The 56198-nt window shown below is 69.2% G+C and carries 49 protein-coding genes; 20 read left to right on the top strand and 29 right to left on the bottom strand.

Annotated elements, in window-relative coordinates:
- Positions 1–25: 25 nt before the first annotated feature.
- Positions 26–898, bottom strand: coding sequence for a LysR substrate-binding domain-containing protein (locus V8Z80_RS15940; protein WP_336062671.1), 873 nt, complete (start codon positions 896–898; stop codon positions 26–28).
- A 144-nt stretch (positions 899–1042) separates the two neighbouring features.
- Here V8Z80_RS15940 and V8Z80_RS15935 point away from each other — a divergent pair, with 144 nt between their 5' ends.
- The 8 genes from V8Z80_RS15935 to V8Z80_RS15900 all read left to right on the top strand — a co-directional run bounded on the left by V8Z80_RS15935 (position 1043) and on the right by V8Z80_RS15900 (position 7794).
- Positions 1043–2038 carry a Bug family tripartite tricarboxylate transporter substrate binding protein gene (locus V8Z80_RS15935; protein ID WP_336062669.1) on the top strand — a complete coding sequence of 332 codons (996 nt, stop codon included), beginning with the start codon at positions 1043–1045 and terminating at the stop codon, positions 2036–2038.
- A gap of 1 nt (position 2039) precedes the next feature.
- Complete coding sequence (locus V8Z80_RS15930) at positions 2040–3446, top strand: MmgE/PrpD family protein (protein ID WP_336062667.1); 1407 nt, start codon at positions 2040–2042, stop codon at positions 3444–3446.
- A gap of 27 nt (positions 3447–3473) precedes the next feature.
- Complete coding sequence (locus V8Z80_RS15925; RefSeq protein WP_336062666.1) at positions 3474–4442, top strand: Bug family tripartite tricarboxylate transporter substrate binding protein; 969 nt, start codon at positions 3474–3476, stop codon at positions 4440–4442.
- A gap of 32 nt (positions 4443–4474) precedes the next feature.
- On the top strand, positions 4475–5383 hold the full coding sequence (locus tag V8Z80_RS15920) for an NAD(P)-dependent oxidoreductase (RefSeq protein WP_336062664.1): 909 nt from the start codon (positions 4475–4477) through the stop codon (positions 5381–5383).
- A 299-nt stretch (positions 5384–5682) separates the two neighbouring features.
- The gene (locus tag V8Z80_RS15915; RefSeq protein ID WP_155193890.1) at positions 5683–6075 is read left to right on the top strand and encodes a carboxymuconolactone decarboxylase family protein; all 393 of its coding nucleotides are present in this window, start codon (positions 5683–5685) and stop codon (positions 6073–6075) included.
- A 25-nt stretch (positions 6076–6100) separates the two neighbouring features.
- Positions 6101–7009, top strand: coding sequence for an NAD(P)-dependent oxidoreductase (locus V8Z80_RS15910; protein ID WP_155193892.1), 909 nt, complete (start codon positions 6101–6103; stop codon positions 7007–7009).
- Positions 7006–7392: a cupin domain-containing protein gene (locus V8Z80_RS15905; RefSeq protein ID WP_155193894.1), complete on the top strand. Its 387-nt coding sequence runs from the start codon at positions 7006–7008 to the stop codon at positions 7390–7392. The genes V8Z80_RS15910 and V8Z80_RS15905 overlap by 4 nt, the downstream gene beginning before the upstream one ends.
- A gap of 75 nt (positions 7393–7467) precedes the next feature.
- Positions 7468–7794 carry an NIPSNAP family protein gene (locus tag V8Z80_RS15900; RefSeq protein ID WP_155193896.1) on the top strand — a complete coding sequence of 109 codons (327 nt, stop codon included), beginning with the start codon at positions 7468–7470 and terminating at the stop codon, positions 7792–7794.
- Between the two features lie 27 nt (positions 7795–7821).
- Here the strand turns inward: V8Z80_RS15900 and V8Z80_RS15895 are convergent, their stop codons facing one another.
- The 11 genes from V8Z80_RS15895 to V8Z80_RS15845 all read right to left on the bottom strand — a co-directional run bounded on the left by V8Z80_RS15895 (position 7822) and on the right by V8Z80_RS15845 (position 19710).
- Positions 7822–8592 (bottom strand): MlaA family lipoprotein, encoded by a 771-nt coding sequence (locus V8Z80_RS15895; RefSeq protein WP_336062662.1) that lies wholly within the window; start codon positions 8590–8592, stop codon positions 7822–7824.
- A 95-nt stretch (positions 8593–8687) separates the two neighbouring features.
- Positions 8688–10076, bottom strand: a complete 1389-nt coding sequence (locus tag V8Z80_RS15890) for a sensor histidine kinase (protein WP_336062660.1) — start codon at positions 10074–10076, stop codon at positions 8688–8690.
- On the bottom strand, positions 10073–10738 hold the full coding sequence (locus tag V8Z80_RS15885) for a response regulator transcription factor (RefSeq protein ID WP_336062659.1): 666 nt from the start codon (positions 10736–10738) through the stop codon (positions 10073–10075). The genes V8Z80_RS15890 and V8Z80_RS15885 overlap by 4 nt, the downstream gene beginning before the upstream one ends.
- A 137-nt stretch (positions 10739–10875) precedes the next feature.
- Positions 10876–12099 carry an ABC transporter substrate-binding protein gene (locus tag V8Z80_RS15880; RefSeq protein ID WP_336062658.1) on the bottom strand — a complete coding sequence of 408 codons (1224 nt, stop codon included), beginning with the start codon at positions 12097–12099 and terminating at the stop codon, positions 10876–10878.
- A gap of 33 nt (positions 12100–12132) precedes the next feature.
- Positions 12133–12840: an ABC transporter ATP-binding protein gene (locus V8Z80_RS15875; protein ID WP_336062657.1), complete on the bottom strand. Its 708-nt coding sequence runs from the start codon at positions 12838–12840 to the stop codon at positions 12133–12135.
- Complete coding sequence (locus tag V8Z80_RS15870; RefSeq protein WP_336062656.1) at positions 12827–14620, bottom strand: branched-chain amino acid ABC transporter ATP-binding protein/permease; 1794 nt, start codon at positions 14618–14620, stop codon at positions 12827–12829. The genes V8Z80_RS15875 and V8Z80_RS15870 overlap by 14 nt, the downstream gene beginning before the upstream one ends.
- Positions 14620–15582 (bottom strand): branched-chain amino acid ABC transporter permease, encoded by a 963-nt coding sequence (locus tag V8Z80_RS15865; protein WP_155193909.1) that lies wholly within the window; start codon positions 15580–15582, stop codon positions 14620–14622. Before V8Z80_RS15865 ends, V8Z80_RS15870 begins: the two co-directional genes overlap by 1 nt.
- Positions 15579–16982 (bottom strand): MmgE/PrpD family protein, encoded by a 1404-nt coding sequence (locus V8Z80_RS15860; RefSeq protein WP_336062655.1) that lies wholly within the window; start codon positions 16980–16982, stop codon positions 15579–15581. The genes V8Z80_RS15865 and V8Z80_RS15860 overlap by 4 nt, the downstream gene beginning before the upstream one ends.
- 77 nt (positions 16983–17059) lie before the next feature.
- Entirely contained in the window at positions 17060–17809 is a 750-nt protein-coding gene (locus tag V8Z80_RS15855) for an SDR family NAD(P)-dependent oxidoreductase (protein ID WP_155193911.1), read from the bottom strand.
- Positions 17810–17858: 49 nt separating this feature from the next.
- Complete coding sequence (locus tag V8Z80_RS15850; RefSeq protein ID WP_336062654.1) at positions 17859–18848, bottom strand: Bug family tripartite tricarboxylate transporter substrate binding protein; 990 nt, start codon at positions 18846–18848, stop codon at positions 17859–17861.
- A 52-nt stretch (positions 18849–18900) separates the two neighbouring features.
- Positions 18901–19710, bottom strand: a complete 810-nt coding sequence (locus tag V8Z80_RS15845) for an N-acyl homoserine lactonase family protein (RefSeq protein WP_155193912.1) — start codon at positions 19708–19710, stop codon at positions 18901–18903.
- Between the two features lie 232 nt (positions 19711–19942).
- On the opposite strand from V8Z80_RS15845, the gene V8Z80_RS15840 reads away from it, so the two are divergent.
- Positions 19943–20650 carry a GntR family transcriptional regulator gene (locus V8Z80_RS15840; RefSeq protein ID WP_336062653.1) on the top strand — a complete coding sequence of 236 codons (708 nt, stop codon included), beginning with the start codon at positions 19943–19945 and terminating at the stop codon, positions 20648–20650.
- Here the strand turns inward: V8Z80_RS15840 and V8Z80_RS15835 are convergent.
- Genes V8Z80_RS15835 through V8Z80_RS15800 form a run of 8 tightly spaced genes read right to left on the bottom strand, consistent with a single transcriptional unit; the run spans position 20634 to position 28437 of the window.
- Positions 20634–21782: an NAD(P)/FAD-dependent oxidoreductase gene (locus V8Z80_RS15835; protein ID WP_336062652.1), complete on the bottom strand. Its 1149-nt coding sequence runs from the start codon at positions 21780–21782 to the stop codon at positions 20634–20636. The genes V8Z80_RS15840 and V8Z80_RS15835 overlap by 17 nt on opposite strands.
- A 1-nt stretch (position 21783) precedes the next feature.
- Positions 21784–23214, bottom strand: coding sequence for an FAD/NAD(P)-dependent oxidoreductase (locus V8Z80_RS15830; protein ID WP_336062719.1), 1431 nt, complete (start codon positions 23212–23214; stop codon positions 21784–21786).
- Positions 23214–23522, bottom strand: coding sequence for a (2Fe-2S)-binding protein (locus V8Z80_RS15825; protein ID WP_336062651.1), 309 nt, complete (start codon positions 23520–23522; stop codon positions 23214–23216). Before V8Z80_RS15825 ends, V8Z80_RS15830 begins: the two co-directional genes overlap by 1 nt.
- Positions 23506–24669, bottom strand: a complete 1164-nt coding sequence (locus tag V8Z80_RS15820) for an NAD(P)/FAD-dependent oxidoreductase (protein ID WP_336062650.1) — start codon at positions 24667–24669, stop codon at positions 23506–23508. Before V8Z80_RS15820 ends, V8Z80_RS15825 begins: the two co-directional genes overlap by 17 nt.
- Entirely contained in the window at positions 24669–25469 is an 801-nt protein-coding gene (locus V8Z80_RS15815) for an ABC transporter permease (protein ID WP_336062649.1), read from the bottom strand. The genes V8Z80_RS15820 and V8Z80_RS15815 overlap by 1 nt, the downstream gene beginning before the upstream one ends.
- Positions 25469–26335, bottom strand: coding sequence for an ABC transporter permease (locus tag V8Z80_RS15810; protein WP_336062648.1), 867 nt, complete (start codon positions 26333–26335; stop codon positions 25469–25471). The genes V8Z80_RS15815 and V8Z80_RS15810 overlap by 1 nt, the downstream gene beginning before the upstream one ends.
- Before the next feature lies 1 nt (position 26336).
- Complete coding sequence (locus tag V8Z80_RS15805) at positions 26337–27383, bottom strand: ABC transporter ATP-binding protein (protein ID WP_336062647.1); 1047 nt, start codon at positions 27381–27383, stop codon at positions 26337–26339.
- A 22-nt stretch (positions 27384–27405) separates the two neighbouring features.
- Positions 27406–28437 carry an ABC transporter substrate-binding protein gene (locus tag V8Z80_RS15800; RefSeq protein ID WP_336062646.1) on the bottom strand — a complete coding sequence of 344 codons (1032 nt, stop codon included), beginning with the start codon at positions 28435–28437 and terminating at the stop codon, positions 27406–27408.
- 164 nt (positions 28438–28601) lie between these two features.
- On the opposite strand from V8Z80_RS15800, the gene V8Z80_RS15795 reads away from it, so the two are divergent.
- Positions 28602–29417 (top strand): GntR family transcriptional regulator, encoded by an 816-nt coding sequence (locus V8Z80_RS15795; protein WP_336062645.1) that lies wholly within the window; start codon positions 28602–28604, stop codon positions 29415–29417.
- Positions 29418–29448: 31 nt separating this feature from the next.
- Here the strand turns inward: V8Z80_RS15795 and V8Z80_RS15790 are convergent, their stop codons facing one another.
- Together V8Z80_RS15790 and V8Z80_RS15785 are read right to left on the bottom strand one after the other, a co-directional pair.
- Positions 29449–31791 (bottom strand): cytochrome P450/oxidoreductase, encoded by a 2343-nt coding sequence (locus V8Z80_RS15790; RefSeq protein WP_336062644.1) that lies wholly within the window; start codon positions 31789–31791, stop codon positions 29449–29451.
- 72 nt (positions 31792–31863) lie between these two features.
- Positions 31864–32826 carry a Bug family tripartite tricarboxylate transporter substrate binding protein gene (locus V8Z80_RS15785; RefSeq protein WP_336062643.1) on the bottom strand — a complete coding sequence of 321 codons (963 nt, stop codon included), beginning with the start codon at positions 32824–32826 and terminating at the stop codon, positions 31864–31866.
- Positions 32827–32995: 169 nt separating this feature from the next.
- Between V8Z80_RS15785 and V8Z80_RS15780 the strand changes: the two genes are divergently transcribed.
- Positions 32996–33874 (top strand): IclR family transcriptional regulator, encoded by an 879-nt coding sequence (locus tag V8Z80_RS15780; protein ID WP_336062642.1) that lies wholly within the window; start codon positions 32996–32998, stop codon positions 33872–33874.
- On the opposite strand, the gene V8Z80_RS15775 is transcribed toward V8Z80_RS15780, so the two are convergent.
- Positions 33792–34928, bottom strand: coding sequence for a sensor histidine kinase (locus V8Z80_RS15775; protein ID WP_336062641.1), 1137 nt, complete (start codon positions 34926–34928; stop codon positions 33792–33794). The two genes, V8Z80_RS15780 and V8Z80_RS15775, sit on opposite strands and share 83 nt — an antisense overlap.
- A 161-nt stretch (positions 34929–35089) precedes the next feature.
- Here V8Z80_RS15775 and V8Z80_RS15770 point away from each other — a divergent pair, with 161 nt between their 5' ends.
- Complete coding sequence (locus V8Z80_RS15770; RefSeq protein ID WP_336062640.1) at positions 35090–35770, top strand: LytR/AlgR family response regulator transcription factor; 681 nt, start codon at positions 35090–35092, stop codon at positions 35768–35770.
- 55 nt (positions 35771–35825) lie between these two features.
- Here the strand turns inward: V8Z80_RS15770 and V8Z80_RS15765 are convergent, their stop codons facing one another.
- The 4 genes from V8Z80_RS15765 to V8Z80_RS15750 form a co-directional block, all read right to left on the bottom strand.
- Positions 35826–42527 (bottom strand): autotransporter outer membrane beta-barrel domain-containing protein, encoded by a 6702-nt coding sequence (locus V8Z80_RS15765; RefSeq protein ID WP_336062639.1) that lies wholly within the window; start codon positions 42525–42527, stop codon positions 35826–35828.
- Positions 42528–42706: 179 nt separating this feature from the next.
- Complete coding sequence (locus V8Z80_RS15760; RefSeq protein ID WP_336062638.1) at positions 42707–43660, bottom strand: tripartite tricarboxylate transporter substrate binding protein; 954 nt, start codon at positions 43658–43660, stop codon at positions 42707–42709.
- A complete protein-coding gene (locus tag V8Z80_RS15755; RefSeq protein ID WP_336062637.1) occupies positions 43657–45075 on the bottom strand; it encodes an MmgE/PrpD family protein in 1419 nt (472 codons plus the stop codon). The genes V8Z80_RS15760 and V8Z80_RS15755 overlap by 4 nt, the downstream gene beginning before the upstream one ends.
- Positions 45072–47171, bottom strand: a complete 2100-nt coding sequence (locus V8Z80_RS15750; RefSeq protein ID WP_336062636.1) for a TRAP transporter large permease subunit — start codon at positions 47169–47171, stop codon at positions 45072–45074. Before V8Z80_RS15750 ends, V8Z80_RS15755 begins: the two co-directional genes overlap by 4 nt.
- A 165-nt stretch (positions 47172–47336) precedes the next feature.
- Between V8Z80_RS15750 and V8Z80_RS15745 the strand changes: the two genes are divergently transcribed.
- Genes V8Z80_RS15745 through V8Z80_RS15730 form a run of 4 tightly spaced genes read left to right on the top strand, consistent with a single transcriptional unit; the run spans position 47337 to position 51212 of the window.
- On the top strand, positions 47337–48389 hold the full coding sequence (locus tag V8Z80_RS15745) for a TRAP transporter substrate-binding protein (protein ID WP_336062635.1): 1053 nt from the start codon (positions 47337–47339) through the stop codon (positions 48387–48389).
- Positions 48386–49204: an SDR family oxidoreductase gene (locus V8Z80_RS15740; RefSeq protein WP_336062634.1), complete on the top strand. Its 819-nt coding sequence runs from the start codon at positions 48386–48388 to the stop codon at positions 49202–49204. The genes V8Z80_RS15745 and V8Z80_RS15740 overlap by 4 nt, the downstream gene beginning before the upstream one ends.
- A gap of 44 nt (positions 49205–49248) precedes the next feature.
- The gene (locus V8Z80_RS15735) at positions 49249–50190 is read left to right on the top strand and encodes an NAD(P)-dependent oxidoreductase (protein ID WP_336062633.1); all 942 of its coding nucleotides are present in this window, start codon (positions 49249–49251) and stop codon (positions 50188–50190) included.
- A 35-nt stretch (positions 50191–50225) separates the two neighbouring features.
- Positions 50226–51212, top strand: a complete 987-nt coding sequence (locus V8Z80_RS15730) for a tripartite tricarboxylate transporter substrate binding protein (RefSeq protein ID WP_336062632.1) — start codon at positions 50226–50228, stop codon at positions 51210–51212.
- Between the two features lie 24 nt (positions 51213–51236).
- On the opposite strand, the gene V8Z80_RS15725 is transcribed toward V8Z80_RS15730, so the two are convergent.
- Both V8Z80_RS15725 and V8Z80_RS15720 read right to left on the bottom strand, forming a co-directional pair.
- Entirely contained in the window at positions 51237–52199 is a 963-nt protein-coding gene (locus V8Z80_RS15725; RefSeq protein ID WP_155193938.1) for a Bug family tripartite tricarboxylate transporter substrate binding protein, read from the bottom strand.
- A gap of 36 nt (positions 52200–52235) precedes the next feature.
- Complete coding sequence (locus tag V8Z80_RS15720; protein WP_336062631.1) at positions 52236–53120, bottom strand: TauD/TfdA dioxygenase family protein; 885 nt, start codon at positions 53118–53120, stop codon at positions 52236–52238.
- A 121-nt stretch (positions 53121–53241) separates the two neighbouring features.
- Between V8Z80_RS15720 and V8Z80_RS15715 the strand changes: the two genes are divergently transcribed.
- The 4 genes from V8Z80_RS15715 to V8Z80_RS15700 all read left to right on the top strand — a co-directional run bounded on the left by V8Z80_RS15715 (position 53242) and on the right by V8Z80_RS15700 (position 56193).
- Complete coding sequence (locus V8Z80_RS15715; RefSeq protein WP_336062630.1) at positions 53242–54027, top strand: IclR family transcriptional regulator domain-containing protein; 786 nt, start codon at positions 53242–53244, stop codon at positions 54025–54027.
- Between the two features lie 213 nt (positions 54028–54240).
- A complete protein-coding gene (locus V8Z80_RS15710) occupies positions 54241–54606 on the top strand; it encodes a helix-turn-helix domain-containing protein (RefSeq protein ID WP_336062629.1) in 366 nt (121 codons plus the stop codon).
- Positions 54603–55847 (top strand): type II toxin-antitoxin system HipA family toxin, encoded by a 1245-nt coding sequence (locus V8Z80_RS15705; protein ID WP_155193945.1) that lies wholly within the window; start codon positions 54603–54605, stop codon positions 55845–55847. The genes V8Z80_RS15710 and V8Z80_RS15705 overlap by 4 nt, the downstream gene beginning before the upstream one ends.
- A 184-nt stretch (positions 55848–56031) precedes the next feature.
- The gene (locus V8Z80_RS15700) at positions 56032–56193 is read left to right on the top strand and encodes a hypothetical protein (RefSeq protein ID WP_336062628.1); all 162 of its coding nucleotides are present in this window, start codon (positions 56032–56034) and stop codon (positions 56191–56193) included.
- Positions 56194–56198 lie beyond the last annotated feature (5 nt).

Raw genomic sequence — 56198 nt, 5'->3', positions numbered from 1 at the left:
CGGTCAACCGGCCCGCCCGCTCGCCCTACACGGCGCCCGCCATCCACTCGGCAAAGGTGCGAAACGGCGCGGCGGCCGACCTGAGCGGGTCGCTGACCAGGTAGTAGCCGTCCTGGCTGCGCGCCACGTGCGGCAGGGGCTGCACCAGCGCACCGCTGGCCAGCTCCTGCGCCAGGTAGGCCCGCTGGGTCAGCGCCACCCCGACGCCTTCGGCGGCGGCCTGCAGGCACAGCACCGCGTTGGCCAGCGGCACGAACCGCAGCGCGGCGTCGGGCGAGCGCCCCAGCGAAGCGAACCACATGTCCCAGCTATGCGGGGCGATCATGGATTTGAGCAGCTTCTGGCGCCTGAGATCGTCCACGCTGCGCACGCGCGCGGCCAGCCCGGGCGAGCAGGCCAGCACCAGTTCATCGGCGAACAGGAAATCGGCGCGCAGGTCCGGCCAGTCGCCGCGGCCGCGGCGGACCACGAAGTCCGCGTCGTCCAGGTCGGTATCGTCGGCGCGCGCCACGGTCGCGATCTCGATATCGATGTCGCCATGTTGCGCATACAGGCCGCCCAGCCGGGGCATCAGCCACTTGATGGCGAAACTCGGGATCACCTTGACGCGGATGCGGCGGTTGGCGCCGGCCCCGGCGGCCTTGGCCAGCACCGCCTCCAGCCTGTCGAACAGGTCGGCGGCGCGCTGGGCCAGTTCCTCGCCGGGGCCGGTAAAGGCGATGTCGCGGCCGGCCTTGTAGACCAGGCGCACGCCCAGGTCGCGCTCGAGCCTGCGGATCTGGTGGCTGACCGCCCCGGGCGTGATGTGCAGCAGGTCCGCCGCCTTGCCCACGCCCGCGGCCCGGTGCACCGCATCGAGCACCCGCAAGGGACCCAGGTGGTTCCTGAGCTTGTGCATTGTTGAGCCTGATTCAACGGTTGATAAAAACTCTCGGCAGACGTTGCCGGCCGGTTCGCCCTACAGTCTGCTCACCCCTTGAGCATGAATCAAGTATTTCACAGCGCCATCCGAGCGCGGACCCGACAAGAACAGGAGACAATCATGGTGCGACTTCCTTTGCTGCGGTATGCCCTGGCGCTGGCCCCGTGCGCCGCCCTGCTGGCCGGCGGGGCCCATGCGCAGCACGCCTATCCCGAGCGCCCGATCCGGCTGATCGTGCCGTTCGCCCCGGGCAGCGCCGCCGACACGCTATCGCGCCAGGTGGCCTCGGAGCTTGCCGGCGCGCTCGGCCAGCCCCTGGTGGTGGAGAACAAGGGCGGGGCCGGCGGCACCATCGGCACCGCCGAGATCGCGCGCGCCAAGCCCGATGGCTACACCCTGGGCATCGCCGCCCAAGGCACCTTCGTGAACAACCAGGTGCTGTATGCCCAGCCGGGCTACGACTCCATCAAGGACTTCTCCTTCATCGGCCAGTTCGCGGACGTGCAGAACCTGGTCGTGGTGTCCAGCCAGTCGCCCTACGGCGATATCGGCGCGCTGCTGCAGGCCATTCGCAGCCAGCCCGCCGAAGCCATGCGCTACTCGTCCAGCGGCGCCGGCACCAGCCATCACATCGCCGGGGCCACGCTGGCCCAGCGGCTGGACAAGCCGATGCTGCACGTGCCCTACACCGGCGCGCCCCAGGGGCTGGCCGCGATCCTCAGCGGCGACGTGGACCTGGGGCTCTACAACCTGCCGGCCGCCTTGGGCCTGGTCAACGCCGGACGCCTGAAGCCGCTGGCGGTCACCGGGCCGGAGCGCTCGGCGCTGCTGCCCGACGTGCCCACGCTGGCCGAAAGCGGACTGCCCGGCTACGCCGTCACGCTGTGGTGGGGCCTGGTCGGCCCGGCCGGGCTGCCCGCCGACAGGATCGAGCGCCTGCATGCCGCCTTGGACGGCGTCATGGCCAAGCCCGCCGTGCGCGAGAAGCTCGTCGCGCAAGGCTTCACCCTGCCCGCCACGCCGCTGCAGTCCCCGGCGGCCTTCGGGCAGCTGGTCCGGAAGGACCTGGACACCTGGATACCCGTCCTCAAGCAACTGGGCGCAAAGGCGAACTGAATTGAATCCGCGCAAGACTCCCGCCCCCGCCGCCGGCCAGCCCCTGGCCCGCGTCCTGGCCGAACACATCGTCGCCACGCCCGCGCAGTCGCTGCCGGCGCTGGCCCTGGAGCGGGCGCAGATGAGCCTGGCCAGCACCATCGCCAGCGCCGCCATGGGCTACGGCATCGAATCGGCCCGCATCGTGCGCGAGCTGGAGATCGGCGATGGCGGCACGCCGGCGGCCACGGTGTGGTTCGACCGTGCCCGCCTGCCGCTGGCCGGCGCGGTGCGCGTCAACGCCCTGGCCAGCGACGCCGCCGCCTCGGACGACAGCGACCTGCGCAGCATCGCCCACATCGGCACCATCGTGTCGACCGTGGGCCTGGCCGTGGGCGAGCGCCAGGCCGCCAGCGGCCGCGAGGTGCTGGCCGCCATGGTGCTGGGCTACGAGTTGGCCGGGCGCATCGACGAAGCCCTGACGCCCGGGCGCATGCAGCGCGGCTTTCATGGCTCGGTATCGACGGTCTTTGGCGCCTGCGCGGCCGCCGGGCGGCTGCTGCGGCTGGACGCAGAGCGCATGACGCACGCCATCGCGCTGTCGGCGACCTCCATCGGCGGCATGGCCATCGCGGCCGACACCAGCTGCGCCCGCGAATACCACGCCGGCATGGCCGCCAGCGCGGGCGTGCGCGCCGCCCTGGCCGCGCAGGCGGGATTCCGGGGCGAGCCGGGCGTGCTCGATCTGCCGCGCGGCTTCCTGCATGCGCTGGGCGGACAGGCGCTGGACGAGATCGCGCGCGGCTGGGGCCAGAGCTGGGACATCGTCACCGATATGGCCATCAAGCTCATGCCCGGGGCGCATCCCTTCCATGCGACCGCCGAGGCGGCCGCCGACGCCGCGCGCGCAGGCCGGGTGCGGCCGCAGGACGTCGAGCGCGTCGTCATCACGGCCGCCGTGCAATGGACGCATTTCAAGGGCGAACCGCACCCGCGCAACCTAGTGGACGCCGCCCACAGCCTGTTCTACTTCGTCGCCGCGGCCATCGCGGACGGGGGCTTCGGCTGGCGGCACATGGACCCGGCCAGGATGGCCGACCCGGTCATCGCCGCGCTGCAGGACAGGATCGAGTTCGACCCGGCCCCGCCGCCGCTGCCCGACCGCTTCCCGCACCGGCACGGCGGCAGCGTGGCCATCCACCTGAAGGACGGCACGATCCACCGCGGCACCTGCCAGGCGCCCCGGGGCTCGGGCCCGCGCGGCGTGCACTGGCAGGACGTGCAAGACAAGTTCCGCCAGCTGTTTCCGCTGGCGGGACTGCCCGATGACGCGACCGCGCGGTGCCTGGATATCCTTCGCGACTTCGACCGCGCCGACGCCGTTGCGCGGCTGGCCAGTTGCCTGGCCGCGCGCCAGCCCCCGCCATAGGCGGGACATTCCAAAAGGAGACGAACCATGAAACGCCTGATCGCAAGCGTGCTGTCCGTCCTGGCGCTGGCCGCGCCGGCATGGGCGCAGGATTATCCTTCGCGCCCCATTACCATCATCGTGGGCGTGGCCCCCGGCGGCAGCCTCGATGCCCTAGCGCGGCTGGTGGGCAATGCCTTGTCGGGCATCCTGAAGCAATCGGTGGTGGTCGAGAACGTCACCGGCGCGGGCGGGCTGCTCGGGTTCCAGCGCCTGATGAAATCCGCCCCGGACGGCTACACCGTGATGTTCAGCAACAACTCCATGGTGCTGATCCCGCTGCTGCATCCGCAGTCGGGCATCGACGTGGTGGCCGACACCGCGCCGGTCGGCACCGTGGCCAATGTCCCGATGGTGCTCAGCGTCAGCAACAAGAGCGCGGTGCCGGACCTGCCCACCCTGCTCGCGCGCATGCGCAGCGGAGAACTGCGGCCCTACCTGGGTTCGGGCGGCCCGGGCACCACCGCCCACCTGGCCGAGGCGATGTTCCTGCGCATGGCCGGCGCGCAGGGCGAGCTGGTGCAGTACCGCGGCTCGGGGCCGGCATTGACCGACCTGATGGCCGGCACCATCGACGCCATGATCGACCAGACGGTCACCATGATGCCGCTGCACAAGGACGGCCGGATCAAGGCCATCGCGGTGGCCGCCAAGGAGCGCCTGCCCCAGATGCCCGACGTGCCGACCTTCGCCGAGGGAGGACTGGCGCAGTTCTCGCTGCAGATATGGAACGGCCTGGTCGCGCCCAAGGGCACGCCCGAGGCGGTGGTCGATACGCTGGCGCGCGCCTTGTCCGAGGCCGTCGCCACGCCGGAGTTCAAGGCGCGCATCGAGCAGCTGGCCGCACAGATTCCCCCGCAGCAGGAACGCAGCCCGGCGGGATTTCGGCGCACGCTCGAGCGCGACCAGCAGCAATTGGCCGAGCTGGCGCGCCAGATCGGCCTGCCTGCCCGTTGAACGCTTTCTTTCAACTTTCAAGGTAGAACATCATGGATGCCAACAGCCTTACCTACGGCTTCATCGGACTGGGCAACATGGGCGCGCCCATGGCCGGCCGGCTGCTCGATGCCGGCCTGGCGGTACACGTCACGGACAGGGACCCGGCCGCGGTCCGGCGGCTGGCCGAGCGCGGCGCCAGCGGCCACGGCGACATCGCCTCGGTGGCCGGCGCGGCCGACGTGGTGTTTCTCAGCCTGCCCGACGGTGCGGCCGTCGAGCAGGTCCTGTCGCAGCAGCAAGGACTGGCCGCGGCCGGCCGCGCCCGCTGCGTGGTGGACCTGTCCACCATCGGGCCGGACGCCGCGCGCCGCGCGCACGCCGTGCTCGCGCCCCAGGGCATCGAATACGTGGACGCCCCGGTCAGCGGCGGGCCCACCGGCGCGCAGCGCGGCACCCTGGCCATCATGGTGGCCTGCCCGCGGCCGCGCTACGACCGGCTGCACGGCGTGCTGTCGCACTTCGGCACGCCGTTCCACCTGGGCAGCGACGCCGGCCAGGCCCAGGTCATGAAGCTGGCCAACAACCTGCTCTCGGCCACCGCGGTGGCCATCACCGCCGAGGCCATGGCCCTGGGCGTGAAAGCCGGGCTGGATCCGAGCACCATGATCGAGGTCATCAATGCCGGCTCGGGCCGCAACTCGGCCACGGTCGACAAGTTTCCCAAGCAGGTACTGACCGGGCAGTTCAACGTGGGCTTCGCGGCCCGGCTGGCGCACAAGGACGTGCGGCTTTGCCTGCAGGAGGCCGAGCGCCGGGGCATCCCGATGATGGTGGGCGCGGCCGTCAAGGAGATGCTGGTGATGACCAACGCCCTGTGCGGCCCGCAGGCCGACTACGCGGAAGTGGCGCGCGTGGTCGAGAACTTCGCGGGCGTGCAGATCCGGGCCGCGCCCGGCTAAAGCGCAACAGGCCGACGCCGTCCGGGCCCGGGCAGAGGCAGGCGCCATGCCCGGGCCTTTTTCTAGATTGACGGATTGTATTACGGGAATATAATCATATTAAATTCAAGCGAGGTGTCATGCATGGACCGGCCGCAACGCTTCGGCCTCATGTGCAATCCGTCCGGATGGCAAACGCCCTGGCGGCCGCGAACAAACGGCATGCGCCTGATCCCCGCCTTCCAAACTTATCACGGCCCACCGAAGACGCCCCCTTCGGCCACGGCAGCCAACCCCTTATCCACACCACGGGAATGCACATGGAACAGAACGATCGCTTCGACAAAGGCTTCAGCCAACGCAAGAAGGTGCTGGGCGCCGCCCACGTCCAGAAGTCCTGGGAGGCCGCGGACGACTTCAACCGGCCGATGCAGAAGCTGGTCACCGAATACTGCTGGGGCGAAATCTGGGGCGATCCCACCCTTTCGGCCAAGACGCGCAGTATCGTCAACCTGGCGATGCTCACCGCCATGAGCCAGCACCACGAGCTTGCCGTCCACGTCAAGGGCGCCCTGAACAACGGCGTCACCAAGGAAGAGATCCGGGCGGTGCTCATGCAGGCCGCCGTCTACTGTGGCGCGCCGCTGGGCCTGGCGGCGTTTCGCGTGGCCAGCGACGCCATCAGGGCCTACGAGGCCGAACAGCGCCAATGAACGCTTGCAGGGTAGAAGAACGATCATGAGACAAGACAGGATAGGATTCATCGGGCTGGGCAACATGGGCGCGCGCATGACGCGGCGCCTGGTGGACGCCGGCATCGCCGTGCTCGGCCTGGACCGCGATCCGGCGCGGCCTGCCGCCGCGGGCGCGCAAACGGCCGGCTCGATCAAGGAAGTGGTGGACTTCGCCGACCTCGTCATGCTGTCCCTGCCCGATAGCCATGCGGTCGAATCGGTGGTCGAAGGCCAGGACGGCATCCTGGCGCACGCCAGGGCCGGCCAGACCGTGGTCGACCTGAGCACGGCGGCGGCCAGCTCCACGATCCGCCTGCACGGACTGCTGGCCGCACGCGGCGTGCGCTACATCGATGCCGGCATCTCCGGCGGCGCGGCGGCAGCCGAAAAAGGCACGCTTACGCTGATGATCGGCGGCGAGCCCGAGGCCATCGAGGCGGTGCGGTGGGCCTTTGCCCCGATCAGCAGCAAGGCGCTGAACATGGGCGCCAGCGGCGCCGGCCACACCACCAAGCTGCTGAACAATTTCCTGAACGCGGTCAGCCTGGCGGCCACCGCCGAGGTCATGGTCGCCGGCAAGAAGGCCGGGCTGGACCTGCACCAGCTGCTGGACGTGCTCAACAGCAGCAGCGGCGTGAACTTCGCCACGCTCAACCGCTTTCCTTCCATCGTGGACGGCAACTACCTGGAAGGCGGCCTGACGAGCAAGCTCATGACCAAGGACGTGGTCCTGTATATCGAGCGCGCGCGCGAACTGGGCGTGGCCTCGCTCAACGGATCCGGGCCCCTGGCCAGCTTCGGCCTTGCCACGGCGCTGGGCTACGGCGAGATGATCAGCAACAAGGTAGTCGATGCCATCGGCGACGTGTCCGGCGGCATCCGGCTGCACCAACCCCAAGGAGATCGAGCATGAAGGTCATTCACGGCAGGGCGCAGGGCAAGCCCTCCGAACAGCGCGGCCCCACCTTTACCGGCGTGGTATGGGCCGACCCCGTCATGGCGCCCACCGACGGCGTGGGCATCAACCATGTGTTCTTCTCGCCCGGCGCGCGCACCCATTGGCACACCCATGCGCAAGGCCAGATCCTGCAGGTCACCGGCGGCAGCGGCTGGATCTGCGTGCACGGCCAGCAGGCCGAGCCGATCCGCACCGGCGACTTCGTATGGATCGGCCCGCACGAGAAGCACTGGCACGGCGCCTCGGCCGACAGCTACATGAGCCACGTGGCGATTTCCCTGGGCGATGCGGACTGGCTCGAGGAAGTCTCCGAGCAGGACTACCGCCAGGCGCGTTGAACCCGGAACGGACAAGGACAAGGACAAGGACAAGGACAAGGACAAGGACAAGGACAAGGACAAGGACAAGACATCATGATCATCGAAATGCGGATCTACCACTGCGCCCCGGGCCGCCTGCCGGCGCTGCACGAGCGGTTCAGCGGCACCACGCTGGGCTTCTTCAAGAAATACGGGATCGAGCAGGTGGGTTTCTGGACCACGCTGTCGGGCCCCAGCAACCACGCCCTGACCTACCTGCTCAAGTGGGAAAGCCTGGCCGAACGCGAGCAAAAGTGGAACGCCTTCCAGGCCGACCCGGAATGGATCGCCAAGCGCGCGGCCAGCGAGGCCGAAAAGCCCATCGTCGAACGCATCGAAAACTACTTCCTGGCGCCGACGGAGTATTCGGCGATGCGCTGACCTGCAGCCGCACCGGGGCGTGCGGGCTCATTGCCGCTGTTCGATCTGGTGCCTGCGTCTTTGCATCCAGGCATCGCGCACGAAGGTGTACTCGTCCAAGGCTTCGGCGCGCATCCTGTCGGCGGGAAAGGCGGCCGCCCGCATGCTGCCCATCCGTACCGCCGTGACGGCCATGCCCACGCCCCCATCCTCGATATAGCCGGTGGGGTTCAATGGCTTGTCGCCGAAGCCGCCGACGAAGTCCCGCAAGGTCCTGGGCCCTTGCAGCGGCGCGACGAAGAACCGGGAGTCCTCCCAGCCCCAGACCGCCAGGGTCTGGCCCAGGTCTTCGTTGGCGCGAGGCAGCGCCATCCCGCTGGCCGGATCAAAGATCCCCGCCACCCCGACCGTGGTATTGACCACGAAGCGGCCCAGCGTCCTGGCCGCGCCCACGGGCCGGCCCTGGAGCAGCTGGTTGACCAGGGTGCGCGGCTCCTGCAGGTTCGCGAAGAAGGCCGTCACCCGGTGCTGCACGGCGTCCGGCACCACCTTGTCGTAGGCCACGCCGATGGGCCGCGCGACGTATTTGTCCACCTTGGCGTTGAACTGGTACATCGCACGGTTGTAGCGCTCCCACGGATCGTTGATGTGCCCGGCATGGTGAGCCTGATTGCCTTGACCGGCATCGGCGGCCGCCGGCGGCTCCTTGGCGGCATTGCCGGCGCATGCGCTCAGGCACAGCAGGCCGGCGGCAAGCACGGTGGTCCGGATGAAGCAGGCCACGGCGGGCGGACCTGGATAAAGCGTGCGGGCTGGCATGGCGTCCTCCTTTCCCGGCGCGCCGAAGCGGCGCGCCGTCAGGCCGGATGTTGCCCATGCGGGTTTAGGCTTTTTTTAGCGTTTTTAAGCGTGCTTTAACCGTGGCGGGCCTTGATGCCCGGAAACCGGATGCGCACCATCAGCCCGCGCCCCTCCAGCCCGGCGCCCACGTTGATGGTGGCATGATGGGACTTGGCGATGGCCGCGACCAGCGACAGGCCGATGCCGCTGCCGCGCCCGGACGTGCCCGCGGCCCGGTGAAAACGCGCGAAGATGGCCTGGCGCTCGGCGGCCTCCACGCCCGGGCCGTCGTCCGAGACCTCCAGGTAGACTTCGCCTGCCCTGCCCAGCCCCGCGAGCGACTCGTAGCCGCAGCGCACCAGCACATTGCCTCCTTCCGGGGTATAGCGCATGGCGTTGTCCAGCAGGTTGCGCAGCAGGATGCCGATCTCGTCGATGTCGCAGCGGATCATGCAGGGATGCACGTCCAGGTATAGCGACCGCCGGTTCTGGCTGGCGTATACCTCGAACTCCTGGACCACATGCTGCACCAGGCCGGCCAGGTCGGCCGGCGCATGCCGGGGCGCCTTGGCGCCCGCGTCGATTCTTGCCAGGTCGAGCAATTGCTCGGACAGCCGCGTGCTGCGCTCGGCCACCGCCAGCAGCTTCTTCAAGGCGGCTTCCTTGTCCTGGGGATCGGTCGCGGACAGCGCGATTTCGGCCTGCGCCTGCAAGGCCGACAGCGGCGTGCGCAGTTCGTGGGCCGCGTTGCCGATGAAACGGCGCTCGCCCTCGATGGCTTCGTCCAGCTGCTGCAGCAGGCTGTTGAACGAGGCGACGAACGGGTGCAGCTCACGCGGCAGGCGGTCCATCGGCAGGGGCGTGAAATCCAGGCTTTTCCGCTGGCGGATGGCCTGGCTCAGGGTACGGACGGACTGGAAGGCGTTTCGGGTCACGAACCGCATGGCGGCCGCCACGATCAGCAACAGGGCCGTGGCCAGGATCAGCGCGTGGCCGGCCGCGTCGCGCATGTCCTTGTCCACGACGTCCTGGGGATTGCCGGCCTGGACGGTCACCCGTCCGGCCCCGTCCGTCACGGAGTAGACGCGCCACTTCTTCCCGTCCACCACGGTCGAGGCCAGGCCGTCGCCGAAATCCGGCTTGAACGGCGAGCGCGGCGCGCCCGGCGTGGCGGCGTACAGCCGCTGGCCATCGACCCATATCTGGAACAGCAGCAATTCGAGGTCCAGGCCTGGCGGCTGCCCCAGCTGCAGGCCTTCCCATCCCGCCTCGCCGTCCAGCGTGGCGTCGGCCGGAATGGTCCGCAGGACCTGGGTGGCGATAGTGGCCAGCTCGGTGTCCGAGGTGCTGGTCTGGTTCAGGGAGAACTGCATCAGGATGACCCCGGCCACGGCCAGCCAGCTCAGCACGATGACCCAGACGATCACCAGGATCAGCCGTGCGTTCAGGGAGCTGGCTTTCATGCGCCCGGCTGCCCGATGACGTACCCCAGCCCGTGCACGGTCCGGATCAGGTCGTCCCCCAGCTTGCGGCGCAGCTGGTGGATGAAGACGGCGATGGTGTTGCTTTCGACGCTGCTGCCGGCGCCATAGACGACATTGTGCAGGTGGTCGCGCGTCATCACATGGCCGGGCCGCTCGGCCAGCGCCAGCAGCGTCCGGTACTCATGCGCGCTCAGGACGACTTCGACGCCGGCCTTGGTGACCACGCGCCGGCTCCGGTCGATCTGCACGTCGCCATGCGTGAATACCGGCACCACCTGGCCCTGGCTGCGGCGGATGATCGAGCGCACGCGCGCCCACAGCTCGCCGAACTGGAACGGCTTGACCAGGTAATCGTCGGCCCCGGCGTCCAGCCCGGCGATCCGTTCGCTCAGCTGGCCGCGCGCGGTCAGGATCAGCACCGGCGTGGCGTCGTAGCGGCCGCGCATGAAACGCAGCACCGCCAGGCCGGAGTCGCCGGGCAGGCCTATGTCCAGCAGGACGGCCGCATACATGTGGTCGGTCAGCGCCAGGCGCGCCGCGCGCGCATCGCCGACATGGTCCAGGCGCCATCCCCCGCGGCGCGCGCCGTCGCAGATGCTCTCGCCCAGCATGGCGTCGTCTTCCACAAGAAGAAGGTGCATATCCCAACAATCCGCGCAAAGTCCCGGTTCCCTTTATAAGCATGAAAGCACTCTTTTATTTTTTTATTAAGCGGGCGTGCGCGGCGCCCGCAGGGAGAGCTGCGTCCGGCCCGCCCGCATCCGGGACCCGGGCGGGCCTACTTGCCCGGCCAGATCGGCTTGGCCAGGGCCAGGTCTTGCGGAAACACCGTCACCGGCACCCCGTCCTGCCACTGGATCACGGTCAGCCCCGCGCCCACGCGGTGCCCGGCCTCGTCGAACTTGAGCTCGCCCCCGGGAAAGTACGGCGACTTGCCCTCGTCCAGCGCGCGCATGGCTTGCGCCACGGCCTCGCGGTCCGCCTTGCCGGCCTTCTCCAGCGCGGCCTTGATGATCCACATGTCGCCATAGGTGGAGATCGCGTTCTGCGTCATCCAGGGCTCCTTGTACTCGACCCGCATCCGTTCGATCAGGCCTTCCTGCCCCTTGGCGCCCCAGTTGGCCACGGCCGACATCACGCCGTTGAGCAGCTGCGGGCTTACCGTGTTGAGCACGTCGGGCTCGGCGATGGCGATGCCGAACGAGATCAGCGGGATCCGCACGTTCATCTCGTTCATCTTCTCCAGGATCAGCTTGGCGTCCGATATCACGGTGGGCAGGAAGAACACCAGGTCCGGACGGCGCGAGCGCACCTGCTGGATGAGCGAGGAGGCGTCCGAGAGCGGCGGGGTGAAGGTCTCGTCCACCACCAGCTTGAGCCCGTACTTGTCCAGCAGGCCGTCCTTCATCGCCTTGACCGAGGACAGCGAGGCGGCCGTGTTGTCCGTCACGATCGCCACCGTGACCGGGCGCTTGCCCGACGCCTGCTCGGCCAGGTCCAGGATGGTCGGCAAGGCGATGTCGGCCTGCTTGCCGGCCGTGGCCGAGGTCTGGAAGATGTACTTGAAGCCGCGGTTGGTGATCTGGTCCGAATAGGACAGGGTCAGCATCGGCAGCCTGGCCCGCTCGGTCACCTCGGTCACGGCCAGGGTGAAGGAGCTCAGGTAGGCGCCCGTGCCGGCGACCAGCCCGGGAAAGTCGGCCACCATGCGCTGCGCGGCGCTCTTGGCCTTCTCGGTCGAGTCGCCCGAATCGATCACCACCAGCTTGAGCTTGGCCCCGCCCAGCGCCTGGATGCCCCCGGCCTTGTTGATGTCGGCCACCGCCATCTCGGCGCCCATCCTCATCACCTGCCCGGGCCGCGCGTACAGGCCCGACATGGGCGCGAGCAGGCCCACCTGCACCTCGGCCGGCTCGGCCGCCTGCGCCGCCGGCAAGGGCAGCAGGCTCGCGGATATCAGCATGGCCGCGGACAGCGCGGCGCGTATCGGTCTTGCTTTCATGGTCGTCTCCTCGTGTCCGCCTCGCGGATCGCACTACATGCCCAAATAGGCCCTGCGGACACGGTCGTCCGCGATCAGGGTCTCGTTGCCGCCTTCCAACACCACTCTTCCGGTCTCCAGCACATAACCGTAGTCGGCCGACTGCAAGGCCTCGGCCACCCGCTGCTCGACCAGCAGGACCGTCAGCCCGGCCTCGCTGCGGATCTCCATCAGCCGCTCGAAAATGAAATCCGCGATGGCCGGCGACAAGCCCATCGAGGGCTCGTCCAGCATCAGCAGCTTGGGCGCGCACGCCAATCCCCGGCCGATGGCAAGCATTTGCTGTTCGCCGCCCGACAGCGTCCCGGCCAGTTGCCGCGCGCGCTTGTGCAGCACCGGAAACCATTCGTAGATGCGCGCCAGGTTATCGGCCCAGCGGCGCCTGCCCGCTTCGGTATAGGCGCCCATCTCCAGGTTCTCCAGCACCGTCATGGAGGCGAAGACCTGGCGCCCCTCGGGCACGTGCGCGATACCCAGGTGCGCGCGCCGGTGCGGGGGCACCGCCAGCAGGTCCTGGCCTTCGAAGCGGATCGAGCCCGAGAGCGTGCCTATCGTCCCCGAGATCGTCTTGAACAAGGTGCTCTTGCCGGCGCCATTGGGCCCGACCACCGATACGAACTGGCCGGCCGCCACCTTCAGCGACAGATCGTGCAGCACCGGCAGCGCGCCATAGCCCGCGTTGAGTCGATCAATCTCCAGCATTCTGGGCGCTCCATTTTTTTCCGAGATAGGCCTGGACCACGCGCTTGTCGCGCGTGATCTCGCCGGGCTTGCCCACCGCCAGCACCTGGCCGTGGTCCAGCACCACGAACTCGTCCACCAGCCGCACCATCGCCTTCATGGTGTGCTCGATGATGACGATGGTCATGCCCGCCTGGGCCAGCGAGCGGATCGCCGCCACCACCCCTTCGGACTCGTCGTGGCCCAGCCCCGCCAGCGTCTCGTCCAGCAGCAGGATCTCGGGCTGGCCGGCCACCGCCCGGGCCAGCTCCATCAGGCGCAGCTCGCGCGTGCTCAGCGTCGAGGCCAGCTGGTCGGCGCAGCCGGCCAATCCCAGCTGCCGCACGGCTCGCTCGGCGTTGGCCTGGGCCTGCTCTTCGCTGCGGGCATTGACGTATGCGCCCACCTTCACGTTCTGCGCCACCGTCAGCCGCATGAACGGCCGCATGACCTGGAAGGTGCGCCCCACGCCCGCGGCGCACAGCACATGCGGCTTGCGCCCGGCCATGTCCGTGCCCTTGACGATCACCTGCCCCTGGTCGGGCTTGAGAAAGCCGTTGAGCAGGTTGAACAGCGTCGTCTTGCCCGCGCCGTTCGGGCCGATGATCCCCAGGATCATGCCGCGGCGCACGGTAAAGCTCACGTCCTGCACGGCCCGCAAGCCCCCGAACCGCTTGGACACGTTGCGCACGTCCATGACGATCTCGCCGGCCGGCCCGCGCGCGCCGGCCGCTGCCGGGGCCGGGCCGCCGGGCGGATCCTGAGCCGGCGCCTCGGCGCCGGGCGCCAGCGCGTGGGCCGTGGCCGGCAGCACCGCGCGCTTGCGGCGCAGCCGGTCGCGCACCTTCCAGAACACGCCCTCGGGCGCCAGCAGGATGACGACGATGATGGCCACCCCCAGGATCACGCCCTGGATGCCGGGATAGGCGCTGCCCAGCTCGGCGTGCAGGATCTCCCCCAGCGGGATCAGCACGGCCGCGCCGATGATCGGCCCCCACACCGTGCCTACGCCGCCGAACATCGACACCGTCAGCGCCTGCGCCGAGACCAGCATGCCGAACACCGATTGCGGCGTCACCACCAGCAGCACCACGGAATAGAACGCGCCGGTGGCCCCCGCGATCGCGCCGCTCAGCGCAATGGCCTTGAGCTTCCAGCGCAGCGTGTCGATACCCGCGGCCTCGGCGGCCGCCTCGTTCTGCTTGATGGCGATCAGCGCCATGCCAAAGCGCGTGCGCTCGACGCGGCGGGTCAGCTGCACGAACAGCAGCAGCAGCCCCATCGCGATGACCGTATAGACGCGCGGATCGGAAAACTGCATGTACCACTGGGCATTCTCGCGCTTCATGGGAAACGTGACTTCCTGCAGCCCCAGCCATTCGGCCACGTAGAGCAGCGCCAGCGGATAGGCCAGCATCGACAGCGCGAAGTAGTGGCCGCGCAGGCGGAAGGTGGGCAGGCCCACCAGCACGCCGGCCGCGGCGCCGATCGCGGCCGAGACCGGGATCATGAACCAGGGCGAGACGTCCCAATGGATCTGCGCCAGGACGGTGGCGTAGGCCCCCAGGCCGAAGAACGCCGCGTGGCCGAAGGACACCAGGCCGGTATAGCCGCTGAGCATGTTCCAGGACAGGCCGAAGCAGGCCCACACCAGCACCAGCGTGAACATCAGCTGGTGATAGGCGTTCTGCACGCTCAAGGCCACGCCCAGGTAGGCGGCCGCGGCCAGGACAAGGACCACCGGAGAATGAAGGCGTTTCATCAGGTTCGCTCCGAGACACGGCCGAACAATCCTTGCGGACGCAAGGTCACGATCAGCAGGAAGAACACGAAGATCGCCGCGTTCTGCAATTGCGTGGGCAGGACCAGGCTGGCGAGCTGCTGCACGAGCCCGATCACCATGCCGCCCCAGAAGGCGCCGACGATGCTGCCGATCCCGCCCAGCACCACGCCCGCGTACATGATGATCACGAACTCCAGGCCGACGAAGGGATGGAAGGGATAGTTGGTGGCCAGCAGCCCGCCGGCCAGGGCCGTGACGCAGGTGCCCAGCGCGAAGGCCACGCGATAGGACCGGGTCACGTCGATCCCCATGTAGGCCGCGGCGGCCGGGTTGTCGGCGGCCGCGCGCAGCGACTTGCCCAGCCGCGTGCGGCCGATAAGCAGGGCCAGCAGGCCGATCACCGCCAGCGAGATCAGCGCCGCGACGCCGCGGCCCTTGTTGACGAAGATGCTGACGGCCTCGCCCCACATGGGGCCGAGTTCCCAGGCGCTGCTAGAGAGCGGGGTGCGGAGGGAAACCAGCTGCGGGCCGAACAGCATCATGCTGCCGTTTTGCAGCACCAGCGCGATGCCCAGCGTCAGGATCAGCTGCGCGTAGTGCCCTTCCCCGTCCAGCGCGGCGGTGCGGCTGCCCGTGACCCGGGAAACCAGGAAATAGTGCACCAGGTACCCGAAGGCGAACATGATGGGCACCGACAGCAGGATGGACAGGTAGGGGCCGAGCAGCCCGCCGGCCAGCGTCTGCACGCCCAGGCCGATGAAGATGTAGTAGATCACGTACATCCCCAGCATCATGAAATCGCCTTGCGCGAAGTTGATCACGCGCATGATGCCGAAGATGATGGCCAGCCCCACGCACATCAGGCCATAGAGCCCGCCGACCAGCAGGCCCGCGGCCAGGGCCTGCAGGAAAGCCTCGACCTGTATCTGAAGTTCCGTCATAACGGCGTCCGTCCCAAGGAATGTTCCTCCGGCGCCGCCGGCACGGCGCACAAGCGCGCCAGCTCGCCGGCATCCGGAGCATGCTGCAATTGATCGACAAAGCCGGCGATGCGCTGCGCGCCGGCCTGGCCCAGCACGGGCGCGGCCGCGGCCAGAAAGCGCGCGCGGATCAGCGCATCGTCGGCGGCCCGCACGTCGTCCAGCGCCTCGGACAGCACCTGGCCGTCGGCCAGGCGGACGGTCACGCGCGCGCCCTGGCGGGCCGGGAACGCGGCGGTGTACGCGGGATCCTCGGCCAGCGTGGTCGCCGCCAGCAGGCGGCACACCTCGGGGTCGTGCAGGTCGGCGTAGTTGGCCTCGGCCACCTGGCCGCGGGCCAGCGTCGCGGCCACGCCGAAGGGGATGCTCATCTTGGCCTGCAAGGCGCGTTCGAACGGGCCGGTGGCGCTGCACCCCGGATAGGCCAGCGCCGCGCGGGTGGTTTCGATGCGCACGGCCGCCACCTGCCGGCCTTGCAGGCGCGCCGCCAGGGCCAGGGCTGCCTGGCAGGGCGACTGGGCGAAGTTGCAGGCCGGCACCGCCTTGTTGAAGACCGCCATGATTTCCGGCTGCCCGCGCGCGAACAGCGCCAGCTCCACCGCCAGCGGCGCGCGCGCATACGCGGCGAAGAACCCCGCCTGCCCTTCCAGGATGGATGCCGAGCCGGTGGCGCCCTGCCGGGCCAGCGCCAGGCAGGCCATCGCGTTGCGCACGGCAAAGCCCGGGTGGAAGTACATCTCGCTGGCGCCGGTGTGCGGCCATTCGTTCAGCCCGCCGCAGCAGTTGCCGGCCAGGGCGAAGGCATTGAGCGCCTGTTCGCCGTCCAGGCCCGCCAGCCGCGCGCCGGCCGCCACCGCCGCGAACGGCCCGACAAGTCCCGTCGGGCGGAACAGCCGGCCCAGCGCCTCGGTCATGACGGCCCGGCCGATCTGCGCGCCGGTCTCATAGCCCACGATGGCGGCCACCAGCAGGTCGCGGCCGGACACCGGCCGCTGCTGGGCCAGCGCCAGCAGCGTGGGCCAGACGATCACGCCCAGGTGCGCCACGCTGCCGGCATGCATGTCCTCGCGCACCAATCCATGGCCGGCCACGGCGTTGGCGAAGGCGGCGTCGGCCGGGACATAGCCGCCCGCGCGGCCCACGATGCACGCGCCGCCCGCTGGCAGCGGCACCGCCAGGCGGGCGGCCTGCTCCGACCACGGCAAGGGCAGCGCCTCGAAGGCGCAGGAAAGATAATCGAGCAGGCAGGCCTGCGCCCGCTCCATCGGCGCCGCGCCCAGGGCCTGGCCGGTCTGCGCCAAGGCGCTATCGACCAGCCGGCCCGCCACGGTGCGGGCGGTTCGTCCTTGCATCGGGTCCATCGGCAACTCCGTCTGTACTACCTTCGATAGTGACTGCGAGCCAAACGTGGTACTGCAAGCGAAGCGGACCGACGGCCTCAGGGCCCCGCGACAGTGATGCCGGCGTCGATCTTGAGCGTGACGCCGGCAATGCTGGCTGCGTCCTCGCTGGCCAGGAACACCGCCGCGGCGGCCACTTCGGCCGGCGTGGCCAGCCGGCCCAGCGGCGTGCGCCGGCGCCTGGCTTCCCAGCCTTCGTCGGTGATGACCGAGCTCGCGCCGGGTGTCACGACCGGCCCGGGCGCCAGCGCGTTGACCCGCACGCCGTGCGCGCCCAGTTCCACGGCCTGCTGGCGCGTCAGCGTATCGAGCGCGCCCTTGATGGCGCTGTAGACCGCGGCATGGCGGATGGAGAACGACACGGCGATCGAGGACAGGTTGATCACGCTGCCGCCGCCGCGCGCGACCAGGTGCGGGGTGGCCGCCTGCAGGGCCCAGAAGGTGCCCTTGAGCCCGACATCGACCATGCGGTCGACGACGTCCTCGGCCATCTCGGCCAGCGGCCCGTAGCTGAAGTACACCGCGTTGTTGACCAGGATATCGAGCCCGCCCGCGCGGGCGGCGAAATCGTCCACCGCCGCCCGCACCGCCGCGCGGTCGGACACGTCGCACACGTAGGCATGCCCGCGCCCGCCCGGCAGCGCCGCGGCGGCCTGCTCGACCAGGGCCGCGTTATTGTCCAGCAGGGCGAGAACCGCCCCCTCGGCCGCGAAGGCCTGCGCGATCGCATGGCCCAGTCCGCCCGCCGCGCCGGTCACCACCGCGGTCTTTCCGTTCAATCTGCTCATCGTTCTCTCCTGGAGACTTGCGGATCGGTCCGCCCTGCCGGATGCGGGCTCAGTTCGTCTGGATGCCCGCCGCCTGGATCAGCTTGGCCAGCCGCCGGGCGTCGTTCTCGATCAGTTCGCCCAAGGCCTGGGGGCCGCGCTGCGCGCCGGCCGGCGCCGTGGCCGAGAACTGTGCCAGGCGGTCGGCGACCTCCGGGGTGTCCAGCGCGCGGGACAGGGCCTGGGCCAGCTTCTCGATCACCGGCCCGGGCGTGCCGCGCGGCGCGGCGATGGCGTTCCATACCGTCAGGTCGAAGCTGGGCAGACCCGCCTCGGCGAAGGTCGGCACGTCCTTGGCCGAGTCGATCCGGGCCGGGCCCGAGACCGCCAGGGCGCGCGCCCGCTTGTCCGAGTGCAGCGGCACCATCGTCAGGGTCTGGTCGATCACGCCCTGGACCTGGCCGGCCATCAGGTCGGTGATGGCCGGGCCGGCGCCGCGGTACTGGATGATCTCGGCCTTGGTGCCCGACAGGTGCAGGAACATGGCGGCGGCCAGGTGATTGGTCGTGCCCGGCCCACCCGAACCGAAATTGAAGGCGCCCGGCTTGTTCTTCATGGCGTCGATCAGCGACTGCAGCGTCTGCACGCCGGATCCGTTGCTCACCGCCAGCACCATCGGCACGGTGGCCACCAGGCCGACCGGCGCCAGGTCGCGCACCGGATCGAAGCCCGCCGAGGGATACAGCGGCGCGTTGGCGGCCAGCGAGCCCATATTGCCGAAGGTCAGCGTATAGCCGTCCGGCGCGGCCTTGACCACCCGCTGGGTGCCTATGGTGCCGCCCGCGCCGCTGGTGTTCTCGACCACGACCGGCTGCCCCAGGAACTCGCCCATCGGCTTGGCGACCAGCCGCGCCAGGATGTCGGTGGTGCCGCCCGGCGCATACGGCACGACCAGCGAGATCGGCCGCGAGGGAAATTCGGCTTGCGCCACGGCCGGCGCGCCGGCCAGCATCGCGCCGGCCGCCAGGACGGCGCCGCGCAGCAAAACGTGCATCATCATTCTTGTCTCCAGGTCCGGCCCGGGCCCAGCGCCCGGCCGGCTCGATGGGTTTTCAGGCTTTGGGCGCCACGTCCAGCCGCACGATGCGGCCCTCCAGCGCCGCGCTGGCCGCCGGATAGCGGACCATGACCTGCGGGTCATGGCCCGGGATGATGTGGTCCTCGGAATCGGCCAGCTCGCGCACGCGCCGAAAGCCCTCCATCATGTCGCCGATGCTGTAGACGGCCGGAAACGGCAGCGAGCGCCCGATGTTGGCGTACAGGTGCGTGGCATCGGAGGCCAGCACCACCCAGCCCCGCCGGGTCCAGACCCGTACGACCTGCAGCCCCCTCGAATGCCCGCCCACCAGGTGCAGCGACAAGCCGGGCGCCAGTTCGGCCGTGCCATCGTGGAACACCACGCGGTCCGCATACACCTTGCGGATGAAGCCGACCACGTCCTCGACGTCGTAGGGCTGGCGCAGCACCTTGTGGCACATGCAGCGGCCCGTCGCGTAGGCCGGCTCGGCGTCCTGCACATGGAAGGTGGCCGCCGGAAAATCGTCCAGCGTGCCCGCATGGTCGTAATGCAGGTGGGTCAGGATCACGTGCTCGATCTTGGCCGCATCGATGCCCAGCCCGGCCAGCGCCTGGGCGGGCCGCACCAGCAGCGTGCGCTTGCGCTGGGCCGCCGCCTCTTGCGCGAACCCGGTATCGACCAGATAGATCTCTTGCCCGCGGCGCGCCACCCAGACGAAATAGTCCAGCGGCGAATCCGCGTCGTGGAAGTCCCCCCCGCCGATGAAGTTTTCCTCGGGGCGGCGCCCGCCATGATGGGCGTAGCGGATCGCAAAGACCTCGAAGGGAGCTGTCGTATCCGGCATGTCGTCTCCTTGCCGCGCGAACGCGTGGGCGTCCGGCTCATTGTCGTTTGATATGATTGTATTATAGTAATAAGATCATGCAAACAAAATTCGCACGGCACGCGAAGCGCGGCGGCCAGCCATGCGGGCCCCGGCCCGCGCCGCATGGCTCGGCCACGATGCAAAGGGGCTAAAATGCAGGCTTGTTGAGGGTGTGCCTCCAGCCCAGCGCTGGCCTACCTATCGAGATCAAATGCAAGAAGCAGCCAAGCCCATCGCCGACTTCAAAGTGCCCCGCGTCGCCTCCGTCCTGCGCCATGGCGTCACGGAAAGCATCCGCAACGCCATCCTGCTGGGGCGCTTTCGGCCCGGCGACCGCCTGCCCGAGCGCGAACTGTGCGAAATGACCGGCGTAAGCCGCACGCTGGTGCGCGAAGCGCTGCGCCAGCTCGAATCCGAAGGCCTGATCAACGTCATCGCCCATCGCGGGCCGGTGGTCGAGCGGCTCACCCCCGAGCAGGCCGAAGGCATCTACCAGGTGCGCGAAGAACTCGAAGGCCTGGCCAGCCAGCTGTTCGCCGAGCGGGCCTCGGCCGAGCACCTGAAGGCGCTCAAGGAAGCGTTCAAGGCCCTCAAGCAGGAGCTCGCCCACGGCGACGCGCTGGCGCAAATCAAGTCCAAGAACCGTTTCTACGAATGCCTGATGGAAGGCTGCGGCAACGAAGCCCTGACCATCACCCTGAAGCTGCTCAATTCGCGCGTCATGCTGTTGCGCTCGACGTCCATGCAGGCCCCCGGGCGCGCCAAGCAGAGCATCGCCGAACTGTCCGACCTGATGGATGCGCTGGCCGCCCGCGACGGCGCAAGGGCGCGCAAGGCGGGCAGCCTGCACGTGCGCAACGCCGCGGCGGTGGCCGTCAGGATCCTGCGGGAAAAGGAAGCGCTCAAGGACGCTGGCTGACGCGCGCGGCGGCACGGCCAATACCGAACGGCTCGATCGGCAGGCTGCTGCGGCTCTCGGTGATCAGCTCGCACAGGATGCGGCCCACGATCGGCCCCAACTCGAAACCGTGGGCGGAAAAGCCGAAGGCATGGAAGGCGTGTTCGCGCCGCAGGCTCGGGCCGATCACCGGAATCTCGTCCGGCATGGCGGCCTCGATACCGGCCCAGCCGCGGTTCAGCACGGCGCCCGCCATGTGCGGAAACAGCTCGCACACCATGCGCGCACCCTGGGCCAGGGTGCGGAAATCCAGCTCGGTCGATTCGCTGTCGCGATCCACCCAGGCCCGCCGCCCGCCGCCGATGAGCACCGTGCCGTTGGCGCGCTGCTTGAACGACAGCGCCCGCCCGGTGCCCAGCACCACGGGATCGAGAAAGTGCGCCATGCGCAGCGTCACCAGCATCATAGGTGCGATAGTCTGCAAGGCAACGGGTTCGTCCCACTGCGCGGCGAGTTGGCCGGCCCAGGCGCCGGCGCAATTGACGATCGTGGGTGCGGTATACCTGCCGGCACTGGTCTGCACCACCCATTGCCCCCTCTCGCGGTGCGTGGCGTGCACACGCACCCCCTCCAGGAAACGCGCGCCCAGCGCGGCGGCCTTGCGGCGAAAGGCCAGCGTGGTCCGGTAGGGATCGGCAGCGCCGTCCGCGCGGGCGATCAGCCCACCCAGCACGGTGGGGACTATGCGCGGGATCATCGCACGCAGTTCCGCGGCGTCGATCCAGCTTTCATGGGTGTACCCCAGCGACCGCATGAGCGCCAGCCGCTCATGCAGCACGGCCAGGTCCGCTTCGTTCTCCGCGATGCGCACCTGGCCGTGCTGCTCGAAGCCGCAATCGTCATCGACTAGTTCGCCGATGCGGCACCACAGCTGGCGCGAGGCCAGCGCGAGCGGCACTTCCGCCACATGGCGCGAGAGCGTACGCACGCCACCGGCGTTCACGCCCGAGGCATGGCGGCCCACGTAGTTCTTCTCGATCACCAGGGCCGGCACGCCGGCGCGCGCCAGGTGCAGGGCGGTCGAGCTGCCGTGCAGTCCGCCGCCCACGATGATGACCTGCGCGCGCCGGCCGGCCTGCGGGTCGCCGCTCATATCACTTGCGGACCACCGCGCTGCGCGCCGCCTCGGTCTGCGGCAAGGCGGCCAGCTCGCCCAAGGTGAGCGGCTTGGTGGGAAAACGCAAGCGGTAGTAGCCCACTTCGCTGACCGGCACGCCGCGCTCCTGCGCGATCAGCTCGCTGACCGTCAGGCCGCAGAACCGGCCCTGGCAGGGTCCCATGCCGCAACGCAAGAAGGCCTTCATCTGGTTGGGCCCCGAACAGCCCAGGGCCACTGTCTCGCGCACCTGCTGCGCGGTGACTTCTTCGCAGCGGCACACGATGGTGTCGCCCGTTGGGCGGCGGCTGGCATCGGAAGCCTTGTACAGCGTGTCGAAAAAGGCCCGGCCCCGCACGGCGCGGGCCAGGGCCCGCCGATGCGGGCCGGCCTGGCGGTCGCGCCGGGCGGTATCGATATGGCCCAGTTCCGCGGCGGCATGCAAGGCCGCCAGCCGGCCCCGATGCTCGGCGGCCAACGCGCCGGCGATGCCCGAGCCGTCGCCGGCCATGCCAATGCCGTGCACCGAAGTGGCGCCCCACTCGTCCACCCGTGGTTGCCAGCAGTCCAGGACCTCGTTCCACTCGTGCTCTATCCCCACGGCGCGCGAGAGGTTGACGTTGGGCACCACGCCCTGGTGCAGCAGCAACTGATCCGCCGGGATCGTCCGCGTGGCGCCTCCAGCGGTATAGCTCACCGTCTCCAGGCGGCCTGCTCCCGATGCCCGCAGATCCCGCACGCCCTTGACGACAGGCACTGCCTGCCTGACGCGGCGCACCAGCTTCATGCCCTTGGCGAAGTAGGGCGAGCGCAAGAAATCCAGCGCGTGCGGCAAGGCCCGCGCCAGCCTGCCCGGTTCGGTGGTTTCCAGCAGCACGTCGATCTTCGCCCCGGCGTTCAGGTACTGCCAAGCCACCAGGTATAGCAGGGGTCCGCAGCCGGCCAGCACCGTGCGCCCGGTGGGCACCAGCCCGGCGGACTTGAGCAGGATCTGGGCGGCGCCCGCCGTCATCACGCCAGGCAGCGTCCAACCGGCGATGGGAAAAGGCCGCTCTTGCGCGCCGGTGGCCAGCAACAGGTAGCGGGCGCGCAACATGCGCGCCTGGCCGTCCACCGAATACGCAACCTCGAAACCGTCACCGGGCGAGTCGGCGGTCATGCGGGCGACGGCCCAGACGGTGGCGCCCGGCTCGTAGCGCGCGCCGCTGGCGTGCAACGGTTCGACCAGCGAAGCGCCGTGCCAATAGTCATCGCCCAGGATGCGCTTGTCCGTGACAGGGGTGGCGGTGATGCCGCGATAAATCTGCCCGCCGGGGGACGACTGCTCATCGAGCAGCACCGTGTCCACGCCCAGGTCGCAGGCTGCCGTGGCCGCAGCCATGCCGGCAGGCCCGGCGCCGACCACCAGCAATTCACATTGCCCGGCGATCATGGCTGCACCTCGGGCGCGCCGCGCTGGCGCTCGATGCGCATGCCCGCGTGTACCGGCGTCATGCAGGCCTGGCGGTTGGCGATGCCGTCTATGGTGACCAGGCAGTCGTAGCACACGCCCATCATGCAAAAGGGGCCTCGCGGCACGCCTTGGACAACGGTATCGCGGCAATCGAAATGACCGCTGGCCAGCAATGCGGCGGCAACGCTGTCGCCTTCGCGGCAGCGTACCTCGCCGCCATCGACCGTCACGCGCACCGGCGCGCGCTCGGCCTGGACCGCGGCTTGTTCAAGCCTCTGGAACATGGAACCTCCGGGTGGAAAACGGCGCCATGTCCTCGTCCAGCGCACCGGCCGCGATCATGGGCGCAAGCGCCAGCGCATGGGCGGCCGCCAGCGTCACCCCGCTGTGGCAGGTGGCGACGAAGGCGCCGGGACAGGACGGCGACTGCTCGTAGATAGGGAATCCATCGCGCGACATGACGCGCAGCGCCGCCCAGGAGCGCACCACGCGCACCTGGCGCAACGCCGGCAGAATGCGCACCGCGCGCTCGGCCAACGTGCCCAGCACGGGCAGTCCTGGCGGCTCGTCGGCAAAGCCGGCTTCTTCCTGCGAATCGCCGATCAGCCACGAACCTTCGTCCATCTGGCGCAAGGTACTGAAGGGCAGTTCCAGCATGCGGCGGGTGCGCTCGAGCACGATGATCCGGCCGCGCTGCGGGCGTACCGGCACGTCCAGGCCTATATGCCCGCCCAGCGTACGATTGCCCAGTCCCGCCGCCACCACCAGCTTGCGCGCGCGCAGCGTGCCGCGTGGCGTCTCGATATGAAACATGCCGTCGGCCTGCCGGATGCCCCCGGCCGGACAGCGTGGCAGGTAGTGCACCCCTTCGCGCGAGAAGGCGATGTGCAGGGCGTGCAGCAGCTTCAGGGGATTGGCAATGCCATCGACCGGGCTCCAGATGGCGCCATATACCTGCGGACCAATGCCCGGGACCCGCTCGGCCAACTCCTTGCGCTCGATCAGCCGCCATTCGTAGCGGCTCATCCCGGGCTGTTGCAGCAAGGCGCTCATGAAACGGACACGCGCTTCGGCCTCTTCCTCCGAAAGCAGCGCATGCAGGCCGCCGCGCTGCTCCAGGCACACGTCCACCCCGGTCTTGTCCAGCAGTTCGGCGGCCAGCTGCGGCCACAACCGCGCCGATTGCAGCGTCCAGCCGCCGTAGCGGGGCAGGCCCATGCCCTTGCTTTGCACCCAGACCAGCCCGAAGTTGCCCCGCGAGGCGCGGTAGGCCACGTCGCCTTCGTCCAGTACCGCCACGCGTTCGAGTTGGCGGCGCAGACCATAGGCGATGGCCGAGCCCACCAGTGCGCCGCCGATCACGGCCGCGTCGTAGATGCCGTGCGGCGGCTGCGCGTCCGCCGCCGGCGGGAACTTTGCCTGTTTCGCCATCACCTGCCCTTCCCCACGAACAGTTTCTCCAGGCCGATGAAGCGGTCCAGGACCAGGACGGCGATCGCCGTCGCGTAGATCAGCACAGCGGAGACCGCCGTCACCAACGGGTCGATGGTGTCCTCGATATGCAGGAAGATGCGCACCGGCAGCGTGGTGGTCGACGGCGAAGCGATGAAGATGGACATGGTCAGTTCGTCGAAGCTGGTGATGAAGGCGATCACCCAGCCGCTGACGATGCCCGGCAGCACCAGCGGCAGCACGATGCGGCGAAATGTCGTCCAGCCGGAGGCGCCCAGCGACATCGCGGCGCGCTCCAGGACCGGGTCCAGGCCCGTGGCCGAGGCCAGCACCAGCCGCAGGGCATAGGGCATGACGATGATGACGTGCGCCACCGCCAGGCCGAAATAGGTGCCCACCAGGCCTGCGCTGGTGAAGAACTTGAGAAAGGCCAGGCCTAGCACCACGTGCGGGATCATGAGCGGCGACATGAAAAAGGCCAGCAGGGCCTCGCGGCCGCGAAACCGGCCCCGCGCCACGGCCAGCGAGGCCGGCACCGCCAGCACGATGGCCACCGTGGCCGACAGGGCGCCCAGCCCCAGGCTGAACCAGAAGGCGTCGATGAAGCGCGGATTGTCCAGGATGGCGCGGAACCAGCGCAACGACAGGCCTTCGGTGGGCAGCGAGATAAATCCCTGCGAAGTGAAGGCTACCGCGCACACCATCACGATGGGCGCCAGGATGAAGGCGATGAACAGCGTATGAAAGATCAGCCCGATGGGACCGTTGCGCAGGGTCATCAATGCCCTCCCTGGTTGAATACTGCACCGTAGCGGCGCTCGACCAGACGGTTGGCCGCCAGCAGGACCACCACCGTCGCCACCAGCAGCACCATGGCCAGCGCGGCGCCCAGCGGCCAGTTCAAGGTGTTCAGAAACTCGTCGTAGGCGGCGGTGGCCACTGTCTTCAGGCGGCGCCCGCCCACGATGGCCGGCGTGGCGAAGGCGCTGGAGGCCATGGCGAACACCATGATGGCGCCAGACAGGATGCCAGGCATCACCTGGGGCACGATGACGCGCCGGATCACGGTGAACTGGCTGGCGCCCAGCGACAGGGCCGCGGCCTCGGTGGACGGGTTGATGCGCTGCAGCGAGGCCCACACCGCAATCACCATGAAGGGCACCAGCACGTGCGTCAGCGCAATGCCCACGCCCAGGTTGCTGTACATGAGACTGACGGGCGAGGACACCAGCCCCAGGGCCAGCAGCGTCTTGCTGATCAAGCCGGTGGAGCCGAACAACAGCGCCCAGCCCAAGGTACGTACCACCACGGAAATCAGCAAAGGCCCGAGCACCACCATCAGGAACAGACTCTTCCAGGGGTTGGCCATGCGCGAGAGCACATAGGCCTCGGCGGTGCCCAGCACCAGGCAGGCCAGCGTCACGCCGGCCGCCACGCCAAAGGTGCGGGCGTAGACCTCGTAGTAGTAGCCGTCCGTGAAGATCTCGACGTAGTTATGCCAGGAGAAAGCCGCCTGGATGCCGCCGTAGAACTCGAAGTCGAAAAAGCTGATCAGGAATACCAACGCCAGGGGCACCACGAGGAAGGTGGCATAGACCAGCAGGGCGGGCGCGCTAAGCAGCCAGGGATTGACGCGGCCGGGCATGTCACTGCGCCTCGTGCACCGGCCGCATGTCCCGCGCGCGCCAGCGCAAGTGCACCTGGGCGCCTTCCTGCGGCACGGGCGCGCCATCGTTCTGCCTGATCACCAGCACCTCGCCCACCGAGGTCTCGACCTGGCACAGCCAATGATTGCCCTGGAACACACGCGCCTTGAGCCGGCCAGGCAAGGCACAGGCGGCCGGCTCGGAAAACAGTATCTTCTCGGGACGGACGATGACGGCCGACGACGGCATGGGCGCCCCCTCCAGAGCGATGTGGGCTTCGCCTATGCACGCGCGCGTCTCGCCTTGGTACTGTGCAGGCCTGGGTGTGAAGACATTGGCCTTGCCGAGGAAGCCGCCGACGAAACGGCTGGCCGGATCCTCATAGGCAGAGTAGGGATCCGCCACCTGCACCGCACGGCCTTGGTCCATGACCACGATGCGGTCCGACAGCGCCAGCGCCTCGGACTGGTCGTGCGTGACCAGGATGGTGGTGGTGCCGACCGTGCGCTGGATACTGCGCAGTTCCAGCTGCATTTCCTCGCGCAGCTTGGCATCCAGGTTGGACAGGGGCTCGTCCAGCAGCAGTACGGCGGGCCGGATCACCAGCGCGCGCGCCAGCGCCACGCGCTGCTGCTGCCCGCCCGACATGCGCGCCGGGTAGCGCTCGGCCAAGTGGGCCAACCCCACCAACTGCAGCGCCTCGGCCACGCGGGCCTGCCGCTCGGCCTTGCGCACGCCCTGCATCTCCAGTCCGAAGGCCACGTTCTCGGCCGCCGTCATGTGAGGAAACAGCGCATAGTTCTGGAACACCATGCCCAAGCCGCGCTTGTTGGCCGGTACGCGGCCCAGGTCGCGGCCGTCGAGCACGATGCTGCCGGCGGTGGGTTCCACGAAACCCGCGATCATCTGCAGGGTGGTCGTCTTGCCGCAGCCCGAAGGCCCAAGCAGCGACACGAACTCTCCCCGCTCGACCGACAGGCTGAGACTGTCGACGGCGGTGGCCTCGCCGTAGCGCTTGGTCAGCCCGTCCAGGACCAGGTAAGTCATGGCGTCGTCCCTTGCTGGCGCCTTAGCGCTCGATCTCGCGCGTCCAGCGCCGGTTCCAGGCATCGCGGTTCTGGTTGACCGTGTCCCAGTCAATCACGATGAGCTTCTCGGCGCGCTCGCCGATGGGCAAGGGTACGTTGGGGTCGTCCTGGGCCTGCGCCTTCCTGTTGACCGGCCCGTAGCCATAACTGGAAGCCAGCAGGGTCTGCACCTCGGGCGAGACCAGGTATTGGACGAAGGCCTGGGCCAGCGGATGCGACTTGTCCTTGGCCACCGGGCACACCGAGGACAGCAGCGCGTAGGCGCCCTCTTTGGGATAGACGAAGCCCACCGGGAACCCCGTGTCGGCGAAGGCCTTGACCCGTCCGCTGCCCCACACCGCAATGGAAGCCTGCCCGCTGGAGAACAGTTCGGTCATCTTGCCGGGCGAGGGCTCGTAGACCAGCACGTTGGGGCCGACTTCCTTCTCTATGGTCGTAAAGCCCGGATCGATGTTGGTCTCGCCGCCGCCGGCTGCACGCGCGTACTGCACCAGCGTATGCAGGCCATAGGTGTTATTGAGCGGCGGAATCACCAGCTGCTGCTTGTACCTGGGATCCTTCAGGTCGTCCCAGGAAGCGGGCGGCTCCCACTTTTTCTCATCGAAGGCCTTCTTGTTGTACATGATGCCGGTGGCCACGATGCCGATGGCCACCGCCTTGTCATCCTTGTACAGGGCGGTCTCGTACAGGTCCTGCTTCGGCAGGTTCTGGATGGGCGCGCAAAAGCCCAGCGCGATGGCCTGGTACATGGGGCCGTCGTCGATGATGGCCACGTCCACTTGCTGGTTGCTGCGCTGCGCCTGCAGGCGCGCGACGGTGTTGGTGGAGTTGCCCGCCATGTAGTCGAACTCCACGCCATGCTGCTTGGCGAAGGGCGGGAAGACGTCGCGACGCATGATGTCCTCGAACGAGCCGCCGTAGCCCGCCACCACCAGCTTCTGTTGGGCGCTGGCCCCCATCGGCAGGCCCACTGCCAACGAAGCCGCCGCGAGCACTGCAATGACCTTGCTCATGTGTTTCCCCTGTCGTGTTGGCCGTACAATTTGTTCGGATCTTCTTGTCCGGACATTCTTGTCCGGACAAATAATTGCAGCATTGCGGTAAATTTGTCAATACCGTGTTGTCCCGCATGCCTGACCACGACACAGGGACCTGCAGGCCCTCACCAGGAGACAGAATGACCCGAACGATGCCGTCCGAGGCGGCCGAATTTCCCGTCGGCGCCGCGCCCGTGAGCGCGGGCGCCGACGCGCTGCTCGATGACGCCCGCACACCGCGCTACAAGGCCATCTATCATGACTTGGCCCGTGCCATACGCAACGGCCGCTATCCGGTAATGACGCTGCTGCCCACCGAGCACGAACTGTGCGCCCACTACGATGCCAGCCGCCACACCGTGCGCGAGGCCATCCGCATGCTGACCGAGACCGGCATGGTGTCGCGCCGCCCCGGCGTGGGCACGCGCGTCGAGGCGGTGAAGTCTTCCACGCGCTATACGCAGCGCATCTCGCAGCTGTCCGACCTGTTCCTCTACATCAAGAACGCCACGCTGCGGCTGCAGCAGGTGCGCAGCATCAAGGCCACCGCCCGCCAGGCCGAGACGCTCGGGTGCGCGCCGCGCCAGGAATGGCTGTACGTGCGCGCCATCAAGCTGCTGGGCGGACAGAGCAGGCCGGTCGCCTATGCCGAGGCCTATGTGCATCCGGACTATGCGGCCATCCGCGAGGACATCGGCCGGGTGCGCATGCCGTTGTCGCAGCTTATCGAGCAGCGCTACAGCCAGCGCATCCGCGAAGTGACCCAGGAGTTCTCGGCCACGCCCATCGGCAAGGACATGGCGGCCGACCTGAAGGTCGCGGCCAAGACCGCCGGACTGGTGATCACGCGCCGCTATTACGGCGAGGCCGACCTGCCGATGCTGGTCACGATCACCACCTTCCCCTACACCAAGATGAAGTACTCCATGTCGCTGCAGGTCGATTGGCCGGAGTGACGCGGCGGCGCGCCGCGCCGCGCAACGACCCCTACAGCTCCAGCACCAGCCGCCGCCCCTTGGCGCGCGAGCAGCACACCATCATCTTGCGGTTGGCCTGCCGCTCGGCGCGGGTCAGTACCACGTCGCGGTGGTCGACTTCGCCCTCGGCCACGGCCACCTCGCACGATCCGCACAGGCCTTCCTCGCAATCGCTCTGCACGTCGATGTTGTGCCGCCGCAAGGTGGCCAGCACGGTCTGGTCGGCCGGCACTTGCAGCGACAGGCCGCTGTCCTTGAGCTCGACCGTGAAGGCGTGCTCGCGGCCGGGATCCAGCGCGGCCAGCTGGGTGTGGAAGTGCTCGATGCGCAGGGCGTCCTCGGGCCAGCCGGCGGCCGCGCATTGCGCCGCCAGCGCATCGAGCATGCGCGCCGGGCCGCAGGCGTGGATCCGGGTGGCCGGGTCGGGCCGGGCCAGCAGCGCAGCGAAATCGTTGCGCCGGCCCTCGTCGCCGGCATATACCCGCAGGCGCTCGCCATGCAGGGCGGCAAGCTCGTCCAGCAGGGCCATGCGCCGGCGCGCGCTGCCGCTGTAGTGCAGCGTGTAGTCCCGCCCCAGCTCGCGGGCCCGCCGCGCCATCGCGCTGATCGGCGTGATGCCGATGCCGCCGGCCACCAGGATCAGCCTTGCGGCCTGCTCGTCCAGGCGGAAATGGTTGCGCGGGCCGCGCACGCGCACCGTGTCGCCCGGCTTCAGGCGCTCGTGCACCCAGGCCGAGCCGCCGCGGCCCTGGGCCTCGCGCAGCACGGCGATCTCGAAATACCGGGTGTCGGCCGGGTCGCCGCACAATGAATACTGGCGCCAGCATTCGCCCTGGCCGCACTCCAGGTCGATGTGCGAACCCGGCGCCCAGCGCGGCAAGGCCCGCCCGTCGGGCGCGGCCAGGCGCACGCGCACGATGCCTTCGGCGGCCGGCTCCACCGCCTGCACGCGCAAGGTGCGCGTGGCGACCTGGCGCGCCGGCTCGCCGATGCGCACCACGCTGCGCGCCGCGCGAACCGAAGGGTCGCGGCGCTCGGGGTTCTGCGCCGGATCCCACTGCACCCACAGGTGCTCGGGCCCGCGGAACGAGGTGTTGGGCACGTAGGTGAAGCGTTGCTCGGCCAGCCTCATGTGCGGCAGGCGGCGGCTGAACTCCTCCAGGAATATCTGCATCTCCATGCGCGCCAGGTTCTTGCCCAGGCACTGGTGCGCACCATAGCCGAAAGTAAGATGGTCGGCCGCGTTGTCGCGCCGGATGTCGAAGAAATCGGCGTCGCCGAAGTGGCGCTCGTCATGGTTGGCCGAAGCGGTGACGATCAGCAGCCTGGAGCCGGCCGGGATCGGGATGCCGCCGACCACCACGTCGCGGGTGGCCAGGCGCCGCCACGCGGCCACCGAGCCGTTGTGGCGCAGGCATTCCTCGACGGCGTTGGGGATCAGGCTGGCGTCCTCGCAGATGTCGCGCCAGGCCTGGGGATGCTGCAGCAGCAGCTTCATGGCGTTGGCCGTGGCGTTGGCGGTGGTCTCGTGCGCGGCCACGATGCCGGCCATCATCATCGAATGCAGGTACGAATCGGTGACGATCTGCGGATGGTCCTTCTGCATGCGGATGCCGAACTGCATCCAGCCCGGGGCGTCCGGATCCTGGCGCATCTTCTCCAGCACCTTGCCGGCGAACTGCCAGAAGTTGCCCACCGCATGCGCCACCGCCACCTGTTCCTCGGGTCCGGGCCGGCCCCAGGTGTTGACGGTGTGGGCGATGGAATACCTGCGCAGCGTATCCATGTCCTCCTCGGGCACGCCGAGAAAGTGCAGCGCCACGGTCAGCGGCACCTCCCACAGGATGGCGTCCACCAGGTCGACCCGGCCGCTGTCGATGAAGCGGTCCACGTACTCGCGCACCAGGCGCCGGACCATGGGCTCGTGGTGCCTGATCGCCTCGGGCGTGAAAGGCTCCATCAGCAGCCGCCGCCGCGGCATGTGCGCCGGCTCGTCCTCGTTGACCAGCGTGCGGTTCATGGCATAGCCATACGAGGCCAGCACCGCGTTGGCCTCGGGGCCGGTGGGCGTGATCTTCTCCAGCGCGATCGAGGGGCTGAACGTGATGTTGTCCCGGAAGATCGCCTTGATGTCGTCGTAGCGCGTCACCACCCAATAACCCAGCTGCGGGCTGTAGAACACCGGCTCCTGCTCGCGCGCCCAGCGCACGTATTCGGGCGGATCCTGCTGGTAGCCGTCGCCAAAGGGATCGAAGGCGGCCGCGCGCGCGCTCACCGGGCAGCCGTTGGGGGCCTGGTCCACGGCGGCCGCGCCATGCGCCACCGGGCAGCGGGAAAGCCTGTCGGAACTCATGCTGGCACTCCTGGAAAAACGGGCCGCCGCCTCGGCCGGCCCGGGCGGCGGCAAGGCGGCACGCGCGGCGCCTCAGTCGAGCTTGATGCCCAGCTCGCGGATCAGCCGGTGCCAGCGGACGGTCTCGCTGGCCAGCAGGTCGCGGTACTGGCCGGCGGTGCTGCCCACCGGCTCGATGCCGAACTCGATCATGCGCCGGTTTACCTCGGGGTCCTTGATCGCGGCCACCACATGGCCGTTGAGCTTCTCGATCACCTCGGGCGGGGTGGCCGCCGAGGTCACCATGCCCACCAGGGCCGCGGCCTCGATATTGGGCATGCCCAGCTCGGCGAAGGTCGGCACATCGGGCAATTGCGGCAGGCGCTCCTTGCTTGCCACCGCAAGCGCGCGGACCTTGCCGCCCTGGATGAAGCCCGCGCCGGCCGCCAGGTCCACCATCATGGCCGGAATCTGCCCGCCCGCCACGTCGGTCAGCGCCGGCGCGGCGCCGCGATACGGCACGTGCACCTGCTTGAGGCCGGCCTCCTTGTTCAGCAGCTCCATCGCCAGATGGTGCGGGCTGCCCGCGCCGGCCGAGCCGTAGCTCTGGCCATCGCCCGCGGCCCGGGTCTGCTCGATGAATTCCCTGGCGTCCTTGGCCTGGCTGGCCGGGCCGGCCACCAGGATCATGGGAAAGCGGCCCATCAGCGAAACCGGGGCCAGCTGCGCCACGTCGTAGGTCAGGTTCTGGTAAAGCGCCGGGTTAAAGACCATGGTGCCGTTGTCGGCCGACAGCACCGAATAGCCATCGCCCGGCGCGCGCGCCACTTCGGCGGCCCCCAGCGCGGTATTGCCGCCGGGCTTGTTCTCCACGATCACCGGCTGTCCGGCTTGGCGCGAGAGCGCCTGGCTGATGGTGCGCGCCAGGAAATCCGAACCGCCGCCGGCGGCATAGGGCACGATCCAGCGGATCGGCTTGCTGGGATATTCGGCCGCCGAGGCGGCGCAGGCCAGGGCGGCAAAGGCCATCAGGCCACAGGACAGCAGTTTTTTCATGTCGTCTCCACCAGGTTGGCGGCGTCGCCGCGCCGCTTTGTTTGCGTAAATATAATACGCACTGCGTAATTGCGTATTCGTGGTTTCCCCCAGGTCCGCACCCGCGCGGCCCGGGCCGCCCTGCCTTTTAGAATGGCGGCCACTTCCCTTGCCGACTGGAGATCCGTCCATGCCCCCAGGCTTATCCCCTGCCGATCCGCCCGCCGGCGCGCCGCGTGCGCGCGAGCGCCGGCAGCGCGTGCAGGCCGTGCAGACCGGCATGTCGGTGCTCAAGGGCCTGGCCCGCCTGGGCGGGCGCGCCAGCCTGACCGCGATCGCGCAGCACGTGGGCGAGAGCCCGGCCAAGGTGCATCGCTACCTGGTCAGCCTGATCGAGGCAGAGCTGGTCAGCCAGGACGCCGCCTCGCAGCAGTACAGCCTGGGCGCGGCGGCCATCGACGTGGGCCTGGCCGCCATGCGGCAGGTCGAGCCCATCCGCTGCGCCGAGGGCGCCCTGCAGCGCCTGCGCGAGGAGCTGGAAGTCACCTGCTTTGTCGCCGTGATGGGCAACATGGGGCCGACCATCGTGCGCTTCGAGGAGCCCGCCCTGCCGGTCACCGTCAACGTGCGCGCCGGATCGGTGTTGCCCTTGCTCTGGTCCGCCACCGGGCGGGCCTTCCTGGCCTATGCCGGGGATGCGCGCGTGCAGGCGCGCGCGCAGGCCGAACTGGCCCAGGCCGGTCCCGGCCGCCGGGCCTTGCTGGATGCGGCCGATCCCATCGGCGCTTTGCGGCGGCAGGTACGCGCGGCCGGCTGCGCCAGCGTGCGGGACGCGAACCTGGCCGGCATCAGCGCGGTGGCCGCGCCATTGTTCGACTACAACGGCCGGACGGTGGCGGTGCTGACGGCCTTGGGCGCCACGGGCGGATTCGATCCGCAGCCGGACGGCACGGTCGCCCGGGCGGTACGCCGGGAGGCGGCGGCGATCAGCGGGGCCCTGGGCTATCGGCAGGAGGATCCGCCGGCCAGCCCTGCGGGCCGGGCATCGACGGCGCCCCGCGCAGGCTGACCCGCGCCACGGTCTGGCCGTCCCGCTCGTTGAGCGAAAACTCGTGGCGGCCGGGGTAATACAAGGCCAGGCGCCGGCACAGATTGCTCAGCCCGTTTCCCTGCCTGGGGCCGCCGCCGCACGCATGCAGCCGCCCGGGATTGCTCACCTCGACGGCCAGCTCGCCGTCCTGGTACCGAACGTCGATGGCGATCACGAAATCGGCATGCCCGGCCGGCATGCCATGCTTGATGGCGTTTTCCACCAGGCCCTGCAGCGTCATGTGCGGAATATGCAGGTCCAGCGCGGCCGGGTCCACCCTGCCCTGGTATTGCAACTGCCTGCCAAAACGCAGGGCCTGGATGCGCAGATAGGTTTCTGCCGCGTCGATCTCCTCGTGCAGCCGGCAAGTGCCGCGCCCGTGCCGGTCCAGGGAGTAGCGCAGGTATTCCGCCAGGCGGCGGGTCATCTCCTCGGCGACCGCGGGCCGCTCGGCAATCTCCGCCACGATGGTGTTCAGCGAATTAAAAAGGAAATGCGGCGCTATCTGCCGTTGCAGATGCTCAAGTTCCAACTGCACCGCCCGGGTCTCGGCCTTCATCCTGGAAAGGCGGGCATTGCGCGCGGCCAGCTCGGCGCGCACGCCGAAATAGGTCAGCGTCCAGATCGAAAGAATGCCCATGTAGTAGAGAAAGCCCAGCCGGTACTGGCTTCCCGGGAATTCCCGCACCGTGCCGGGCGGGAACAGCTGCTGCATGAAATACCCTATGCCCGACAGCAGCGTCGCGGCCGCCAGGCACAGCAGCACGGCGCAGACCAGGGTCGGGATGGCCGCGGCGTACCTTGGCGCAAGGCGCCCATGCAGGGTCGCCGCGGCGCTGGTCAGCGCAAAAGCCAGGGGTTCGAGCGCCACCGTGAGCCAGAACGCCGCCATCGCGTTGCCGAAGACCGCAAAACGGATAAAGAAGCCGATGACGGCCAGCAGCGCCCATACCGCCGCCTGCGCCCGCCAGAACCCGAATGAGCCTGCCGCCGGGTCGAACCCGTCGCCGATCGATCGAAAGTTCATGGACATGCGCGAAGGGTCCGATGGGAAACGAGATAGTAGAATACGCGGCGGCAAAGCCCTTGCGCAGCGGCAATGAATGTCGTCGAAGCGGCGCGAGCCTGACTCACACCGTCAGTCCGGGCCGGGCTGATCAAGGTCACCTATCACACCAAGAACAAAGGGGACTGATGCTGCGGGTATTGATTGTCGATGACGAAGCCCCGGCGCGCCGCTACATGCGCCGGCTGCTCGAGGCTGCGCCCGACGTCCGGGTCGAGGGCGAAGCGGCCACCCTCGAACAGGCGCGCAGGATGATCCAGGAGCGCCGTCCGGACGCCGTCTTCCTCGATGTCGTGCTGACGCGCGAAAACGGCTTCGACCTGTTCGAGGGGCTCGATCACGCGCTGCGGGTCGTGTTCGTGACCGCCCACAGCGACTATGCGGCGCAAGCCTTCGAAATCGAGGCGGTGGACTACCTGCTCAAGCCCGTCGACCCGGCGCGGCTGGCGCAAACCCTGTCGCGCCTGCGGCCGCGCCCGGGCGCCTACCTGTCCAGCCGCTCCAGGCATGGCACGCGATTCATCAAGACGTGCGAGCTGACCCTCGTCCAGGCGCAGGGCGATTACGTGCGGCTGTGCAGCGCCGCCCACGGCGACGAACTGATGCACATCACGATGAAGCGGATGGCCGAACAGCTGCCCTCGCCGCCGTTTCATGCCGTCTCCAGGTCGCTGATCATCAATCTGGACCACATCTCCCACCTGTCGCACCGGCCCGGCTCGCAAACGCAAGTCGCCTTCAACAACGGCCTGGCCCCCGTCGTGCTGGGCCGCACGGCATCCCTGCGCCTGCGGCGCGCCATGGCCTGAGCCGCAAGGCGCCGAGCGGGCCGGCCGCATCCGGCAAGGCCCCGCGGCGGCCGCGTCAGAAGCGGTACATGGCCTTGAGCTGGCCCGCATGGCTCCTGACCCTGCTGGACACCTCGCCGTCGTACTGCAACCGCAAGTCCAGCTTCGATTCGGTGTTGACCTGCACGCCCAGGCCGAACCGCCCTATCACGTTGTCCCCAGGCAAGGAGGCGCCGAGCTTGCCGCTGCCGGCGGGCGCGCCCCTTAGCCGCGCGGTCGTGCTCCATGAGTCCTCGCTCAGGAAAGAGGCGCCCGCATAGGCATAGGGCCGCAGGGTGGCGCCCTTGTCCAGGTCCACGCGTCCGCCGAACTCCAGCATGGGCGAGAGCCCCACGACGAACTGGTCGCTGGCGTCCACCTTCAGGCTCAGCGGGCCGCCCGACTCGGTATAGCCGTCCATGCGGGTATACGTGGCATCGAGGTCGACGTAGGGCTTGACATAGAGTTTTTCGGACAACGCGACATGGCGCGCCGCGCGCAGCCGCGCCCCGATGCTATAGACGTGCGGGCTGCTGCTGGCGCCGCGGTCGTAGCCGTCGATCGCCATGTTGCGGTCCATCCTGTGCGAACCGTAGCCCCCTGCGAGCGAGCCGGAGTACAGCCACGGCCCGGCCTGGTGCTTGACGACGATGCCCGCATAGCCGGTATCGCCCTTGCCCTTGACCCTTGCGCTGTCGCCCTTGAGCCGGCTGTCCTGATAGGCGGCCGAGCCGCCCACGAACCAGTTGGGCTTGTATTCCCACTGGCCGCCGAATTGATAGGTCGTGCTGTCGAACGAAAAGCCCGGCGAGCCGTCGCCGCCATCATGGTCGGTATGGCGCCGGCTCGCCTGCCCCCAGAAGCAGCTGCGCTCGCGGCCGTCGCTGCTGCCGGCTTCCATCGCCGGACACGACATCATCGCCGTCATGAAGCCCGCCATGCCGGCGGCCATCTGTCCGGCCGGCGCCAGCGCCGCGCCGGGCGACAAGTCGGTCAGGCGCTCGCGATACGCCTGTGGGCCGCTCTTGGCCGCGTTGTTCAGGACCGCGAACAGCGGAGCCAGCTCCACCGTACCGCCGCCGTCCCAGATGCGCTGCAAATGCCGCGCCACGCCCCGGTGGTTGGCCTTGAGCGGCTGGCCGCCGGCATTGAAGTCCGCGCCCGCTACGCTGACGTGGTGCGTCTTGCCCTCTTGCCGCAGATGAAAATCGAAGATGGGCGAATCGACGGCCTTCAGCCCCCCGGTGAGCGAGCCTTCGACCTCGAGCACCATCAACTCGCGTCGTGGCAGCAGGCTGCTTGCCGCCACATCCAGGCCGCCCGCCAGCCGGGCATCGCCCTGCACGACCATGCGGTCGGCCCGCATGGTGGCGAAATCCACGTCGGCCCGAAGCATGCCGGAGGACATCTGCACGTAGTCGCCGGCCACCGTGAGCGTGTCGAACCTGCCCGCACGGCCCATCTCCACCAAGCCGGCGTTCTCGATATGCGCCTGGTACAGCGTCGCTTCCTTCATGGCCGCCTCGCCGCCCACGTAGGCATGGCAGGGCGTGCCGCCGCCGGCGTTCTGGCACAGGATGTTGCCATGGACCTGGCCGTTGCCAATTGCGTTGATGTCCAGCGTCGCGCCTTGCTCGGTGGTGCCCTTGCCGTCGTAGCGCACGCCCACGCCGCTGGCGGCGCCGTAGATCACCGCGTCCTGGTCGATCGTGATCGTGTTCCGGTAGCCATCGGCGATCCATACGCTGCTGCCGCTGCCCGAGCCGCCCTGGACCGTGCCCTGGACATGCAGCGAGATGATGTCGCCCCCGTCCGGGCCGGTACTTTGCGCGAAGATCCCCGTCGAGCCCTCGCCCGAGGCAGTCAGCGTGCCTTTCTGGGTCACGTCCACGCGGCCGCCGCGGCCGGTGCCGCTGTCCCGGCCCGTGGTGCCGGCAAAACCTCCCGCCGCGCTCCCGCCCAGCCCGCCGCCGCCGCCGATGGACTGCGCCACGATGCCGTACGCGTGCGCGCCGGTGGTGCCGATGGCGCCGTCCGCCGACACCGTCACGGCATTGCCGTTGCCCTGGCCGCCGCTGCCGGATCCCTCGACCACCCAGCCTGTGCCCGACAGCCCCAGGCTGATCGCGCTATCGCCGGCGATGCCGCCGCCCCCGCCGATGGACTGCGCAATGAGGGCGTGCGCGCCGGCGCCGGCCGTCGTGATGTCGCTGCCCGGACGCAGGGACACGTTCACGCGCCCGCCATCGCCGCCTGCGCCGCCGCGTCCTCCCAGGGCCACGCTGGCCAGGTTCCCGGCGTGCCCGGCGCCACCGATCCCCCCGCCTGCACCGATGGACTGCGCCACGATACCGTGCGAGCGGTCGCCGTGCGTCGCCGCACGGCTGCCCACGACCAGATCCACCGTGCCGCCATGATTGCCCGTACCGCCATGCCCGCCCACCGACAGCGCCACTTCATGGCTTTGGGACTTGCCCGCCGAATCGCTGTTGCCGGCCCCGCCGATGCCGCCGCCGCCGCCGATGGACTGCGCCACCAGGGCGGACGAATCGGATCCCAGGGTCTGGACCGCCAGCCAGGAAGCGGGGTTGCTCTGGATAAGCCCTCCGGTGCCGCTGGTCCCGCCGCTGCCGCCGGCCGAGCCGCCGACCGAGATCTCGCCCTTGGCCATGTCCGAACCGTCCCCGCCCTGGCCGCCGCCACCGCCTATGGACTGCAACAGCACGCCATGGGCGCTGTAGCCTTCGGTCCGGATGCTGTTGCCGTGGCTGCCGTCGAAATTGGCGGTGATCGTGCCGCCATTGCCTGCCGCGCCCCCCGAGCCGCCGATGGCGATGTCGATATTGGCGAAAACGTCGCTGCCCGAGGCCGTGGACGAGCCGCCCGCGCCGCCGCCCCCGCCGATGGACTGGGCCACGATGCCATCGGCCCAGTCGCCCGCGGTGGCGATCTTGCCGGCGAAATCCAGGTCGATGCTGCCGCCCGCGCCGCCCGTGCCGCCCCGGCCGCCCACGTCGATCGCTAAGTGATAGCCCATGCTGCCCGAGTCGGTGATGCGCTCGACCGTGCTCTTGGCCTTGCCGATGCGATCGAGGATGGGGCGGCCGGACGAATCGGCCCCGATCGAGCCGCCCACGCCCCCGCCGCCGCCGATGGCCTGCAGCACGGCGCCGTCGGCATCGCCGCCCTGGGTGCGGATGGCGCCGTCCAGCCGGGCCTTGACCGCGCCGGCATTGCCGCCCGCGCCGCCCGTCTGGCCCACGCCCAGGGTCAAGCGGCCACCGTACCCTTCGACCGAGCCGGCCACGCTCATGGTCCCGCCCTGCGCGGTACCGCCGCCACCGCCTATGGATTGGGCCACGATGCCCCGCGCGCCCGAACCCACCGTCTGGATGGTATTGACCGGCCCCAGGTAGACATCCACCTCGCCGCCCTGGCCCCCGCCGCCGCCCGCGCCGCCCAGGCCGATGGTCAGCGCCACGTCGGCGAACCCGCCTACCGAATACGCGTCGCTGCTGCCCACGCCGCCGTTGCCGCCGCCCCCGCCTATCGACTGGGCCAGCACGCCGTTGGCGAAGTCGCCGTAGGTCAGGATGGTGGAGCCCGGCGCCAGCAGGTTGGCGCCGGCCAGCTCCAGCGGCAGCTGCACGGCGGGCGGCAGGCCCACGTACTGGTCGCTGCCGGTGCCCAGTTGCACGAGGACCTTGCCGCCGTGTGAGGCATCGCCCCCCGCGCCGCCCAGGGCCATGCCCAGCGTGCCCGTCAGCGAGTCGCCATAGCCTACGTTGGCCGACAGCACCGAGGAATCCCCCCCGTTGCCGCCGCCTCCGCCGATGGACTGGGCGACCACGGCATGCGAGCCGTCGCCCAGGGTCGTCACCGACGTGCCTTCCAGCAGGACGACCTCGGTCACGCAGGAAGCGTCGCCGGAGGCGCAGGCGTGGCCGCCCCGGCCGCCGCTGCCGCCGATGGCCGCCTGGAAGTTGAGCGCTAGGGGCGGGAACTCGGGCTGGCCGGGCGGAATGGCGATCACCAGGTCGCTGGCGGTGGCGCTGCCGCCGTTGCCCCCGCCGCCGCCGATGGTCTGCGCCAGGATGCCGAAGGAATCGTTGGGCGCATAGAACTGCGGGTCGGTCGTCTGGTAGTCCATGCCGGTGGCGATCTGCGACGCGCGCAGCTTCACGCTCGTCCTGGCGCCCGTTCCGCCGTCGCCGCCGCTGCCGCCCACCACCACCGCCGCATTCAGCCCCACGGTGATGTCGAAATTGTTGGCATCGCCCCCGGTGCCGCCGCCACCGCCTATCGATTGCGCCAGTATCCCGGTCGAATGCGCGCCGCCCGTCAGGACGTTCAGGCCGGTGTAGTCGATGTCCGTGCCGTCGGTGCCCGCATGGCCGCCGGCGCCGGCGCTGCCGCCCAGCTGCAAGGCGGCGAACGAGGCCAGGCCGAAGTTGGTGACGCTGCCGCCGCTGCCACCGCCGCCGCCGATGTTCTGCGCCACGATGCCCGGCGAGTAGTCGCCGCGCGTGGCCAGGGTCATGGCCTGCGGCGATGCCTCGCCGCAGGCGCCGGCGTTGCCCATGCAGATCGCACCGCCATTGCCACCGCCGCTGCCGCTGCCGCCGATGGCGATCGATACGCCCGCCGAGCCGGTATGCGTATCGCCGCCGTTGCCGCCCCCGCCGCCGATGGATTGGGCCAGTACAGCGGGACTGAACCGTCCCGAGGTGGAAATGGTGCCCAGTTCCTGCAGGACGAGCCTGCCGCCATCGCCGCCCGCGGCGCCGCTGCCGCCTACGCCCAGGATGCCGATGCTGTCACCGCCGCTGCCCCCGCCCCCGCCTATCGATTGCGCCAGGATGCCGGCCGATGCATGGCCCGCGGTGCCGATGGCGCCGGTATTCCTGACCGTGACCTGGCCGCCCTGCGAAGACGCCGAACCGGTGGCGTTGCCGCCGATGCTGAGCGCGCCGATCGCGCTGCCCGCCGCGCCGCCCCCGCCGCCTATGGATTGGGCCAGCACGCCGTGCGACGAATAGCCGGCCGTGGAGATCCCGCCCGACACGTTCACCGCCACGGCGCCGGCCGCGCCGCCGCCGGCGCCGTCCCCGCCCAGGGCCACCAGGCCGCTGACGTCCACCCCACCCGCGCCGCCGCTGCCCGCAATGGACTGGGCCAGCACGCCGTGGGCATGGTCGCCGCCGGTGTCGATGCTGCCAGCCGCATCGACGGTGACGGCAGACGCATCGCCGCCACTGCCGCCATTGCCGGCCTGCCCGCCCAGCACGGAGACGAACGTGCCGCCGGTCCCGCCGCCGCCGCCCACCGATTGCGCCAGGATGCCCGTGGCGAAATGGCCGGTGGTCTGGATGGCGGTTCCCGCGCCGGTCGATACCTGCACCCCGCCGGCATCGCCGCCAAAGCCGGCCCCGCCGCCCTGGCCGGCCAATGCCGCCCCGTCGCCGCCGTCTCCGCCCTGGCCGCCCAGGCTTTGGGCCAGGATGCCGTAGAGATTGTCGCCGTGGGTGGCCAGGCGGGTACCGTCGCCCTGCAGGCGCACTGTCACGAAGTTGCCTATCCCGCCACGGCCGCCCGTTTCGTCCTCCCCGGGCCCCGTGCCGCCCTTGCCGCCGCGGCTCAATGCCGCGATGGCCGCTCCCTCGCCCGAGAACGTTCCGGCGACATCCAGCAGGATGCTGCCGCTGGAGGTCACCATGACCTGGCCGCCGAACCCGCCGCGCCCGCCCGGATCGCTGTCGTCGAAGGACTGCGACCCGTCGCCGGCCCCGCTGATCGCGTGGATGCCGTAGACGTCGTTGCCGTCCTGGGCGTTCCAGACGAGGTCGATCTGGCCGGTGTTGGCGACGCTGACCGTATGGGTGTCGCCGGCCCCGCCATTGTGCGCGCCGCCCGAGCCGCCATAGGACTCCGCATGGATGCCCGCTCCCCGGGCATAGCCGGCCAGGCGGCTGGACGCGCTGCCCAGCCGGATGGCGCCATTGTTGGTCACGGTGACCGCGCCGCCGTCGCCGCCGTCGCCGCCGACCTGGTCGTCCAGGATGGAATCGTTCTGGCTGCCTCCCGTGCCGCCGCCGCTTACCGCGCTGATGCCGAACAAGGGCAGGTTGGTCGTGCCGCCGCCCGCGTTCACGTAGGGCTGCACCGTGCCTTCGATGGTCAGCGTCCCGTTGTTGGTGATGCTCAGCGCCTGCCCGTCTCCGCCGTTGCCGCCGTCCGAGTTGTTGTTGTCGTTGTCGTCATCGCCGTCTCCGCCTATGGAGGTCACCGCGATCAGGCTTTGGAAGTAGCCGGCGTGCAGCGTGCCTTCCAGGGTGACGTTGGCGCTGCTCGACAGGTTGATCGCGCCGCCCTTGCCGCCATCGGCCTCGTCCACGCCCTTGCCGCCCCGGCTGTACAGCATCAGCACGCCAGGCACGTTGCCCGTCACCGGATAGCTCAGGCTGCTGTTGGCGTCGGCCTTGAGCGTGCCGCTGTGGTTGCTGGTCAGGCTGGAACCGTCCTCGCCCGGCTTGTCGTCCGCATGCCCGTCGACGCCGTCTGCGCCCTGGCAAACGTAGTAGAACCCGCTGCTGCCGGCCGTGCCCTGGTTGCAGCTTGCCCACGCCTGGCCGGCCCATGTCGCGGCGTATACGCCCCAGGCCGAGGCCAAGGCCAGCCGCAGCGCATGCGGGCGGAAAATGCGGATTTTGTCGTGGCGAGAGGAAGTCTGGGCTTTCATGGTCGGCAGCCGGCACGGGAAGGGATGGGTTTCCCGCGCAGTCTGGCGAGCGGCCTTTTACGGAACAAGTTTTTTTCGATGAACCCCGGCTTTTTTTCGACGAAACGACGTAGCGGGCTGGCACCAGCCCGGACTTGCGCAAGCCGGCGCGGCCAGGAGGCCGGCGCGCCAGGCCGGCCTCAGGGCTGCAGGTCCGCGTCCCGGACGACCTTGGTCCACTTGGATATCTCGGCCTGCAGGAACCGCGCCGCCTCGTGCGGCTGGTCAGCCACGAGCGTGATTCCGTCGCGCGCCAGCATCTGCTGCATGGCCGGCGTCATCAGGGCCTTGCGGGCCGCCTCGTTGAGCAGGCCGACCACCTGCGCGGGCGTGCCGGCCGGCGCGGCCAGCACGAACCAGTTGCGCGCCTCGAAGCCGGGCAGCGTCTCGGCCACGGTGGGCACGTCGGGCAGGATGGCCATGCGCTGCGCGCCGGTGGTGGCCAGCACGCGCAGCTTGCCCGAGCGCACGTGCACCAGCGACGAGGCGGGATTGTCGATCATGAGGTCCACCTCGCCGCTGATCAGGTCCATGAACGCCGCGCCCGCGCCCTTGTACGGGATTTTTGTGAACGACACGCCCGCCTGCCCGGCCAGCATGGCCGTGGCCAGCGCCTGGATGCCCGTGCTGGCGCTCAGGGCGAAGTTGATGCGGTCCGACTGCCGGGCCTGTGCCAGCACGTCCTGCAGCGAGCCGGCCTCGAACGTATTGCTGGCCACCAGCACCTGCGGCGCCGCCGCCATGATCATGACCGGCGCGAAATCCTTGACCGGATCGTAGGGGACCTCAGGATAGAAGGCCGGCGTCGTCGCAAAGGCCGCCGAACTGAGCAGCAAGGTATAGCCGTCGGGCTTGGCGCGCGCCACGTCGGTCGCGCCGATCTGCCCGGTATTGCTCGGCTTGTTCTCGACGACGATGCTCTGTCCCAGCACCTGGCCGAGCTCCCTGGCAAAGGGCCGGGCCAGGGCATCCACGCCGCCGCCCGCCGCGAAGGGCACCACGATGCGCACCGCCTTGTCCGGATACTGCGCCAGCGCCGGGCCCGCCAGCACGGCCAGCGCCGCCAGCGCGCCCAGAAGATATTTCTTGTTCACTGCCTGCCTCCTTGCTTGTTGCCATCAGGGGATACGCCCGCGGCCAGGCGCACGACCGCGCCCGCGTCGCCGGCCGCGTCCAGCGACCAGACCGCCTCGATCAGGCGATCTGCGTCCACGTTCGCGCCGCCGTGGCGGTTCAGCTCGCGCAGCTTTTGCTCCAGTTCGCCGTCCTGCAGCGGACGGGCCAGCGAGCCGCGGGCGGCCTGCACCTGGCCGTGCAGCACCGCGCCGTCCGAAAACTCGATACGCAGGCTGGCCGCATCGACCGGCAGGGCCGGGTCGTCGCGAAACGCCAGCCGCGCGCCCAGGGACCGCAAGCCGGCATCGGCCACGGCCTGGTCGGAAAACTCCGGCAAGCCGGCGCGGCCCCGCACCAGCGCCACCGCCACGGCATGCTGCGCGCACACCTGCGACTGGCGCCCCGTGGTCACGCCCGGACGGTCGGTGCGCTGGCGCAACAGCGGATGACCCGTCAACTCGATGCGCACGATGTTGCGCCAGCCGCCGTCCACGATGCGCGGGTCGCCGGCCAGCGCCAGGCAGGCATCGATCACCGGGTTGAGCACGACCCCGCAGGGGTAGGGCTTGTAGGCGTTGTTCAGCAGCTCCCAGCGCTCGCCCAGCCCGCGCCAGACCGCATCGAACGCGGGCGCGTCGGCCACCACGCGCAGATAGCCGCGCTCGCCGTCCAGCGGCCGTTGCGGACCGTCGAAGCCCTCGGCGGCCAGCAAGGCGCTCAGCAGCCCGTTGCGCGCGGCATTGCCGACACTGATGCTCTTGGCCGAGGTGCCCAGGGCCTCGACCAGCCCGCCCGACTGCACGGCGGCCGCGCCCAGCGCATCCACGTTCTGGCGCGGCGTCAGGCCCAGGCAGCGGGCCGCCGCCATGGCCGAGCCGAACACGCCGCAGGTCGAGGTGATATGCCAGCCGCGCGCGTAGTGCTGCGGCGAGATCGCGTTGCCGATCCGGCAAGCCGCTTCCACGCCCAGGATGAAGGCATGCAGCAGCTGCGCGCCCGTCACGGGGCGGCTTTCGGCCAGCGCGAACAGCGCCGGGGCGATGGGCGAGCTGGGATGGATGATGGTGGGATGGTGGGTATCGTCGAAGTCGTAGACGTTGGCCATCATGGCGTTCAAGGCCGCCGCGTTCAGCATGTCCGCGCGCTGCGGCCTGCCCACCAGCGTGGCCGGCGGCCCGCCGCCATGGCGGCCATAGACGCGGCAGGCGATGTCCAGCGCGGGGTCCCGGGCGGCGGCCAGCGCCACGGCGAAGAAGTTGAGCAAGGCGCGGCGCGCCTGGTGGCGCACCGCCTCGGGCACGTCCTCCCAGCGGCTGGCGGCGACGAACTCCGCCAGCGCGGCGCTGGCCGCGGGCGCGTCGGCCGGCGATGCAACGGTTCGGTTCATGGTCATTTCACTTGTTGGGGCAGCCACATCACGATCTGCGGGAAGGCGTAGATCAGGCCCAGGAACAGCAGGATGATCAGCACGAACGGCAGCGCGCCGCGCATGATGTCGGCAAAGCGGGCCTGGCTGCTCATGCTGCGCAGCACGAACAGCACCATCCCCACCGGCGGCGTAATCAGCCCGACCTCGATCATCAGCACCAGGAACACCCCGAACCAGATCGGGTCCAGGCCCAGCGCCATGGCGATGGGATAGGTCACGGGCAGGGTCATCAGCATCATGGCGATGGACTCGACGAACATGCCCAGCACCAGGTAGATCAGCACCATCGCCGCCATCACCCACAGCGCCGGGATGTCCGCGCCCTGGATCAGGTTCACGACCTCGCGCGGCAGCCGCAGGTAATCGAACACCCAGCTGAAAATGCTTGCGCCGACCACGATCAGCAGCAGCAGCGCCGTCACCTTGGCCGAATCGTGCGCGATCTCGACCAGCGCCTTCCAGCTCAGCTGGCGCCGCAGCAGGCAAAGCACGAAGGCGCTGGCCGCGCCGATGGCCGCCGCTTCGGTGGGGGTGGCCACGCCGGCGTACATCGATCCCAGCACCGCGCCGATGATGGCCACGAAGGGAACCATGCTGCGCGACGCGGCAAGCTTTTCCCGCAGGGCGTACCGCCTTGCCGGCGGCGCGGCGCCCGGGACCGCCAGCGCCCAGACCAGCACGCCCAGCATGAAGCAGGCCATCAGCAGCAGGCCCGGGACGATGCCGGCCAGGAACAGGTGCGTGACCGAGGCGCCCACCGTGGTGCCGTAGATGATCATGGGGATGCTCGGCGGAATCAGGATGCCCAGCGTGGCGCCCGCGGCGGCCACGCCATAGGTCAGCCTGGGGCTGTAGCCGCGCGCGATCATGTCCGGGCAGGCGGCCTTGCCCAGCGTCGCGGCCGTGGCCAGGCTCGATCCCGAGACGGCGGCAAAAACCGTCGCCGCGCCGGCCGAGGCGTGCGCCAGCCCGCCGGGCGCGCGGCCGAACCAGCGCACCAGCGCATCGAACATGCCCGAGGTGATGCCGCTGCGCAGCAGCAGGCCTCCCATGAACACGAACATCGGCACGGCGGTCAGCGTGAACGTGTTGGTGCTGCTCCAGGCGCGCTCGGCCAGCAGCGACAGCTGCGGACGCGGCAACAGGAAGTACACGCCGAACAGCCCCACCAGGCCCAGCGCCACGCCGATGCGCACGCCCAGGAAAAGCAGCAGCAGCATGCTGGCCACCAGCAAGGCGGCGATCCAGCCCAGCGGCTGGCCGCGCGCCAGCGCATACAGGACCGCGCAGCCGCCGGCCACCGCCAGCACGTGCAGCAAGGTGCGCGTGCCGCTCCAGGCCCAGACGCTGACGGCCACGGCCGCGGCGATCGCCGCCATGCCCCAGTCCAGCCGCCCGCCGGCCAGCGGTACGGTATGGGCGCCCAGGCCCAGCAGCGCCAGGACCATCAGCCCCAGCGCCACGGGGGCCAGCCACCGGCGCCAGGCTTGCGCCGGCGGCCTCAGGCGATAGAGATCGACCAGGATGGACATGCAGAAGGTCAGCATGCCCAGCGAAACCGCCAGCTCGGGCAGCCATTGCGGGGTGGAAAGCAGGCCCCAGTCGCGGGTGTCGTTGACGTATTCGCGCACGTTGAAGCTTGCCGCCTGCCATGCCAGCACCACGCAGAACAGCAAGGCCAGCCACTGGCCCAGCAGCTCGACCTGCAGCCGCGCCGGGGCCGCCAGCCGGTCCACCCAGAGCTCCACCTGGACGTGCGAGTTCGAAGCCTGCGCGCCGGCCAGGCCGAAGAACACGGCGGCCACCAGCAGGTAGCCGGAAATCTCGGTGGCCCAGGCGGTCGGCGAATTGAAGACGTAGCGGGAAAAGATCTCGTAGCACATCGACAGCGCCATCAGCAGCAACGCCGCCGTGGCCAAGGCGCCGGACGCGCGCGAGATGGCCGCCATCGCGCGGATCAGGCCGAAATCGTGCGTCGCCGCCAGGGGATAGGGCGATGCAGCGGGCGCCCCCTGCGCCGGGGCCGGCGCCAGGGGCGCGGGCATCTGGATGCTGCTCATCGAAGTCTCCTGAACGCAACGCGCCGCGCCGCGCGGGCGATGGTGGTTTTCCCTGATCAGGCGCCAGGCCTCATCATCATGTTATGACGATATTATAGGCATATTGTATGATTGAATGCTCAAAATCAACACAGCGCACCGCGCACCCTTACCAGGAGGAGCACCATGACCCGAGCCATCCGGCAATCCGCCGGCCTTCGTGCCGCTCTCGCAGCGGCGGCGCTTTGCGCCGCCGGCTGGAACGGCACGGCGGCCGCCCAGGCCCATGACCTGACCATGGCCGTCATCACCGCCCCGGGAGACGGCTATTCCATCCTGACCGCCTCCGTGCCCGAACGGGTGGCCCAGGCCACCGGCGGCAAGGTCAAGGTCACCGTCAGCGACTCGCTGGTGCCGCCGGCGCAAATGGCCACGGCCGTGCGCGAGGGCCGGGTCGACATGAGCGCCGCGCTGCACACCTACCTGGCCGCCGACGAGCCGCGCATGGGCATCTTCAACCTGCCTGGCCTGATCAACGACATCGAGGAATACAAGCAGGTCTGCGATGCCTTCTGGTGCGAGGACACGCGCAACATCTGGAAGGAAAAGTGGAACGCCATCGTGCTGGCCGAGGGCGCCTGGTGCACCCAGCAGCTGTTCTCCAAGGACCCGATCCACACGGTCGAGGATTTCAAGGGCAAGCGCCTGCGGGTGCACAACCCGCAGACCGCCGAAGTGGTCAATGCCCTGGGCGGCAAGCCGGTGGCCATGCCCACCACCGAGATCTTCCCCGCGCTCGAACGCGGCGTGATCGACGGCCTGTTCATCTCGACCTGCGTGGGCGGCGCGCTGGAATTCTGGCGCATCGCCAAGCACGTGCAGAACTGGAGCCTGGGCCCGATCAACGGGTGGGCCATCCTGGTCAACCCGGACAGCTGGGCCAAGCTGCCGCCGGGGGTGCAACAGCAGGTGCAGGGCGCGATGGACGCGCTGCAGCAAGAGGCATTCGGCAACTACGAAACCTTCGTGGCCGACGCCAGGCGGGCCATGGAAGAAAAAGGCGTGACCTTCTGGGTGGCGCCCGAGCAGGAGCGGGCCAGGCTGATGCAGGCGCAATACATCGGCCCGTCCTACGAAGCCTGGAACCGGCGCGCCAAGCAGGTGGGCTTCGACGGCCCGGCCTACCTGGAGCGCGTGCGCAAGGCGCTGGGCAAGACCGCCGCGCAGGGCACGCCTTGAGCCGCCCGTCCCCTGGCGCGGCGGCCGGCGGCGCGCTCGCCGGCCGGCATGCCCTGGTCACGGGCGCCGAGGCCGGCCTGGGCTTTGCCATTGCCCAGGCCCTGGCGGCCTCGGGCGCCTCGGTCGCCATGCACTGCCTGCATACCGGCCAAGCCGCGCGCGACGCCCAGGCGGCATTGGCCGGCGCCCACGGCGCCACGGTCCTGCTGCTGCAGGCGGACCTGCGCGATGCCGGGCAGGTCGAGGCCATGATGCGCCAGGCGCTCGATGCGTTTCCCCGCATCGACATCCTGGTCAACAACGCCGTCATCCGCCATTTCGAGCCGGCGCACGAGCTGCCCCGCGCGCATTGGGACGAGTCGCTGGCGGTCAATCTCTCGGCGCCTTTTCACCTGGCGCGCCTGGCCCTGCCCGGCATGCTGGCCCAGCAATGGGGCCGCATCATCAACTTGTCCTCCGTATATGGCTCGGGCGCGGCCGCCAACCGGATCGGCTACGTCACCACCAAGACGGCGCTGCTGGGCATGACGCGGGCGCTGGCCGTCGAGACGGCCGCCCAGGGCATCACCTGCAACGCCGTGGCGCCGGGCACGGCGCCCACGCCGGCCATCCTGGAGCGCATCGCCGAGATCGCCCGGCGCACGGGCGTTTCGCCGCAGCAGGCCGAACGCGAATACCTGGCCGCGCGCCAGCCCACGGGCAGGTTCGTCGCCATGGAAAACGTGGCGGCCCTGGTCGCCTTTCTTTGCAGCGAGGCCGCACGCGACATCACCGGCGCGACGCTGCCCATCGACGGCGGATGGACGGCCGCCTAGCCCGCCTGCGGATCCCCAGACCCTCACCACAGCGAGACCCCTCAATGACGACGGAACAACATCTAGGCTTCGTGGGCATCGGCCGCATGGGCGCGCCCATGGCCGAACGCCTGCTGGACGCCGGCCATGCCCTGACGATCTACGACACGCAGCCCGGCGCGCTCCAGGCGCTGGCGGCCAAGGGGGCCCGGATCGCCGGCTCGCCCAAGGCCGTGGCCGACGCCGCCGCCACCGTGCTGGTGTCCCTGCCCACGCCCGAGGTCGTGCTCAAGGTGGCGCTGGGCCAGAACGGCCTGGCGCAAGGCAGCGCCGTGCGCACCGTGGTGGACCTGTCCACCAGCGGCTCGCAGGCCGCGCGCGCCTTGGCCGAGGGCCTGGCGGCCCGCCGGGTGGACAGCATCGATTGCCCGGTCAGCGGCGGCGTGACCGGGGCCCGGCGCGGCACGCTGGCCTTGATGGTTTCCGGCCCCCGAGCCCGCTATGACGCCCTGCAGGCGGTGCTGGCCGTGCTGGGCAAGCCGGTGTACGTGGGCGAGCAGGCCGGCCTGGCGCAGACCATGAAGGTCATCAACAACCTGATCTCGGTGACGGCGCTGAGCATCACCTCCGAGCTGATGGTCATGGGCGTGAAAGCGGGCCTGGACCCGGACATCATGCTGCAGGTCATCAACGCCGGCTCGGGCCGCACCAACGCGTCGGAAGACAAGATCCCGCGCTTCGTGCTGACGCGCAGCTTCGACTTCGGCTTTGCCATCGGCCTGTCGGCCAAGGACGTGCGCCTGTGCCTGGAAGAGAGCGAACGGCTGGGCGTGCCGCTGCGCGTGGGCGATGCGGCGCGCCGCCTGGTCGACGACGTGCGCGGCAAGTTCGGCGACAGCGCCGACCTGACCGAGATCATCCGCTACGTCGAGGCCGCCGCGGGCGTGCAAGTGCGCGGCGGCGGCCGCAGCGATGCCGGCGGCGCCCCGCAACCGGCCCGATCCTGACTACGTATCAACGGACAACGACTGGAGAGCTTTTCATGCTGGATTTCAACGAGACGGCCAGGCGCCTTTTCCCGCGGCTGCTGGCATGCGCGGCGCTGCTGGGCGCGGCAAGCGCCCAGGCGGCCTATCCCGAACGCCCGGTGCGGGTGATCGTGCCGTTCGCGGCCGGCGGCGGCGCCGACATCGTGGCGCGCCTGGTCTTCAAGGGCGTCGGCGAGCAGCTGGGCCAACCCTTCATCATCGAGAACCGCGGCGGCGCGGGCGGCATCATCGGCACGGACGCCGTGGCCAAGGCGGCGCCGGACGGCTACACCCTGCTGCTGGGCCAAAGCGGCCCGAACGCCATCAATCCCGCGGTCTATAGCAAGCTGCCCTATGACGCGCGCAAGGACTTCGCCCCCATCACCCAGCTGACCAGCTATCCCTACGTGGTGGCGGTAAAGAACCAGCTGCCGGTCGGCAGCCTGCGCGAACTGATCGACCTGGCCAAGCGCCAGCCCGGCACGCTCACGCTGTCCACGGCCGGCCAGGGCAGCTCCTCGCACCTGGCGGTGGAGCTTTTCATGCGGCAGGCTGGCATCTCGGTCATTCCCGTGCCGTACAAGGGCGCCGGGCCGGCCTTGATGGACGTGGTCGGCGGCGTGGTCGACATGACCTTCGGCGATGCGGCCTCGGCCTCCAAGCAGGCCGAGGCCGGCAGCGTCAAGGCGCTGGCCGTGACCGGCGCGCGCCGCTCTCCCCTGCTGCCCGAAGTGCCCACCGTGCAGCAAGCCGGGCTGCCCGGCTTCGAGGCATCGGCCTGGCACGCCGTGCTCGCGCCGGCCGGCACCCCCGAGCCGGTCATCCAGACCCTGCACGCCGCGATCGCCAAGGTGCTCTCGGACCCCGCGCTGCAGGCGCGCCTGGCGCAGGACGGCATCGACACCGTCGGCAGCCGGCCCGCGGATTTCCAGCGTGCGCTGGAAGCGGAGATCGGGAAATGGCAAAAGGTCGTGGACGAGGCGGGCATCAAGCTGGAGTAGACGGCAGGCCCGCCCGGGGCGTTGTCAGTCGATGGTCACGCCCGTCATGTCCACCAGCTGGCGCCAGTTGCGCACCTCGGCGCGCTGGTAGGCCTGCAGGTCGGCGGGCGGCCCGCCCGCCGGCGCCATGCCGATCTGCGCGGCCAGCGCGCGCAGCGCCTCGCCTTGCAGCAGTTCGTTGGCGGCGCGGTTGATCCGCGCTACGACCTCGGCGGGCGTGCCCTTGGGCGCGAACAGGGCGATCCATACCACCAGCTCGTGCTCGGAAAAGCCGCTTTCGGCCACGGTGGGAACCCCGGGGGCAAAGGCCGCGCGCTGCGGCGAGGTTACCGCCAGCGCCCGCACCTTGCCCGCGGAGATCTGCGGCAGCGACGGCCCGACGTTCTCGAAGGCATAGGAAATGCGCCCGCTCAGCAGGTCGGTCATCATCGCGCCGACGTTGCTGTAGAGCACGGTCGTCACGTCGATGCCGGCCATCTTCTTGAGCAGCTCCACCCATACCCGGGCGGTGGTGTTGCTGGCGCCGAAATTGATGGCGCCCGGATTGGCCTTGGCCGCGGCGATCAGTTCCTGCAAGGAGGCGGCCGGCGCATCGTCGTTGGCGATCAGGATCATGGGCAGCCGGCCCATCAGCACGATGGGCGCGAAATCCTCGACCGGATCGTAGGGCAGCTGCCGGTACAGGCTGGCATTGGCCGCCATCGGGCCGTTGGTGCTCAGCAGCAGCGTATAGCCGTCGGCATTGCTGCGGGCGACATAGGACGTGCCGATGCCCCCGCCCGCCCCGGCCTTGTTCTCGACGGCCACGGGCTGGCCGAGCTTCTCGCCCAGGCCCTTGGCCAGTCCGCGCGCCAGCGTATCGGTGCCCGAGCCGGCGCCGAACGGCACGACGATGTGTATGGGTTTGTCGGGATAGGCCGCCGTCGCGCAGACCGGCATGGCCGCCACCGCGCAAGCGAGCGCCATGCGCTGCAAGCTCTTGAACATGGGAAATCTCCTCCTTCTATCCTGGAATGCGATGCTTCAGTCGGCCACGGTCGGCCCGGCGTCCTGCACGGTGGCGCGGCGCATCGAGCGGCGGTACTTCTCGTCGAAACCGGCGCCGCGATGCATGGTGCAGCGGTTGTCCCACAGCACCAGGTCATCCGTGCGCCAGCGATGGCGATAGACGAACCGAGGCTGGGTGGCAAAGTCCATCAGCTCGTCGACCAGCGCGCTGCATTGCGCACTGCTCATGCCGTCGATCGCGCAGATGTGGGAAGCCAGGTACAACGAGCGCCGGCCGGTCTTCTCGTTCGTGCGCACCAGCACCTGGCGCGCCGGCGGCTGGCGTTCGCGCCAGGCCGGCGGCACCGCCCCCACGTCAAAGCCCGTCAGCCCGCGCGAATGGAAGTAATCGTGCGTGGCGATCAAGGGCTCCAGGCGCGCCTGCATGCGCGCGTCCAGTGCGTCCCAGGCGGCGCGCATGTCGGCGAACTCCGTCGCCCCGCCCACCGGCGGGATCTCCTGCGCCGATAGCAGCGACACGCTGGCCGGCGTGCGCTTGAACGAGCTATCCGTATGCCACAGCTGGTTGCTCAGGTTGATCAGCCGACGGATGTCCGTGGCGCCAAGAATGCCGCCCGCCTCGTCCAGGTTCGAAATATCCGACAGCTCGGCATGGCCCAGGCGCCGGGGCCGTTCGGCGTTGTACACCGACGCCCCGACGGAGGTCTCCAGCGGGCCGAACAGCCTGGCCACCGCCAGTTGCTGGTCCTCGGTCAAAGGCTGGCCGGGCAGCACGAGTACGGCATACTGCTCCAGCGCGTCGCGCAAGGCCTGGGCATCCTCGCCGGACAAGGGTTGGCGCAGGTCCAGGCCGGCAACCTCCGCAACAAAGCCCGGATTGACGGGCGTGACTTCGATCATGGCAATGCTCCTTCACGGGTTCGGCGTGGCCTTGGCCCTTGCCATGCCCCGATGCCTTCGCTTATATTTCGACTATCGAAAGTATTTTCTATGCTCGAAAACATGATGAGGGAGCGCAGCCATGCCTACCACTAGGGATTTCCCCAAAGGCAGCGACCAGTTCGTCGAGGCATTCGCGCGAGGCCTGACGGTCATCCGCGCCTTCGGCCCCGGCCACCAATCGCTGACGCTCAGCGCAGTCGCCGAACGCACCGGCCTGACGCCGGCCGGCGCGCGGCGCTTGCTGCATACCCTGGTCACGCTGGGCTATGCGCGCAACGACGGGCGCCATTTCAGCCTCACGCCCGCCGTGCTGGAACTGGGCTACGCCTACCTGGCCTCGCTGCCGCTGCGCGACCTGGCCCTTCCCATCCTGGAGCGCTTCGTGCGGGACACCGGCGAGATCTGCACGGTATCCGTGCTGGACGGGCGCGACATCGTCTACATCGCCCGCGCGGAAATGCCCAGCCCGCTGACGCGCCGGCTGGGCGTGGGAGAACGGCTGCCCGCCCATGCGACATCCAGCGGCCACGTGCTGCTGGCCGGCGCCGGCCCGACGGTGCGGGACGCGTTTCTTGCGCACGCCCCTTTCGAGCGGCTGACCGCCCATACGCTGGTCGATGCCGACTCGCTAAGGCAGGCCATCGGCGATGCGGCGGCGCAAGGCTATGCGCTGGCCAGCGAGCAACTGGAACTGGGCATTTGCGGGCTGGCCGTGCCGATCCGCGACGAGCGCGGCCAGGTGGTGGCCGCGCTCACGACCAGCCTGAACCTGGCGCGTCATGAGCTGGATGCGGTGGTGGAGAAGTTCCTGGAGAGCATGCGGCAGGCGGCCGGGGAGATCAGCCGGGGGTTGGGAGGGGGGTGACGAGGCGGACAGCCGGTATCACTTCGTACCGTCCGGGCTGCTCGACCGCGAGCGCGCAGCCTCGGACCAGCAGACCCCCGCCGAGGACGCAAGGATGTACCGCATTTTGGACCGGTCTGGCGGCCGCTGTCCGCGCTGCGCAGGCTCCCTCACGAAATCATTATATTTCTCTATTATGGACAAATTAGTCTGATATAGACCATAATAGCGAACATGCCACGCAAGCCGCCTATCGTCTTCCCTCAAGAACAGCGTCTCCTTTCCGCACTGGGAGAGCGGCTGCGTCTTGCCCGCAAGCGACGCAAACTAAGCAATGCCGTCGTGGCGCAACGCGCGGGGATTTCAAGGACGACCTTGTATAAGGTCGAGGACGGAGACGCTGGGGCGACGCTGGGATCCTATGTTCGGGTCCTGGCCGTGCTGGGTCTTGAGGGCGATCTCGATCAGCTAGCTGCCGACGACAGAGTTGGGCGGAAACTACAAGATCTGGCGCTGGAGCCAGCGCCCCATCGCCGCACCGCTTCCCGCGCCAAGACGGCCAAGTCCTCACCCGCCTCAAACGATGGGGAGCCAACATGAGCACGCAGGACAACACCCTGGAGGTGTGGCTTGACGACGACCAGGGCCCTGCCCGCCAAGTCGGCACGCTCGCCCATGATCGCGGCCAGATCCGCTTCCATTACGAACGTGATTGGCTGAAGGATCCTCGCGCCTTCGCGCTGGACCCCGACCTCTCTCTCGACGAACACCCCTTCTTTCCCAAGCCTGAGCTAGGCAACTTCGGCATCTTCCTGGATTCGTCACCAGACCGATGGGGACAAACACTGATGAAGCGGCGCGAGGCCCTACAGGCAAAGGATGAGCAACGCTCTCCCCGTACGCTGTACGCGTGGGACTTCCTGATCGGCGTGCAAGACCTCACCCGCCAAGGCGCCCTGCGCTTTCGCCGGCCAGGTACGGAAGCGTTTCTTGGCGACGAGAAAATGGCGGCTCCGCCGGTGACGACGCTACGAGAGCTGGAAGCCGTGGCCTACCAGCTCAGCAACCGGCGTATCGATGATCTAGATGCGCTACGAAAATGGCTTGCCGTGCTCGTCGCACCTGGTGCGTCGTTGGGCGGAGCAAGGCCAAAGGCCAACTTTACCGAAACCGACGGCTCACTCTGGATCGGCAAGTTCCCAGCCAGGGATGACGATCGAGACGTCGGAGCCTGGGAGTATGTCGTTCACCAACTCGCGCAAAAAGCGGGCATAGACGTACCGCCTGCGAAGCTCATCAAGCTAAACAACGACTTCCATACCTTCTGCGTCCAAAGGTTCGATCGCGCCAACAGTTCGCGACGCTTCTATGCCTCGGCGATGACATTGCTTCGCAAGACGCAAAGTGAAGGGACGAGCTATCTGGAATTAGCGCAGTTCATTCGAGCTCAGGGGGATGCCGAGCATGCGGATGCAGACTTGGAACAACTATTTCGGCGCGTGGCGTTCAACGTCGCGGTTGGCAACCGCGACGACCACCTTCGCAATCACGGATTCGTGCTTGGCAAAACAGGATGGAGACTTGCACCCGCGTTTGACGTCAATCCGAACATCGACAAGGCAGAACATGTCTTGAATATTGACGACGTCGACAATCGACCTAGCCTGGAGACTGTCCTCAGTACGGCCGCATTTTATGGACTGAACGATGTGCAAGCTCGGCAGACCATGAACGAGGTGGTCATGGTCGTCGGTCATTGGCAGGACGTTGCTCGTCGAATGCGCATTAGCGGTGCGGATATTGATTTGACCGCAGGGGCGTTCTCGGCACACGAAGCATAGGGAAGAAGGTTACCGTGCGGATGTCTGCTTTGAGTCTTTCATGTAGCAGGACGCCTCGCAGCACCGGTTCCCACTGCTAGACCGCTATCGCGAGAGGCTTGAGCTCATCCCTGTCAACCTCTCCCTGGGCCAACACACGCCAGCGTTCGAGGTCAATCCGAACATCGACAACGGGGAACATGTCATGAACATCGACGATGTGGACAACCAGCCGAGCCTGGAGACAGTTCTCAGCACGGCGGCGCTCTACGGCTTGGTGGCGGTCCTGCTACGCAGATGGTGGAGGAAGCAGCAGCCAATGGTCAATGGGCGGCCGGACGCCAGGCTTCTCCGGCGCCGACATTGATCTCA

It is taken from the genome of Orrella sp. JC864, assembly GCF_037026685.1.
Classification (GTDB): Bacteria; Pseudomonadota; Gammaproteobacteria; order Burkholderiales; family Burkholderiaceae_B; genus Orrella.
Note: the sequence above shows the minus strand (reverse complement) of the source record. Positions and strands in the feature narration are given on the sequence as shown.

Excerpts from the sequence above, each read along its gene's own strand:
- V8Z80_RS15940 (WP_336062671.1), bottom strand. The coding sequence starts at position 898 with ATGCACAAGCTCAGGAACCACCTGGGTCCCTTGCGGGTGCTCGATGCG.
- V8Z80_RS15935 (WP_336062669.1), top strand. The coding sequence starts at position 1,043 with ATGGTGCGACTTCCTTTGCTGCGGTATGCCCTGGCGCTGGCCCCGTGC.
- V8Z80_RS15925 (WP_336062666.1), top strand. The coding sequence starts at position 3,474 with ATGAAACGCCTGATCGCAAGCGTGCTGTCCGTCCTGGCGCTGGCCGCG.
- V8Z80_RS15920 (WP_336062664.1), top strand. The coding sequence starts at position 4,475 with ATGGATGCCAACAGCCTTACCTACGGCTTCATCGGACTGGGCAACATG.
- V8Z80_RS15915 (WP_155193890.1), top strand. The coding sequence starts at position 5,683 with ATGGAACAGAACGATCGCTTCGACAAAGGCTTCAGCCAACGCAAGAAG.
- V8Z80_RS15910 (WP_155193892.1), top strand. The coding sequence starts at position 6,101 with ATGAGACAAGACAGGATAGGATTCATCGGGCTGGGCAACATGGGCGCG.
- V8Z80_RS15905 (WP_155193894.1), top strand. The coding sequence starts at position 7,006 with ATGAAGGTCATTCACGGCAGGGCGCAGGGCAAGCCCTCCGAACAGCGC.
- V8Z80_RS15900 (WP_155193896.1), top strand. The coding sequence starts at position 7,468 with ATGATCATCGAAATGCGGATCTACCACTGCGCCCCGGGCCGCCTGCCG.
- V8Z80_RS15895 (WP_336062662.1), bottom strand. The coding sequence starts at position 8,592 with ATGCCAGCCCGCACGCTTTATCCAGGTCCGCCCGCCGTGGCCTGCTTC.
- V8Z80_RS15890 (WP_336062660.1), bottom strand. The coding sequence starts at position 10,076 with ATGAAAGCCAGCTCCCTGAACGCACGGCTGATCCTGGTGATCGTCTGG.
- V8Z80_RS15885 (WP_336062659.1), bottom strand. The coding sequence starts at position 10,738 with ATGCACCTTCTTCTTGTGGAAGACGACGCCATGCTGGGCGAGAGCATC.
- V8Z80_RS15880 (WP_336062658.1), bottom strand. The coding sequence starts at position 12,099 with ATGAAAGCAAGACCGATACGCGCCGCGCTGTCCGCGGCCATGCTGATA.
- V8Z80_RS15875 (WP_336062657.1), bottom strand. The coding sequence starts at position 12,840 with ATGCTGGAGATTGATCGACTCAACGCGGGCTATGGCGCGCTGCCGGTG.
- V8Z80_RS15870 (WP_336062656.1), bottom strand. The coding sequence starts at position 14,620 with ATGAAACGCCTTCATTCTCCGGTGGTCCTTGTCCTGGCCGCGGCCGCC.
- V8Z80_RS15865 (WP_155193909.1), bottom strand. The coding sequence starts at position 15,582 with ATGACGGAACTTCAGATACAGGTCGAGGCTTTCCTGCAGGCCCTGGCC.
- V8Z80_RS15860 (WP_336062655.1), bottom strand. The coding sequence starts at position 16,982 with ATGGACCCGATGCAAGGACGAACCGCCCGCACCGTGGCGGGCCGGCTG.
- V8Z80_RS15855 (WP_155193911.1), bottom strand. The coding sequence starts at position 17,809 with ATGAGCAGATTGAACGGAAAGACCGCGGTGGTGACCGGCGCGGCGGGC.
- V8Z80_RS15850 (WP_336062654.1), bottom strand. The coding sequence starts at position 18,848 with ATGATGATGCACGTTTTGCTGCGCGGCGCCGTCCTGGCGGCCGGCGCG.
- V8Z80_RS15845 (WP_155193912.1), bottom strand. The coding sequence starts at position 19,710 with ATGCCGGATACGACAGCTCCCTTCGAGGTCTTTGCGATCCGCTACGCC.
- V8Z80_RS15840 (WP_336062653.1), top strand. The coding sequence starts at position 19,943 with ATGCAAGAAGCAGCCAAGCCCATCGCCGACTTCAAAGTGCCCCGCGTC.
- V8Z80_RS15835 (WP_336062652.1), bottom strand. The coding sequence starts at position 21,782 with ATGAGCGGCGACCCGCAGGCCGGCCGGCGCGCGCAGGTCATCATCGTG.
- V8Z80_RS15825 (WP_336062651.1), bottom strand. The coding sequence starts at position 23,522 with ATGTTCCAGAGGCTTGAACAAGCCGCGGTCCAGGCCGAGCGCGCGCCG.
- V8Z80_RS15820 (WP_336062650.1), bottom strand. The coding sequence starts at position 24,669 with ATGGCGAAACAGGCAAAGTTCCCGCCGGCGGCGGACGCGCAGCCGCCG.
- V8Z80_RS15815 (WP_336062649.1), bottom strand. The coding sequence starts at position 25,469 with ATGACCCTGCGCAACGGTCCCATCGGGCTGATCTTTCATACGCTGTTC.
- V8Z80_RS15810 (WP_336062648.1), bottom strand. The coding sequence starts at position 26,335 with ATGCCCGGCCGCGTCAATCCCTGGCTGCTTAGCGCGCCCGCCCTGCTG.
- V8Z80_RS15805 (WP_336062647.1), bottom strand. The coding sequence starts at position 27,383 with ATGACTTACCTGGTCCTGGACGGGCTGACCAAGCGCTACGGCGAGGCC.
- V8Z80_RS15800 (WP_336062646.1), bottom strand. The coding sequence starts at position 28,437 with ATGAGCAAGGTCATTGCAGTGCTCGCGGCGGCTTCGTTGGCAGTGGGC.
- V8Z80_RS15795 (WP_336062645.1), top strand. The coding sequence starts at position 28,602 with ATGACCCGAACGATGCCGTCCGAGGCGGCCGAATTTCCCGTCGGCGCC.
- V8Z80_RS15790 (WP_336062644.1), bottom strand. The coding sequence starts at position 31,791 with ATGAGTTCCGACAGGCTTTCCCGCTGCCCGGTGGCGCATGGCGCGGCC.
- V8Z80_RS15785 (WP_336062643.1), bottom strand. The coding sequence starts at position 32,826 with ATGAAAAAACTGCTGTCCTGTGGCCTGATGGCCTTTGCCGCCCTGGCC.
- V8Z80_RS15780 (WP_336062642.1), top strand. The coding sequence starts at position 32,996 with ATGCCCCCAGGCTTATCCCCTGCCGATCCGCCCGCCGGCGCGCCGCGT.
- V8Z80_RS15775 (WP_336062641.1), bottom strand. The coding sequence starts at position 34,928 with ATGTCCATGAACTTTCGATCGATCGGCGACGGGTTCGACCCGGCGGCA.
- V8Z80_RS15770 (WP_336062640.1), top strand. The coding sequence starts at position 35,090 with ATGCTGCGGGTATTGATTGTCGATGACGAAGCCCCGGCGCGCCGCTAC.
- V8Z80_RS15765 (WP_336062639.1), bottom strand. The coding sequence starts at position 42,527 with ATGAAAGCCCAGACTTCCTCTCGCCACGACAAAATCCGCATTTTCCGC.
- V8Z80_RS15755 (WP_336062637.1), bottom strand. The coding sequence starts at position 45,075 with ATGACCATGAACCGAACCGTTGCATCGCCGGCCGACGCGCCCGCGGCC.
- V8Z80_RS15750 (WP_336062636.1), bottom strand. The coding sequence starts at position 47,171 with ATGAGCAGCATCCAGATGCCCGCGCCCCTGGCGCCGGCCCCGGCGCAG.
- V8Z80_RS15745 (WP_336062635.1), top strand. The coding sequence starts at position 47,337 with ATGACCCGAGCCATCCGGCAATCCGCCGGCCTTCGTGCCGCTCTCGCA.
- V8Z80_RS15735 (WP_336062633.1), top strand. The coding sequence starts at position 49,249 with ATGACGACGGAACAACATCTAGGCTTCGTGGGCATCGGCCGCATGGGC.
- V8Z80_RS15730 (WP_336062632.1), top strand. The coding sequence starts at position 50,226 with ATGCTGGATTTCAACGAGACGGCCAGGCGCCTTTTCCCGCGGCTGCTG.
- V8Z80_RS15725 (WP_155193938.1), bottom strand. The coding sequence starts at position 52,199 with ATGTTCAAGAGCTTGCAGCGCATGGCGCTCGCTTGCGCGGTGGCGGCC.
- V8Z80_RS15720 (WP_336062631.1), bottom strand. The coding sequence starts at position 53,120 with ATGATCGAAGTCACGCCCGTCAATCCGGGCTTTGTTGCGGAGGTTGCC.
- V8Z80_RS15715 (WP_336062630.1), top strand. The coding sequence starts at position 53,242 with ATGCCTACCACTAGGGATTTCCCCAAAGGCAGCGACCAGTTCGTCGAG.
- V8Z80_RS15710 (WP_336062629.1), top strand. The coding sequence starts at position 54,241 with ATGCCACGCAAGCCGCCTATCGTCTTCCCTCAAGAACAGCGTCTCCTT.
- V8Z80_RS15705 (WP_155193945.1), top strand. The coding sequence starts at position 54,603 with ATGAGCACGCAGGACAACACCCTGGAGGTGTGGCTTGACGACGACCAG.
- V8Z80_RS15700 (WP_336062628.1), top strand. The coding sequence starts at position 56,032 with ATGAACATCGACGATGTGGACAACCAGCCGAGCCTGGAGACAGTTCTC.